The organism is Candidatus Schmidhempelia bombi str. Bimp (assembly GCF_000471645.3).
Lineage (GTDB): Bacteria > Pseudomonadota > Gammaproteobacteria > Enterobacterales > Orbaceae > Utexia > Utexia bombi.
In genome coordinates this window covers 1-57671 of sequence record NZ_AWGA01000055.1, presented here as the reverse complement: position 1 = coordinate 57671, position 57671 = coordinate 1, and the positions used below count along the sequence as shown (strand labels likewise).

Genomic DNA, 57671 nt, shown 5'->3' with positions numbered 1-57671 from the left:
CCTCTAGAATTTCGGCACGTTTATTACGTTCTGCTTTCATTTGTGCATTCATGGCATCCACTAATTCCGCAGGTGGTCTTACATCACGAATCTCAATACGGGTTATTTTTACCCCCCATGGACCGGTAGCCTCATCAACAATACCTAGTAATCGTGAATTAATTAAGTCACGCTGTGATAACATCTCATCTAACTCCATCGAACCTAATACCGTACGGAAGTTAGTCATGGTAAGATTAATTACTGAGCGTTCAAGATTATTCACTTGATAAGCCGCTTTAGCCGCATCTTGTACTTGTATAAAACAAATTGCATCTATCGCAACATTAGCATTATCTTTTGAAATTACTTCTTGTGATGGAATCTCAAGAACTTGTTCCATCATATTAATTTTATGGCCAATACTATCCATATATGGCACTAAAATATTTAACCCTGGACGTAATGTATTGGTGTATTTACCAAAACGTTCTACCGTATATTCATAGCCTTGAGGAACAATAACAATTGCTTTACATACTGTAATTAAAATTAATAATACGATAATACCAATACCAATCATTTCTTCTTTTCCCCCATTTATCTTGATTTTATTTATCGACTATATCACTCTTTTATGGCGATTTATCATTTTAGTATTCAATGATAAAAACGTTAAAAGGATCATAGTCATGCCTAAATTTGGTATTTTTATAAATTAGTAACTTATTGAATAAAAATATTTTTATTGCTAACTAACAGATTAATTACCCCAATGATTAATGGGGAAGTCGCTTAGTTATCTAATTAAATATGCTTATTACTTATTAATCCACCCTTGTTGGTGCAAGTAATCTAGCATAGTATCGCGTTTAACACTATTTAATATCTTTTCAATTGTATCACTCCAGCCAGAAACTTTCTGATTTGATGAACGTTGTTGATAATAATTAGCCATGGTCGTGTTATATTCATCTATTAAGGATTTTTGAATCGGTTGATAGTGATTTTCAAAAAACATCGCTGCTTTAGGTAAACGTGGTTTGATATCTGGATGTTGTGCGGGATGACCAATACAAACTCCAAATAAAGGTAATACATATTTAGGTAAATTTAATAATGTGGTGACTTGTTCAATTTGCCCACGAATTCCGCCAATATAAACACAACCAAGACCTAACGATTCCGCGGCAACCACGGCGTTTTGGGCCATGATGGCTGTATCAACACAACCAACAAGTAATTGTTCCGCTTTTCCTAGTTCCACTTGGGGAACCAGCTGTTTATGACGATTCAAATCCGCACAAAAGACCCAAAATTCAGGTGCTTGGGTCACATAAGGTTGATTGCCCGCTAATACCGCTAATTTACTACGTAATTCGGTATCAGTGACGCGAATAATCGACGTACATTGCAAAAAATTGGAGCTTGAGACGGCTTGTGCAGCAGTTAAAATCAGTTCTATCTGTTCATCTGAAACGGGTTCAGGGGTATAAGCACGAATTGAACGATGATGACATAATAATTCAATAGTTGGCGTGGACATACTTTTCCTTTATTTATTGCTGTTATTAATAGTTTAAAGGTAGATTAACGTGTATATGGAAAGATTCAAGAAATAAATTAAATTAATCATAAAAAAACAACATAAACCTTAATAATATTAAGGATTTATATTATTGTCATGACGCGCTTTAGATAGGCGTATAACATGATCTGATAATAAAAGTTAAGTGTAATCGTCACATTAATGATTTGAATAAACCGCCTTCAAGGCGGTCTATTGAGGTTTTAGCGATGTTTAGCTTATTCTTCATGTTCCATTAAAAAGGTTCGTAGTCGGGTAAAATCGGATGGCATCGTATGTGAGAGTAATGGTAAATCGATACGTTCAGCTAACGCTTGTGGTAACTCAATTTGTCGTTGTAGGATCGCTTCTACCACTTGTTTAAATTTCGCTGGATGGGCTGTACCTAAAAATAGTCCATACTCGCCAGTTTGTAACTGATCACGTAATACCCGATAGGCGACGGCGCCATGCGGCTCAGATAAGTAACCTTTTTTATCTAATTCACGTAGGGTCTGCTGCGTCACCTCATCATTTACTGCGCCATGTGATAACGATTGCAATGACCACTGTTGCCGTTTAAAAATTTCTTCAATACGTGGCCAATTATTAGGACGACTGACATCCATTGCATTAGATAACGTAGCAACAGTAGCATGTGGCAACCATTTTCCCGTATCAAGATAGCGTGGTACTGTATCATTTAAATTCGTGGCTGCTATAAAACGTTTAATTGGTAACCCTATGCTTTTAGCGAATAACCCCGCCGTTAGGTTACCAAAGTTACCACTAGGAACCGAGATCACTAAATTATGCCGTTGAGTAGGGGTGAGTTGAGCATAGGCTTCAAAATAGTAACAGATTTGAGCAAGTAAGCGACTAATGTTGATTGAATTGGCTGAATTAAGTCCGATAGTCTGTTTTAGCTCGGCATCATCAAATGCTTGTTTAACTAACGATTGGCAAGCATCAAAATCACCATCAACCGCGATGGTTTGAATATTATCACCTAAGGTACAAAACAATTTTTCCTGTAATGGGCTAATTTTACCATTTGGATATAGGATAACTACCCGAACATTTGGTAAATGATGAAAAGCATGGGCAACCGCCGCCCCTGTGTCACCAGACGTGGCAGTTAACACGGTTATTTTATTCTGTGCAGCGACTTGTACTAATATTTGTGCCATAAAACGTGCACCAAAGTCTTTAAACGCTAATGTTGGCCCATGAAATAACTCTAATGTGCCAATATCCTGTTCAACCGCTTTAACTGGCGCGGGGAATTGAAACGCATTATTAACACAGCGCTGTATATCGGTGTAAGCGATTTCTTTGCCAATCAAAGCCGATAATATTTTGGCGCTCCGCTGAGTAAAATTCATCGTAAGTAATTGCTCAATATCTACAGGGCTAAACAGGGGTAATTGCTGAGGGAAAAATAGCCCTTGGTTACGCCCTAAGCCCTGTTTTGTCGCCTGTGAAAAACTAACTATGTCAGTATGATCTTTTAAATTATACAATTTCATCATCTTTTCCCTTTTGTTGGTTACTTAGGTTCAATGCGTCTTGCACCTTGAATATCTATTTTTGCTATGTGGACAAAACCAGCGTTATTTTGTATATAATGCGTTGCTAACCAACTGGCGCATTGCTTAGCTAGGGTTACATCTTCAGCAATTGCGAACAGTGTCGGTCCTGAACCCGATATTCCACAAGCTAACGCGCCAAGCTTGAGTAATGTCTGTTTTGCTGACGTAAAACCAGGCAAAAGTTGTTGCCTGTAAGGTTCAGCTATCAAGTCTTGCATAAATGCGGCGGCTAATTGAGGTTGCTGGCGATAGCAAGCATGAATAAATCCGCCAACATGACGACTATGATCAACACAGACCTGTTTTTGATAGTGGGCTGGCAAAATGGCTCTTGCTTCCGCCGTTGAGACGTTAATACCAGGATAAGCCAGTACCCAATACCAGTTGGCAAAGTGGGGAATGGTTTGGCTGATTATATCCATTTCGTTCAAAATTAATTGCATACCCCCTAAATAACAGGGGGCAACGTTATCATAATGAACACTACCTGAGATACGACCTTCTAATTCCCCCATCATCCGTAATAGTTGTGTTGAATCAAATGGGTTAGCGAAGAATTCATTGAGTGCCATTAAGGTGCCCACGACGGAACAGGCACTTGATCCAAGCCCCGAACCAATGGGCATATTTTTTTCTAATGTAATTGCCACAGGTAGCGATTGACCAAGAGTCTGACAAAAATATTCCCAGCATTGATAAACAATATTTAATTTGGGGTCCTTCGGTAATTTTGTGGCAAAAAGCCCTTTATTGGTTAAGTTAAACTGTTTTGCGGAGGCGACAGTAATATAGTCGCCAAGTAATTGCCCATCGATGGGGCTAATCGCGGCACCTAAAATATCGAAACCAACACAGATATTCGCCATAGAGGCGGGCGCATAAATTGTTATTTGTTCTTTTGTCATTAGATACTCACTTTTGCTGATGCTGTACGTAAAATATCGGCAAACACGCCTGCTGCAGTAACATCATTTCCTGCGCCATAACCGCGTAATACCAGTGGAATCGGTTGATAATAGCGTGTGTAAAAAGCCAACGCATTTTCACCATTCTTGACTTTATATAGTGGGTCTTCACTATCAATAGCCTTGATGCTCACCATACAACGGCCATTTTCAATGGTAGCGACATAACGCAGAACTTTATTTTGTTGTTTCGCCTGAGAAATACGTTGGCAAAAATGTTGATCTAATTCAGGTAAACGCTGCATAAATTGTGCGACATCCCCTTCACCATAGGAGGCAGGCAGTATTGATTCGACATCAATTTGATCCAATTCTAATTCATACCCTGCTTCACGTGCTAAAATCAGTAATTTGCGCGCCACATCCATACCGGACAAATCGTCACGTGGATCGGGTTCGGTAAACCCATTTTCTTTAGCCAATTTGGTTGCTGCAGACAAGGTCATTCCTTCATCAAGCAGACCAAAAATAAATGATAGCGATCCAGATAAAATGCCATTAAAGCGGATTAATTCATCGCCAGCATTAAATAAGTTTTGTAAGTTTTCAATGACAGGTAGACCTGCCCCTACGTTAGTATCATAGTGAAATTTACGTTGACTGTTCGCCGCTGCTTGTCGTAGTTGGCGATAATACGCCATCGAGCCTGTATTGGCTTTTTTATTTGGAGTAATAACATGGAATCCATTTGATAAAAAGTTAGCATATTGATTAGCGACATTTTCACTTGAGGTACAATCGACAAAAATGGGATTGAGTAACCGATCGGTTTTTGCATGCTCAATTAACTTTTCTAATACAAAAGGGCTGGAGGAGTGCTTTAATTTAAACCGCCAATCCGTTAGATTAATACCATTAACATTAAATAACATATGCCTTGAATTAGCCACCCCACATACGCGCAAATCAATCTGTTTATTTTTAAGCCACGGTTGCTGACGTTGAATTTGATCCATCAATGCGCCACCAACGCCACCAACACCGACAATAAACACATCTAAACGTTGATCAGTACCAAATAGCATTTGATGTGCGACACGTACCCCCATGACAGCAACCTCATTGTCAACCACTACCGAAATCGAACGCTCTGAGGATCCTTGTGCAATCGCAATGATATTAATATTAGCCTGTGCTAATGCTGTAAATAAACGGGCGGCTAACCCTTTATAAGTTCGCATACCATCGCCAACCACCGAAATGATAGCTAAATGTTTCATCATATCAATCGGTTCAAGTAATCCCTCTTTTAGTTCTAAATAAAATGTTTCTTCAAGTGCTTGTTTAGCCTGTTTAAGTTCCGCTTGTGGGACACAAAAACTAATACTATATTCTGATGATGATTGAGTAATGAGTACCACCGATATGCCAGCATAACTCATCGCAGAGAAGATCCGAGCAGACATACCAACCATCCCTTTAAGTCCTGGTCCTGATACATTAATCATGGCCATATGATTTAAATTGGTGATCCCCTTAACGGGATAGTGCTTATCTAACTTATCGCAACCAATTAAGGTGCCCGCTGCTTGTGGATTATGCGTATTTTTAATTAAGCAAGGGATCTGAAATTGGGCAATAGGCATAATGGTTCGCGGATGCAAGACTTTGGCGCCAAAATAAGATAACTCCATGGCTTCTTGATAAGATAAGGCGCTTAGTCGTTTCGCATCAGGGACAATACGTGGATCACAGGTATAAATCCCATCAACATCGGTCCATATTTCGCAGCTATCCGCCGATAGGCACACGGCTAATACGGCTGCCGAATAATCTGAACCATTACGTCCTAATACAACTAATTGCCCTTGTTCATTACCCGCAGTGAACCCCGCCATTAATATAAGATGATCGGTGGCGATATGCATTTGTTGGATCCGATTACGCGATTCAGTAATATTAACGGTTGCTTCAAGATAATTACTATCATTCGCTAGTAATTTTTCAACAGGATTAATCACTGTGACTTGATACCCTTTTGCAAGCAATATCGCTTGCATTATGGCAATAGAAAGTTTTTCGCCACGACTAATGATTAATGCATAGATACTGTCAGGGCACTGACCTAATAGGCGAATGCCATGCAGTAATTCCATTAAATGATTGAGTTGAGTTTGTACTACATCCTGGGTCTGCTTATAATCAAAATGAGGTTGAATTTGCGAAAGTTGTTGTAATAAATCGCTAAAAATATTTTGTACTTGATGAAACTGGTGTTGTACTTCTTGTTTTGCTACCGTTTTCTCAACTAACGATACTAAAAGATTTGTCACGTTAGCCGGTGCAGAAAGCACCGTTGCGGTTTGCGCTTGTTTTGCATTGTCTTCAATAATCGCCGCGACGCGTAAAAAGCCCTCGGCATTAGCAACAGATGTTCCTCCAAACTTTAGTACTTTCATATGACACCTTTCCATTGTTATTAATTTAAATAGCTCTATGACCAAAAATATAACCCAAAAAAAAACCCGCTATGGTTAGCGGGTTTTTTCAATTTTTTTAGAGTGTATTAACCCGCCCTACACCTAAATATGGTAGAGATAGTAATAATCATCGTCGTATTAATCTGTAAATTTAATCGCATTATTGGACCATTTTCTCTAGTGATAAAATTCAAATAATCAGTTGTCATTACAATATAATTTTTTAATCTAAAATATCATGACGCCATTTTCTTGATTTAAAAACAATTCAGCCCAACACAAGGGTTGGGCTGAATTGTTTAAAATGTTTTATTGCTATTTTCGTATTGGTTAACCACCAAATTCAATGCATTATAGACATAAGCTTTATCATTTTGTTTTAACGCGTCATCAAGAATAGCTAAGTAAGCTAACATCACTTTCTGATTTTCCTCAGCAAAAGTAGGTGAGACTTCTTGATCTTCATATAACATGACGTATGTGCGTGCAAAACCAAAAATTAAAAAATAAACCGCGGCATTTTCAGTATCGTTTTTAATTAATTGGCACATTGCCTGACGGAGTTCAACGTAAGCATCGGTACCAGGCAAACGCGTTGCAAATATGGCAGCAGCATCCGAAAATGTCATAAGCTTAAAACCTCTATCATCAAAGTAGGTTAAAAGAATAGCAATGCCTAATGAGAAGTGCAAGCGTAATTTAAGTTAAAAATAGAAAAGCTTAAAAGTAAAAATTAGATTAATGAATTAAATTATCTATTTAACTGAAAATAACGCCTTTCTAATTTTAACTTTTTGGCTATTTTTATTCTATTAGTTTGGTGACATGTAATCCGGCTGGCGTTTGAGAAACAGGCATAATCTCTAAACAATTTACATTAACATGGTTTGGCAAACTTAGCAGCCAACTAATACTGTTTGCGATATCATCCGCCGTAAGATAGTCAATCCCATCATACACACTTGCTGCTTTCACCTTATCGCCATGAAAACGGACGGTTGAAAATTCTGTTCCGCCACATAGCCCCGGCTCAATATTGGTGACCCGAATTCGTTTCCCCGCTAAATCAGTTCGTAAATTCAAACTAAATTGTTTAACAAATGCTTTAGACGCGCCGTAAACATTCCCGCCTTTATAGGCATAACTACCCGCTATTGAACCAATATTAATAATATATCCTTGATTACGCGCTACCATCGTTGGCAATATAAGGCGGGTTAAATGAACTAAGCCTAATATATTGGTATCCACCATCGTTTGCCAATCATTAAAATCAGCTTGATAAGCTGGATCAAGACCAAGCGCCAAACCGGCATTATTAATTAATATATCAATGGGTTGAAATTTGGCAGGAATAAGATCCAATACCTTTGAGACTTGCTGTTGTTGCGTGATATCTAAGGGTAAAGGTAAAAAGTTTTGGCCTAACTGTTGTTGTAACCGAGATAATTTTTCAACGCGTCTTGCACAGCCAATAACGTGATATCCCTCAGCAATCAATCGACGGCAAATTGCCTCACCAAATCCTGATGACGCACCAGTAACTAATGCAATATTCATATTGTCTCCTTCATTATGTAAAATAAGCGATCCCACCTAGGGAATAAGATGGGTTATAACTTCCACTGAATAGCTAATTGATTAAATTGGCCTAGTGAAAACCATTTTATTTCCCTTGATTCTCCTTAATCCAAACGATTATGGTTGTTTACTAGGTTACCGTTACTCTATAAGTGTTTGCCATGCGTTAACCGATATCAATCTGGCGAAACCAATACTAAATGATTTATGCTATGACCTCTTTATTAACAACGCCATTACTTTTTATTCTATAATTCAAAATAACATTCGTATTGAAGCAATTTTAAATACGGCGCTATGTATTGAACAATATATCATCATTTTTGGAGAACATTAATGGCAACTGTTTATTTGGCATTGGGCAGCAATCTAAAATCCCCATTAGACCAAGCAAAAGCAGCTATCGACGCGTTAACGCAACTATCCGCAACAACCGTGATGGCCATATCCCCTTTTTATCGAAGCACACCATTAGGACCGGCCGATCAACCCGATTATCTTAATGCGGTAATTAAACTTGATACTCAGTTAACCGCCGAACAATTATTAGATGAGACCCAGCGTATTGAACTTGAACAAGGGCGGGAGCGTAAAACGCATCGTTGGGGACCACGCACCTTAGATCTTGATATTTTACTTTATGATCAACAAAGTATTGATACGGATCGCTTAATCATACCTCATTATGATATGAAAAATAGGGAGTTTATGCTTTATCCGCTTTATGACTTAGCACCTGATCTCGTCTTTCCTGATGGTGAAAAATTAGCAACACGATTACAGCAAGTACCGTTAAATGGTCTGGTTCGTTGGGAATAATCGCCCCATTTGAACGACTATTTTCCCTCACTTAGCTGCAAAATATAATGATGACCGTTAGTGAATTTAGTTAGGCATAATAATCATTATGCCTAAAATTGCATTAATTCATCAAAAATAGGCATCATTAATGATCTTAACAAAATATAAGCATAATCCTAATAGGATTGAATAATTTTTAGCTGATTATTCTCCAATGACCTATGCTATTTTTATTTATAACTTATTGTTTATTTGTATAAAAAATTATCTTATTACGAGCAGAATGGCAGCTTAATTCACTTTAATAAATTAAGAATGAAAAATAATAGGAAAAAAAACTTGAGAACTCCAAAATAGTTGTTATAGTTTAGCGCTTTCAGATTTGCACATAATAATTGTTATTAAAGGAGATAGCTGTGAAAAAGGAACAAAAAGCGTCCTCTTCCCTAAGTATTCTTGCCATGGCAGGTCTTAAACCCTATCAAGAGCAAAAAGGCGAAGAGTACATGAATCCTGCACAACTTAACCATTTTAAGTTGATTCTACAAGCATGGTTGGAACAGTTGCGTGATGAAATGAATAAAACAGTTTCTCATATGCAAGATGAAGCAGCGAATTTCCCAGATCCAGCTGATAGAGCAACACAAGAAGAAGAATTTAGTCTAGAACTTAGAACCCGTGATAGAGAACGTAAGCTAATCAAAAAAATTGAAAAGACCTTAAAGAAAATCGAAGAAGACGATTTTGGTTTTTGTGAATCCTGTGGAATTGAAATTGGTATTCGTCGTTTAGAAGCTCGCCCAACGGCAGATCTTTGTATTGATTGTAAAACGGTAGCTGAATTACGCGAAAAACAGATGGGCTTTTAATCATCGGTTATCATTGACTTCTTTGGTGAGTAGTAATCATGATTATTACTCACTTTTTATTAGCTTTTTTAGATTATTTTTCTATATCGACTATCTTTGGCTTTTACCTAATTCTGGTTATAATACTGCTTATTTTGTTAATCACAGTAAATAGGCATGTCTTATATTGGCCGTTTTGCCCCTTCTCCTACAGGGGATCTCCATTTTGGCTCATTAGTCACGGCTGTTGCTAGCTACTTACAAGCAAAAGCACAAAATGGCGATTGGTTAGTTCGTATAGAAGATATTGATCGGCGACGTGAAGTGAATGGTGCGGCAACGCGAATTTTAGCGACGCTCGAACGCTTTGGCTTGCAATGGGATAATCAAGTACTTTATCAATCTCAATGCATAGCGCGTTATCAATCAATATTAACGCAGTTAATTGCGAATGGTCAGGCTTATTACTGTGACTGTCGCCGTCAACGTATCCAACAACAAAACGGTATTTACGATAATCTTTGCCGTCATCGCCAACTAACCCCACAAACCAGTGGCTATCCATTAGCTATCCGTTTACGCCAATCCTATCCAATTTATCGTTTCTTTGATCAACTGCTTGGTTGGCAGCAAGTAGATCAAGCGCTGGCAAAGGAAGATTTTACCCTATTTCGACGTGACGGATGTTATGCCTACCATTTAGTTGTGGTACTTGATGATCATTTTCAGGGAATAACCGAAGTTGTGCGTGGTGCCGATTTACTGATTCCCACCAGCCGCCAGCTCTCACTATACCAACAACTTAATTGGACCGCCCCCAATTATCTCCATCTGCCATTAGCACTGAATAACGATGGGAGGAAATTATCCAAACAAAATCGTGCGCAATCTATCGCTCATGCCCCCGTTGTTAACACTTTGGCGACCGTTTTACAGTTTTTGAATCAACCCCTACCATCCGATTGGCAAGATTATAATAAAGAACAATTACTGAGCTGGGGGCAAGCTCATTGGCAAACTACAGCTATACCCAGACAAAGTAAAGTCTATTCATCCATTTAGTTAACCACCAAGATAAGATAAGGTATTAGCTAATCCTGTTTGATGTTGCTGTAATAAATGATGTTCTGGCTTAGTCGTTAATCCAGATAAAATACGCGATTTTAAGGCATCTCGCTGTGTTGGCGATTGTAACAGATCACGTAAATCAATCCCATTTTCGCCAAATAGACAGAAATGAATTTTACCAGTTGCTGAAATACGTAATCGATTGCACGTTTGGCAAAAATCTTTACTATACGGCATGATTAACCCAATTTTCCCTTGATAATCACTATGTGCATAAACGCTCGCTGCGCCAGCGACCTCATCTTTGGCTTGTCGCTGCCAGCCCTCTGCCAGCAATTGCTGCTCTAAGCATTGTCCTGATATATGTAAACGATTAAATAAATCGCCCGTCATGCCTGTTTCCATTAATTCAATAAATCTTAACTCAATGGGGCGATATTTAATCCATTGTAAATAATCGGTTAAGTGATTATTTACCCCTTTTAATAGCACCGTATTGACTTTAACCGTTTGTAAGCCTGCGGTTAACGCTTTATCGATACCCGCTAATATTTCACGCAAACGATCTTGCCCAGTAATTAATTTAAACGTATCAGAGGATAAACTATCCACACTAATATTAATGGCGGTTAAGCCAGCGCGTTGCCAATCAGCAACATGATTCAATAAGCGAAAACCATTCGTGGTCAGCGCCCTTACCTTAATTCGTGAATCAGCATAAATTAATGACAGGATATCAAGAAAATCTCGCCTCAATGTTGGTTCACCACCGGTAAGACGAATCTTGGTGATGCCAAGATCGGCAAAACAAGCAATAATTTGTTCAATTTCATTTAAGGTTAAAAAATGTCTTTGAGCACCATCTTTCGGGATAGCATAACCATTTGGCAGACAATATTGACACTGAAAATTACACACTTCAGTAATAGAAAGACGAAGGTATTTAAACCTACGCTGATAATTATCAATCAGTTGCATATAATAAAAACACTTTTCCAATCAGGAGGTATAAACATTTCTGTTTTATACCCGGTGATGTGTTAACAGTAACCATCACGGCTTATACTTCATATGATTTTATCACCACTAAGATAATATAAGCTTCAGAGTTTTTTTAATCAGTTTTTTTAGTTTATCACAACCGATGACATTACGTTAAAAAAATTTAAAATAGCTCGGTTATTACTTGCTATAAATTAATGAAAAGGGAATAATACACGATGTATCATTTTACATAAAATGTGACGATGATTACTTTTATATTTTTGTATAGAAAAATTAATACATTATTGATGTTTATATCTCTTAATGCAGCAATGGCATAAGACATTACTATATAAACTGTTTAAAACATCATTAAGTAATATAACGGATTAGAAATTACTTATTTTAGTTTGGTATAAAATGCACTTATTTTATTCTTTATACTCAATATTTTAGAAATAAAATGTCGAATAAATTGGTCTTAGTTCAGATCAGACCAATTTATAAATGTAGGTTAAGTTCACATAACATAATAATAAGATAGAAACATAAATAAAATAATGAACTAGACAAGTAGCACCAACTTAAAGCAGCAAGTTACTATATATTTAGCTGTAGCACTTTAAATATTGACTAAAATGAAGATAAAAAATCCGTTGATTTTACTTAAATTTCAAATAGAAAAAATGAGTGATAATCAATGAAAAGAATGTTAATTAATGCCACTCAACAAGAAGAGTTACGCGTTGCACTTGTTGAGGGTCAATACCTGTATGATCTGGATATAGAAAGTCCAGGCCATGAACAAAAAAAAGCCAACATTTATAAAGGAACTATTGTTAAAATCAATCCTAGTCTTGAAGCCGCTTTTGTTTCTTATGGCGGAGAAAGAGATGGGTTCCTTTCACTAAAAGAAATTGCCGATAACTATTTCCCCGCTAATCTCTCTGGTCGAAAAAGCATTAAACACCTGAAAGAAGGTCAAGAAGTGTTAGTGCAAATTGAAAAAGAGATACGCGGTAAGAAAGGCGCAGCCTTAACAACCTACATTAGTTTAGCAGGAAGTTATTTAGTCTTAATGCCAAATGATCCTAAAGCTGGTGGGGTGTCACGCCGTATAGAAGGCGAAGATCGCGCGGATTTAAAACGGATTATTGATGCACTTGATAAGCCAAAGGGTATGGGTGTTATTGCACGTACCGCAGGTGTTGGTAAATCTCAAGAAGAATTACAACAAGATTTAGATGCATTACTGACTTATTGGAATGCGATTCAAACTGAAGCCAAAAATCACCCAGCGCCGATCCTTATTCATAAAGAAAGCGATATCATTACACGAGCGTTTAGAGATTATCTGCGTGATGATGTCGGTGAAATTATTATCGATAACAAACAAATTTTAGAGATTGCGAAAAAACGTTTAGTTGGATTAGGCCGAACAGAGTACTTAAATCGTTTAAAATTATATTCAGGTGATGTACCATTATTCAGTCGTTTACAAATTGAAACCCAAATCGAATCGGCTTTCCAACGTGAAGTACGTTTACCATCGGGTGGCTCAATTGTTATTGATACTACCGAAGCATTAACAGCGATAGATATCAACTCAGCAAAATCAATTCGTGGTAGTGATATCGAAGAAACTGCATTTAACACTAATCTTGAAGCCGCAGAAGAAATTGCCCGTCAATTGCGTTTACGTGATTTAGGTGGATTAATTGTTATCGATTTTATTGATATGACACCAATTCGTAACCAACGCGAAGTCGAAAATCGTCTAAAAGAAGCGATGAAAAACGATCGTGCACGTATTCAAACCACTCGAATTTCACGTTTTGGTTTATTAGAGATGTCTCGCCAGCGTCTAAGTCCTTCACTCAAAGAAGCGACGCATCATATTTGCCCACGCTGTAGTGGTACTGGCACCGTGCGTGATAACAACTCCTTATCCTTATCAATATTAAGGATTATTAATGAGGAGGCGCTAAAAGAGAATACAGGACAAATTGATGTTATTGTTCCTATTCCAATTGCTAGCTATCTATTGAATGAAAAACGCCGTGCCATTGCTAAAATTGAGAAAGAAAATCCTGGACTAAAAATTGTGATTGCGGCGGATAAAGAGATGGAAACGCCTCAATATAAGGTGATTCGTAAACGTCAAGGTGAAGAAATTGATGTTTTAAGTTATAACTTACCAAAACTCATCCGTGAATTGGAAGAAGAAGATGAAGAAGTACAACCAGAATTAGTGATTGAAAAGGCGATTCTATCAGGTGTGACCATTGATCCGAAACAGACATCAACCAAAGCACCAAAAGAAAAACCTAAAACCAAAGAAACGGCGCCTAAAAAAGGGTTATTTGCCTCATTGCTTACTGGCTTAAGTCGTCTATTTAGCGCCTCTAAGACACCGGTGGAAAGTAACAAAAAAACAGCACAATCCAACCAAAAATCGACACGTCAGACGGATAAACGACGCAATAACCGCCGTAATCGTAATAGCAGTACGGAAACGGTGAGAGAAAATAAAGCGAGCCGCCGATCCCAAACTAATTCGGATAAAGCCAATAGCAATGCTGCAAAAGTTAAAACCGTAGAGGTGATTGACAAAAACAAAACCCCCGAAAAGGCTATTGTTACAGAAAAACGAGATCCTAAACCACGACGAGCGCAACGTACGTTAACCAAATCGGTTCGTGTTAATCAGCATAATCAAGTTGAATCTCATCACGACAATAAGGTATCTGATATCGTTGATACTGCTACGCAGACAGCATTACTGCCATTGGCTATGCCAGAAACCCAATCAGAAACCAATACGCAAGAACCAATGGCGCCTAGCTCAGCGTTTAGTGTAGAGACTATGCCATCTTATGATGTTAAAGAAGATAAGAGCAATACGATCAGCATGGCAAAAGAATCAGTCACAGAAAATACAACGACTGACAATAATAGCGATATGCGTCGTTCTCGTCGTACGCCACGACACCTACGTATGAATGGTCAACGCAGAAAACGCTTAAAAGAGGCAAGTTTAGCTGAATCGCCTATGCCGCTAGCGATGGCGGTCGCATCCCCGGAGTTAGCTTTAGGTAAAGTATGTATTGATTACTCTTTAATTCATCATCATCAGAACTCAGAATCAATTGTATTGGAACAACCACCAGTTAATGCCAATAAAATGGTTAGTGAGCAAGATGAAAATAGCTTAATCAATCAAAACGACTCAATGTCTTTAGTAACAGAAGTAGCGACAGAAACGTCGATTGAAACATCTGTAACAACTACCACGAGTTTAAGCCCAGTAACCGAAGTAACAACTATGGTTACCCCAGTCGAAATCGTTGTAGACACCATTGAGCATGATGTTACTAATAATGAAGCGGTAACAACCATCGAAAATCCGTTAAATCAGGTCGAGGTTAATTTAGGCAATCAATCTAACGTGATGATGGCACAATCTTCTGAGCAATGGGCACAGGGTACTAATTATTCTAAGCAAGATGAAAGCCCATCTCCAGCATTAACGAATATCGAGCCCTCTTTATCTGTTGAGCCTATAATTGAATCCGTACCGTCTATGCAGGAGATATTGCCACTTAACCAAGATACGGTGGTGGAGATAGTGGAGCAGCCACTAATTCATTGTAGGCAAACGCATGCTTATGCTGGCATGACAAAGGCACCCGCAACTAATACCCCTATCAATAGTGTCGAAGATGTCGTGTTAGTGACGCATTTACCTGATTCAAATTATCAATTTACTGGAAAAGGGTATGCGGGGGGGCATAGTGCGGATAGTCATGCATATGCGGCAATGAGTAAACCTCAAACGTCAGAGCAAAACCAACACTAAAAATCTGAATGATCACCATATGAATAATCTATAGCAGTGTATTATGCGCTGCTATAGATTGTTATCAGTAATTAATCGATGGTATTTCAAACATTAATCGGGTTATTCTTAATTAAAGAGAATATAAATGATCATTTATATTTTAAAGAAAATATTTACTTATCTATTTATCTTATTGCTATTATCTCAGTTAAGTTTTGCTGTGGCCTATTTGGCATCTGGCACAATTTATAATCAATACGCTTTTTTTTATGCTTATCTCGGCTATTTTGGTGATTTACTATCTGGTCGATTGCTTATTTCCAATTATGACACGCTATCATTAGGCACCATAATAAAACAGGTATTACCGCCAACGATTGAATTATGCCTATTTGCCGTATTGCTATCTTCCATTACAGGCAGCCTATTAGGCATTATTGCGGGTCTCAAACCCGATCATTGGTCCAACAAATTGATTCAAGCTGGAAGCCTTATTATTAGTGCTTGCCCGATAGTATGGCTAGCAGTATTAATGATGTCCCTTTTTGCTAGCAATCATTATTTGTTTCCTGATTCTGGTTCACTAATAGAACAAATCAATCCCAAAACAGGGTTTCCTATCATCGATGTTTTCCTAACCCCTGACTTAAATCGCTCTCAAGAACTTATTAAAGAGTTACAATATTTAGCGTTACCGGGGATTATTCTTTCTATTCATCCCTGTATTATTACTATTCAATTGATCAGTCAGCAAGTCGTGAAGGTCGCCAAACAGAAGTATATACAAGCAATTTCTATCCGTGAGCAATCGCAATTAAAGATTTTATTACGCCATATGCTGCCCAATGTTTTCCCATCCATTATCCCACGTTTAACTTATAATCTAACTATTATCTTATATTCAGCTATTATTATTGAGATTATCTTTAAACGACCAGGTTTAGGCACATGGGTTATGCAAGGATTTGTCGATAAAAACGGTTTAGTGATTGCTATCGCGATTATGATATGTGGTGTGTTACTCTGTTCATTAAATCTATTTATCATGTTGATTACGATAATGATTCAGCCATTGCGCCATCAGGAGTTATATGATGAATAATTTAGCCATCTATCGTACTAAATTACGTTATACTTATACTGCCTTTGTGCGCACTATGCACCATAATCTTTTCCTTATTATTGGTTTTTATGGACTGTTGTTAACGTTAATTGCTTGTATATTAACCCCTTGGTTAGCATCGAATATTGATCAACTTTATCCACTAAAACGTTTTTTAATGCCTGCTTGGTTTGAACAAGGCGATATTAATCATATTTTAGGGATTGATAACACGGGAAAAGATATTTTTAAACGCTTATTATGGGCATTACAAACCTCGCTAGCGATTACACTACTCATTACCCTGTATGTTATCTTAATTGGAACGGTAATGAGTTTATGGACGGTCTTTTGTAGACCTGCGGCGCACATAGTGTTACTATCGATACAAACGATTACCGCCATTCCACCACTATTAATGATGATGATTTTATCGTTGTTTAGTGGTAATACTCTCAATAATTTAATGATGGTCGTTGGTGTCAGTTTACTCCCACGATTCATCCACAATTTGTATAACATGGTCAATAATGAGCTGAAAAAAACGTATATTATTGCCTTAAGGTTAGATGGATTATCGATAATGAATATTATGCGTTATTCAGTATTCCCTAATATTTTAGCCAATTTCGTTTCTGAGTGCATTGCTATTTTTACCACTTGTCTACTTGCTCTAACAACGTTAACATTTTTAAACTTTGGGATTGAATCTGATTACAATGAATTAGGCGTAATGATGCGCGAAATGATCGCTATTATGCCAATCAATCAATGGGCATTTATCGCACCTGGTTTAGCTATTTTGTGCGTAATTTTACTGTTAAACTTTTTTGATTATGGGCTACAACAAGCGAGGTCATACCGAGACTAACCATGGCATTATTAGATATTCGCAATCTTACAATCGAATTGTCATCCCCATCAGGTCAATTACGAGCCGTTGATCGTGTTAATATCAAATTAACCGAAGGTGAAATTTGTGGCTTAGTTGGTGAATCGGGTTCTGGTAAAACGTTAATCGCTAAGGCCATCTTGGGCATTACTAATCCAAACTGGCAAATTAGAGCCGATCGGTTTATTTTTGATGATGTGGATTTACTAAAACTTACCCCCAAAAAGCGTCGCAAAATTATCAGTCAACATGTCTCTATGATATTTCAAGAACCACAGTCGTGTCTCGATCCATCCATGACCATTGGTAATTTGTTGATTAAAGCCATTCCTAAACGAACCTTTAAGGGACGTTGGTGGCAACGCTTTTTCTGGCGTAAAAATCGCGCTATTGAATTACTACATCGTGTTGGCATTAAAGAGCATAAAGATATTATGGATAGCTATCCTTATGAGCTAACAGAAGGCGAGTGCCAAAAAGTCATGATCGCTATCGCCTTGGCCAATCAACCTAAGCTATTAATTGCGGATGAACCCACCAATGCCATGGAAGCGACCACTGAGGCGCAAATTTTTCGCCTTTTAGCCAGTATGAATCAAAATATGGGAACAACAATTCTACTAATTAGTCACGATTTACAGATGGTGACACGCTGGAGTGATCGGATTAATGTCCTTTATTGTGGGCAAATGGTAGAGAGAGGAATGAGTGAAACGTTAGCCCATGAACCTTATCACCCTTATACCCAAGCCTTAATAAATGCCATCCCTGATTTTGGGCAGGCTCTTGCTCATAAAAGTCCATTAAATACCTTACAAGGGGTGATCCCTTCGTTAGCACATTTACCTATTGGCTGCCGACTTGGACCGCGCTGTCCTTATGCGCAAAAAAAATGCATTGTTACGCCACAACTTATTGATATCCGTGATCATGCGGTTGCTTGTCACTTTCCACTGAATGTAGAGAATTAATCATGAATTCAGTATTAAAAGTTTGTCATTTATCTAAAACATTTCATATTAAAAAAAGATTGTTTGGGCATGAGACTATCGAAGCTGTCAAATCCGCCTCCTTTACCCTTGATGCAGGTAAAACATTAGCTATAATCGGTGAAAATGGTTCGGGTAAATCAACGTTAGCGAAAATGTTAGTCGGTATGATAGCCCCCACATCGGGAGAAATATGGGTTGAAGATCGTAAATTAGAATATGGTGATTACCGTTATCGTAGCCAATTAATTCGGATGATATTTCAAAATCCAGACAGCTCATTTGATCCACATTTACGCATTGGTCAACTATTGGAGCTCCCTTTAAAACAGAATACCGATCTTGATGCGTTCCAACGTGAAAAACTTATTTATGAAGTGTTAAAACAGGTAGGTTTATTGCCGGATCATGCCGCTTATTACCCTTCCACCATGGCAGCAGGACAGAAACAGCGTGTCGCACTAGCAAGAGCATTAATCTTAAAACCTAAAGTCATTATTGCCGATGAAGCCTTAGCGGCGCTGGATATTTCGATGCGTTCACAAATTATCAATTTGATGTTATCGCTACAACAAAAACAAAATATTTCTTATGTTTATGTCACTCAAGATATTGGCATGATGAAACATATTAGCGATCAAATTATGGTAATGCAAAATGGCGAAATCGTCGAATACGGACAAACAGGGGAAGTCCTTACTGCACCGATCAGTGACGTCACACAGAAATTAGTACAGAGTTATTTTGGTGAAGCATTAACCGCGGATAACTGGCGTAAGGATACGCGTGCTTTATAGTTTTATCTAGTTATAACTTTCCACATAATTTTGATAACCATTTATATGCAAAAATGGCGTATAATTGCCATAAAACACATACCCGAAATCACAATATACATTAGGTTCTTTGTTAAAAATGCAACAAGAGCTGTTGGAATAGTTGCCAAAACATAAGTCATATTTAATTCAGGAAATTTGCCCTCTTTCACAATCAACAAATTACTTACAAATAATGCGGTTAAAATACAAATAGGTACATAACATAAAAAACGCAGAATAATATCTGGCAATTGTATTTTTTTAACTAATATAAAAGGAATCACTCTCGGTAGCCAAGTAACCAATCCACAACCTAAAATAATTAATAAACTATACGTTGTCATTTTTACCTTCCACTAAAATTCCCAGACAACACCCTATAAATGTACTGATCAAAATAGCCAGTTCAACCGAAATAAACCGTAATAATAAAACTAACATGATAGAGACAGTCAACATGGCTGTGATTTTATTTTTAATCTTTTTTGTTTTATCACTAATCAACTGTAAATAAAGCAATCCAATAAACATTGCCACTAACGCATAATCCAAGCCAAATAGAGCCGGATCGGGTAACCATTGTCCAATTAATGCGCCCATCAAACACGATAAAACCCAAGTGAGATAAGCAGTCAAATTCAATCCATGCATCCAAGGTGGATTAATTGGCACTTTATTGGAAATAGCCGTCATAGCAACAGCAAAACTTTCATCGGTTAACAAACTCCCTATCCCAATATTATTCAGTAATGAATATTGACGAAAAATAGGAGCCGTTGCCATACTCATTAAGAAATGACGCGAATTAACGAGAAAAACAGTAAAAATAACTGCTGAAACGGGGGTTGCCACCATCATTAATCCAGCAATAATAAATTGTGCAGCGCCCGCATAAACAATCATGGCTAGCAAAGTGACTTCTAATATCGATAAATTAGCCGATTTATCAATAACACCAGCAGCGATACCAATACCGATGTAACCTAATAAAGTTGGGATACAGGCATGAACTCCATCTTTAAATGCTAATGTCATTTTTTACCCTCAAAAATATAAAAAATAGTAATACTCTAACAGTATAAGATCAAAAATGTTGTAAAGTAATTTGAAATTAAGACTCTTATTTAAGATATTTCTATTCTTAATGATTATTAAAATAACTAGATTACATTATCATTAGAAATATTTTATCTGAAGAATATCATGGCAACTGCTTAAACAAAATAATGCCAAACTCATCTTTAAAAAATCAAGCATAATAAACAAACGCTTTATACGGAAACATGATTGATTATTTTGTACCATATAGTACTGGCAAATCATATTTAATTCGAATTTATTTAGGGCAACCAATATCCAATAAAATATCTATTTCTCACACAACTTAGAATGACACAAAATCAGAAAATATATTATTTTTGTCGATTATAAAACTTTTAAAATGGTTAAGTGATGACAATATCTTTTATTGAATATACCTGACTATTTGTTCCTTATATTTATAAAATAAATCTTCTTATATGTTGTATTAGAATTAAATTTTCTATAATAGAATTATCAAATTAGCTATACAGTATTAATTATTTTATTATAAAAATCTTAGAAGCAATGAATGATATATTGCAACTAATGGCAATCATTGCCAACGAGACTTTAACGCTTTAGACCTATTTACTCGTCTATTTGTAAATATCTTTTATTACAATTTAATTAATCAAATACAATCAGCGCGTTATTTTTAGAGTAAATGCATTTTTTTATTGATTCTTATATTGATTATGTACAAAATTACGTTTGCAGCATGTGCTGTTTAACTTAAAGGTAACCACCTGACTTATGGAATGGATCACAGATCCAACAATTTGGGCCGGTTTAGCAACATTAGTTGTGCTTGAAATTGTGCTCGGTATCGATAATCTTGTTTTTATTGCCATTCTTGCAGAAAAGCTTCCTCGTCACTTAAGTGATAAAGCGCGCCTCGTCGGACTGAGCTTTGCGCTGGTTATGCGTATTTGTTTGTTAGTTTTGACTGGTTGGCTTGTCACACTAAAAACGCCACTGTTCACTCTATTTGAGATAAGTTTTAATGGTCGGCAATTAATTATGTTGGTAGGCGGCATATTTTTACTATTTAAAGCCACTATGGAGTTAAATGACCGGCTAGAAGGGAATGCACAGGAGGGCAGTAAACAGAGAAAAACCTCACATTTTTGGACCGTTGTAGCGCAAATCGTTATCCTTGATGCGGTTTTCTCACTTGATGCAGTGATTACGGCGGTTGGTATGGTTGAACATATACCGGTTATGATAGCGGCGGTATGTATTGCGATGAGCCTGATGATGTTAGCCAGCAAACCGTTGACGATATTTGTTAATGCCCATCCAACTATTGTGATTCTCTGCTTAAGTTTTCTATTAATGATAGGCTTCAGCTTAGTCGCAGAGGGATTTGATTTTATTATTCCAAAAGGCTATTTATATGCCGCCATCGGCTTCTCTATCATTATCGAAATTTTTAATCAGATCGGGAGCTATAATCGCCGTCGTTTCCTCACTCGCGATAAAACGCTACGTCAACGTACCGCTGAAGCAGTTTTACATATTTTGCGCGGGGATGTTGAGGATGAGGAACTCGATAGCCATAGTGCAGATTTAATCGCAGATGCTGGAAAACAGGAATCAGTATTTAACCAACAAGAACTAAGTATGATTGAACGGGTATTAGGTCTGGCTCAGCGCTCAGTCAGCAGTATTATGACCTCTCGCTTAGATATTGATCAGATCAATTTGGATAGTGATCGCCAAGACCTGATTAATGCCATTGAAGAAAATCAACATACACGTTTAATTGTAACGGATAACGATGCTAACAATGAACCGATAGGGATCATTTATGTAAATGACTTACTTAAGCAGGTCTTTAATAATGAGATTTCTACAATTAAATCGTTAATTAAACAGCCGCTGATTTTTCCTGAAACCGTTTCGTTACTCGTCGCACTTGAACAGTTCAAAGCAGCAAAAACGCATTTTGCATTCGTCGTGGATGAATTTGGTTCAACACAAGGCGTCGTTTCCGTTACCGATATTATGGAAACTATTGCGGGTGAATTACCCACCGAGGAAGAGGATGTCGATTCACGACACGATATACAGTGTTTAGACGACGGCAGTTATTTAGCTAATGGCTACATACCGCTTGAGGAACTTGTTCGCTATATTGATATTCCTTTAGATGATAAACGTGATTATCATACGTTAGCGGGTTTATTAATGGAAAAAACACAACATATTCCAACGGTGGGCGAAAAAATTGTTATTTCACCTTATCTTTTTGATGTAATTGACGTTGAAAGTCATCGTATTGTAAAGGTGCAGATTTATCATCAACCACTGGCTCATCACAATGGCAATCCATAGTACAGATAATAGAGGTGTGATTATTGTTATTGATATCACACGCTATTGATTGACTAAAAACACCAATTATAAAAATAGTTATTACCAAATACGCTAAATTTTAGACAAATTTAGCGTATTTTTATAATTTATTGTTGATACTATTTATTTTAATTTTATTGCTAATCCAATTATTCACTTATAAAAAATTGCTATATTATTAAAGAGTTATCGATTTAACTTGCCTTATTTAATGATTAGCTGGATCTTTTTTACGCCTTTTTCTTCTTTTCTTTAAATCAATAAAATACAAATCACTTAATCATAAAACATTATTCGCCAAATAAATCCCTAAAGCAGAGAAAGTAAAAATACGGTAATATAGCCACCTATTTCAAAATTAAAATAATAAGGAGAAATTATGCATTCAACAGGACCTTTAATCGCGGCCATTATCGGTGGTATTGTATTAGCTGCTATTTTAGGATTGCTAGCAAATAAGTTGAAGATTTCTCCTTTGGTTGGTTACCTTATTGCAGGTATTCTCTTTGGTCCCGCCACTCCGGGTTATGTGGCAGATACCACTATCGTGGGACAATTAGCCGAAATTGGGGTTATTCTGCTGATGTTCGCCGTCGGATTACACTTTTCCCTAAAAGATCTGCTCTCAGTAAAAGCTATCGCGATTCCAGGTGCCATTGTGCAAATTGCGGTAGCCACTTTATTAGGTATGGGACTTGCTGTATGTATCGGCTGGTCACTATTAACGGGCTTAGTGTTTGGACTATGTTTATCAACCGCAAGTACCGTAGTCTTACTGCGAGCGTTAGAGGAACGTCATCTTATTGAAAGTAGCCGTGGACGTATTGCTATTGGGTGGTTGATTGTCGAAGATCTGGCCATGGTACTGACCTTAGTCTTATTACCCGCTATCATCAAAACGTCAAGTGATACTAATATTCAATTGGTCGATATTGCGTTTGAAATTGCCAAAACTATTGGGTTAGTCATTGTTTTTATTAGTTTTATGATTATCTTCGGGCGTCGCTTTGTGCCTTGGTTACTTGCTAAAAGTGCGGCTACAGGTTCTGATGAGCTATTTACTTTAACCGTACTTGGCATTGCTTTAGGTATTGCCTTAGCTGCTGTTCAGCTTTTTGGCGCGTCTTTTGCACTAGGAGCTTTCTTTGCTGGTATGGCACTAACCGAATCAGAATTAAGCCATCGTGCGGCAACGAATGTTTTACCATTAAAAGATGCCTTTGCCGTCTTATTTTTTGTTTCAGTTGGTATGTTATTTGATCCAACTATCATTATTACTCACCCTTTTGCAACCTTAGCAACAATTATGATCATTATCTTTGGTAAGTCGATTGCGGCCTATACCATTGTTAGGCTATTTGGTCATAGTAAACGTACGGCGCTCACCATATCTGCTAGCTTAGCGCAAATCGGTGAATTTAGTTTTATTTTGGCCGCACTGGGTATTACGTTAGGCGTCTTCCCTCCTGAAGCACATAGCTTAATTCTAGCTGGGGCCATTATTTCGATTGTTATCAATCCATTTATTTTTAATTTTGTTGAAGCTTATTTGGCTAAAACCGAAACGATTGTCGATAAAATGATTGATCCGGTAGCAACGATTACCCAACCGGTACCCGATAATATGGCCGATCATGCCATCCTTATTGGTCATGGTCGTTTAGGTAGTATTATTGCTGGACAATTACATGAACGAAACATTCCCTTTATTGTCATTGACTCTTCGTTATCTTTAGTCGAAAAACTACGCAACGAGGGTATTATCGCGATATTTGGTAATGCATCGAATGAAGACATCCTCCAACTGGCTCATGTTAATACGGCTAAATGGCTGATTGTCTCTATGCCGAATGGCTATGAAGCGGGTCAAATCTCCTCAAAAGTTCGTGAACTGCGACCAGATATTGATATTTATGTCAGTACTTTCTACGACGATGAGGCGGAATATATCGCTGAACATGGCGCGACTGAAGTTATCACAGGTAGAAATGAGATCGCTGCCCATATTTTAGCGTTGTTGCATCAGCAACCAACGACTATTTCTCCAACAGAAATAGATAAAGAAAGCGAATTAATTGAAATCGCCGAAGCATCGAATTTACCGCAGGACAAGGTAGTCTGATTTAATTCATATTAAAAGTGATTTAAGTAAGATAAAACGTTATTTTTAATTTGACTGGTTTCATGATTTAGTTAAATAGTTTAACAACTAAATCATGGAACATGATGAATCAACATCACATCCAGTTGGGTCTTAATTTGCCACGTAAATATAGCGTCAATCTTGTTGGTCACTTTTTTCTTAGCCACTGTTATAAGCTATATTTATCACTTTTTGTAATATAATCATAAACCTCACTAGTCTTAATCAAATATATTATTCCTTATCATAAAAATAAATGGGTGATGATAATAACTCGCAGCAAAATATAAACTTATTTCGATTCAGTTAATCAATTAGTTGCTATGTTACTATTTTGGATGATTAATTAAAGAGTAATCATAATCTATATTGAAAAAATTTAATTTTATCTTTTCAATTTGCATAAACTCGGTATATCATAACTTAGCTTTTTTTATTATTAAGCTAACTTATATTAGGTTTTTTTATGAATCCATCATCCACAACTCAAAACACGTCTTTGTTAAATAACTTCTTCAAAATAAAAGAAAAAGGCTCAACCGTTAAAACTGAAATTATCGCTGGTTGTACTACTTTTCTTACTATGGTTTATATTATTTTTGTTAATCCAAATATTCTATCCGTCACGGGTATGGATCCCCAAGCCGTATTTGTATTGACCTGCTTAGTGTCGGCTTTTGCTAGTATTCTGATGGGATTATTTGCTAACCTACCCATTGCTTTAGCTCCCGCGATGGGGCTTAACGCCTTCTTTGCCTATGGTGTCGTTAAATCAATGGGCTATTCGTGGCAAGTTGGTATGGGTGCCATCTTCTGGGGTTCTTTTGCGTTCTTTTTACTTGCTTTATTTAGAATAAGACATTGGCTGATCGCCCATATTCCACAATGTTTACGAGTAGGAATTAGTAGCGGTGTGGGATTATTTATTGCTTTTATGGGCTTCCAAAATATGGGGCTCGTTGTCAGCTCCCCTGCCACCTTACTCACTACTGGTCACCTATTATCTACTCATGTCTTATTAGGTGCACTTGGCTTCTTTATTATTGTTATTTTAGCCGCACGTCACTTTCATGCGGCGATTTTAGTTGCCATCTTAGCGGTCACCTTATTAGCATTAATTTTTGATCCTAATGTGGTATTTACAGGTTTTGTCGCCATGCCCCCTGCAATTAATAGTGTAGTCGGTCACGTTGATATCAAAGGCTCATTCAATTTAGCATTAGCTGGGGTGATTTTCTCATTTATGATCGTTAACTTGTTTGACTCATCAGGTACGATTTTAGCGGTCACCGATAAAGCGCAATTAACCGATAAGCAAGGTTCTTTCCCTAAAATGCGCCGAACGCTATTGATTGATAGCTTTAGTTCAATGTTGGGCGGTTTGTTTGGTACCTCATCGGTACTCGCTTATATTGAAAGTTCAGCGGGCGTCTCTGTTGGTGGACGAACTGGTTTAACTGCCGTGGTAGTAGGGCTATTATTTTTACTGGTTATCTTTTTCTCACCTTTAGCCAGTGTTGTTCCTAGCTACGCTACAGCTGGTGCATTAATTTATGTTGGTATTTTAATGACGTCCAGTTTAACCAAAGTTAAATGGGATGATTTAACCGAAGCAACACCAGCATTTATTACTACCGTCATGATGCCTTTCGGCTTTGCAATTACCGAAGGCGTAGCACTTGGTTTTATTACCTACGTAGTTCTAAAAATCTTTACTGGTCGTTTTCGAGATCTTAACCTTTGTGTGATTTTAGTTGCTATCTTATTTTTACTTAAGATTATTTTTGTTGATTAATCCTACTCAGATAATGAAGTTTAGCGCCTAAGTGCTAAACTTCTTATTCGCTGATTCATTATTTCAGTTTTATTCTTACCCTATCCAAAGTGGACCTTATATAAATCTTAATTCTATTGTGTCACTATATAAATACCCACTCTCTTCCGAATAATTAACTTCAACGGATAATCCAAAGGATAGGGGCGATTACATAATAAATCCTTAATCTATGGCACATAATAAAGTGATTAATTTATTCTTAAAAATTATTGGTCATCTAAGACATAAAAAGTGACGCCAGAGTTATCCATAATCGCAGCTAAAAACTTGACAATAATGCCTATCGGTACTAGAATCTTGCGACCCCCAAACTATATTCGCATAGCTTGGGGTAATTTATTACGTATCTAAAAAGCATTTTAATTTATATAAAGATTGAAATAATTCAGGAGCTTATTAATGGCAACAATTAATCAGCTGGTACGCAAACCAAGAGCAATGAAACCTGCAAAAAGCAATGTTCCTGCGCTTGAAGCTTGCCCGCAAAAACGTGGTGTATGTACTCGTGTATATACAACTACACCTAAAAAACCTAACTCAGCATTACGTAAAGTATGCCGTGTTCGTTTAACTAATGGTTACGAAGTGACTTCTTATATCGGTGGTGAAGGCCATAACTTACAAGAGCACTCCGTTATTTTAATTCGTGGTGGTCGTGTTAAAGACTTACCAGGTGTTCGTTATCACACCGTGCGTGGCGCATTAGACTGTGCTGGTGTTAAAGACCGTAAACAAAGTCGTTCTAAATACGGCGTAAAAAGACCTAAATCTTAATGGTTCTCCGTTAAGTAAGGCCAAACATTTAACATTCCAAATAACTCATTGAGTTTTGGGTAACCTGAAATTATAGATAAAAACGGAGTATATCATGGCTCGTCGTCATGCTGCCGGTCAACGTAAAATTCTTCCGGATCCTAAATTCGGATCAGAGTTGCTGGCTAAATTTATTAATATTTTAATGGTAGATGGTAAAAAATCTGTTGCAGAATCGATCGTCTACTCAGCGCTTGATACGCTAGCTGAGCGTTCAGGTAAAAGTCATTTAGAAGCTTTTGAACTTGCTTTAGATAACGTAAGACCTACCGTAGAAGTTAAATCACGCCGTGTGGGTGGTTCAACTTACCAAGTACCAGTTGAAGTTCGTCCAGTACGTCGTAACGCATTAGGTATGCGTTGGATTGTTGAAGCTGCACGTAAACGTGGTGATAAATCAATGGCTTTACGCCTTGCTAATGAACTCTCTGATGCTGCTGAAAATAAAGGTTCTGCAGTGAAAAAACGTGAAGATGTTCATCGTATGGCCGAAGCTAATAGAGCGTTCGCACATTACCGTTGGTAATGACTTGATTTTATCCGGTTATGCGAATGCCAATTGCACCGCATAGCTGGCATCTATCACACTCAGTGACAATTAAATCAAAGAACGACTAATTAGAGGATTAAAATGGCTCGTACAACTCCTATCGCACGTTATCGTAATATCGGTATCAGTGCACACATCGACGCCGGTAAAACTACAACTACCGAGCGTATTTTGTTCTATACAGGTATCAACCATAAAATTGGTGAAGTGCATGATGGTGCTGCTACCATGGACTGGATGGAACAAGAACAAGAACGTGGTATCACAATTACCTCTGCTGCAACGACCGCTTTCTGGTCTGGTATGGCAAAACAATTTGAACCACACCGTATTAATATCATCGATACTCCAGGACACGTTGACTTCACTATCGAAGTAGAACGTTCTATGCGTGTATTAGATGGTGCCGTAATGGTTTACTGTGCAGTAGGTGGTGTTCAACCACAATCAGAAACCGTTTGGCGTCAAGCTAACAAATATTCAGTACCACGTATTGCATTTGTTAACAAAATGGACCGTATGGGTGCTAACTTCTTACGTGTTGTTGATCAAATCAAAACACGTTTAGCTGCTGTGCCAGTGCCATTAGTATTACCAATCGGTGCGGAAGAATCCTTCACTGGTGTTATCGATCTACTAAAACGTAAAGCGATTAACTGGAATGATGCTGATCAAGGTACTACTTTTGTTTATGAAGATGTACCAGCAGATATGGTTGATCAGGTTGAAGAATATCGTGCTAACCTAATCGAAGCTGCCGCTGAAGCTAACGAAGAGTTAATGGAAAAATACCTTGGTGGTGAAGAGTTAACTGAAGAAGAAGTTAAAGCAGCTTTACGTCAACGCGTACTTGCTAATGAGATCATTCTTGTTACCTGTGGTAGTGCCTTTAAAAATAAAGGCGTTCAGTTCATGCTTGATGCAGTAATTGAATATTTACCAGCACCAACTGACGTACCTGCAATTAAAGGTGAACTTCAAAATGGTGAAGCTGCAGAACGTCACTCTAGCGATGATGAACCATTCTCTGCTTTAGCATTTAAAATTGCAACAGACCCATTTGTGGGTAACTTAACATTCTTCCGCGTCTATTCTGGTGTAGTTAATTCAGGTGATACTGTTCTTAACTCAGTAAAAGACAGAAAAGAACGTTTTGGTCGTATCGTTCAGATGCATGCTAATAAACGTGAAGAGATTAAAGAAGTTCGCGCTGGTGATATCGCAGCCGCTATCGGTCTAAAAGATGTCACTACAGGTGATACATTATGTGCAGATAGCGCGCCAATCATTCTAGAAAGAATGGAATTCCCAGAACCGGTTATTTCTGTTGCTGTTGAGCCAAAAACTAAAGCTGACCAAGAAAAAATGGGTCTAGCACTTGGCCGTTTAGCACAAGAAGATCCGTCATTCCGTGTTCATACTGACGAAGAATCTGGTCAAACCATTATTTCTGGTATGGGTGAATTACACCTTGAAATCATCGTTGACCGTATGAAACGTGAATTCAAAGTAGAAGCTAACGTTGGTAAACCACAAGTTGCTTACCGCGAAACTATTCGTAACTCAGTTGAACAAGAAGGTAAATTCGTTCGTCAGTCTGGTGGTCGCGGTCAGTTCGGTCACGTATGGTTACGTATTGAGCCATTAGAAGCTGGTGGTCCTGGTTATGAATTCCATAACGAAATCGTTGGTGGTGTCGTACCAAAAGAATATATTCCAGCTGTTGATAAGGGTGTTCAGGAACAAATGAAAAACGGTGTTCTTGCTGGCTACCCTGTTGTTGATATCAAAGTAACCATCTATGACGGTTCTTACCATGATGTCGACTCATCAGAAATGGCATTTAAAATCGCTGGTTCAATGGCATTTAAAGATGGCTTCATGAAAGCGAAACCAGTATTACTTGAACCAATTATGAAAGTTGAAGTAGAAACACCTGAAGATTATATGGGTGACGTTATCGGTGACCTTAACCGTCGTCGTGGTATGATCGAAGGGATGGACGATACCTCTACGGGTAAAACTGTTCGAGCTCAAGTACCACTTTCAGAAATGTTTGGTTATGCAACAGACCTGCGTTCACAAACTCAGGGTCGTGCCTCATACTCTATGGAGTTCTTGAAGTACAACGAAGCACCAACTAACATTGCAACTGCGATTATTGAAGCGCGTAAAGCGAAATAATTTATTTAATTGTTAACCAATTTCACTCTTCCCTGTATCAGGGAAGAGAGTTAATTAAGGAACATAGAACATGTCTAAAGAAAAATTTGAACGTACAAAACCCCACGTTAACGTCGGTACAATCGGCCACGTTGACCATGGTAAAACAACTTTAACTGCTGCGATCACCAGCGTACTTGCTAAAAAATTCGGTGGTCAAGCACGAGCATTCGATCAAATCGATAATGCACCAGAAGAAAAAGCACGTGGTATCACCATCAATACATCACACGTTGAGTACGATACGCCAACTCGTCACTACGCACACGTAGACTGCCCGGGCCATGCTGACTATGTTAAAAACATGATCACAGGTGCGGCACAAATGGACGGAGCTATCTTAGTAGTAGCAGCAACAGATGGTCCTATGCCACAAACACGTGAGCACATCCTTTTAGGTCGTCAAGTAGGTGTTCCTTACATCATCGTATTCTTAAACAAATGTGATATGGTTGATGACGAAGAGTTATTAGAATTAGTTGAAATGGAAGTACGTGAACTTCTATCTCAATATGATTTCCCAGGTGATGATACACCAGTGATTCGTGGTTCAGCATTACAAGCGTTAAACGGTGTTGCTGAGTGGGAAGACAAAATTGTTGAATTAGCGGAAGCGTTAGACACTTATATCCCAGAGCCAGAGCGTGACATTGATAAACCATTCTTATTACCAATCGAAGATGTATTCTCAATCTCAGGACGTGGTACAGTAGTAACAGGTCGTGTAGAGCGTGGTATCATCAAAGTTGGTGATGAAGTTGAAATCGTAGGTATCAAAGATACAGCGAAAACAACTTGTACTGGTGTTGAGATGTTCCGTAAACTGTTAGACGAAGGTCGTGCAGGTGAGAACGTAGGTGTGTTATTACGTGGTACTAAACGTGAAGAAATCGAACGTGGTCAAGTATTAGCGAAACCAGGTTCAATTAAACCACATACTGATTTCGAATCAGAAGTGTATATCTTAAGCAAAGATGAAGGTGGTCGTCATACTCCATTCTTCAAAGGTTACCGTCCACAGTTCTACTTCCGTACAACTGACGTAACAGGAACTATCGAGTTACCAGAAGGCGTAGAGATGGTAATGCCAGGTGATAACATTAAGATGACAGTATCATTAATTCACCCAATCGCGATGGATGAAGGTTTACGTTTCGCTATCCGTGAAGGTGGTCGTACTGTTGGTGCTGGTGTTGTTGCTAAAATTATTAAATAATTTCTGTTTACAATACTGTAACCAAGAAAAGGTCGCTAATTTAGCGGCCTTTTTCATAGAAAGCTTATCTATGTATATTTTAGTTATTATCCTGTTATATCAATTATTATTTATCCTCAAATATCAAATATCAAATATCATAAATATCTTTTTCCAATCTTAATTTGATTAGAAAATTAATTTGTTAACCCAAAATTAGATTAATCTTTCATCATCTTAGTTACTACAGGCTAAAACATCAAAACGACTTACATCATCACAACATAACTTTAACTCGAATATGGCATAAATATAACTATTTTTAATATATTTATCATCGACTTATAAATAAGTGCTTGCTACATTTTTAGATCAATTGCAATCATAAATGATCACACACATGGAGGTAAAAAAATGACGAGCATAGTAAATCAGCAGAGTAAATTTAGTACTAAAGAACAACTTCGGCTAAATGCACGTAAACATGTTGAGTCAGGGGCGGTTACCCAAACCTATACCTTAGATAGACACAAGGTAATCGAACTACTCAATGCTGCCCTTGCTTCAGAATGGGTATGTGTTCTACGTTATTTACGTCACTATTATATGGCGGCAGGTCTGATGATGGATCCCATTAAAGGCGAATTCCTCGAACATGCAAAACAGGAACAACAACATGCTGATATGCTGGCTGAACGTATAACCCAGTTAGGCGGAGCCCCTGATCTCAATCCAGCAGTGTTTACCGAGCGTTCACCAACTGAGTACCATGAAGGCACGGATCTTCAAGAGATGATTAAAGAAAATCTTATTTCAGAACGAATTGTTATCGATTATTATCGAGAAGTAATTCTGTATGTTGGTGATCAAGATACCACGACTAAACGAATTATTGAGCATATTCTTGCTGAAGAAGAAGATCATGCTGATGAATTAGCCAATATGTTACAAGGCTGGACAGGTAAATAACAACGCAATACATCATTAATTAATCGATAAACCAGTGAAATAGTGTTCTATTTCACTGGTTTTTATTCTACGCAGTAATGACTAATCTTCAATTTCTAATGCAATTTCAGATAGTACAATACCGGTATTATCCGCATACACAAAATCACCAGAAAAGAAGGTTACGCCACCAAAATTAACTCTAATATCATTTTCACCAATGCCTTGGTCATCAGCACCCACTGGAATCGCCGCGATAGCTTGTATACCAATTTGAGCATCAGCTAAATAATCAACTTGACGAACGGCACCATAGACAATCAATCCTTCCCAATGATTCTGCACAGCAATATCAATGAGTTCTGCATCAATAAGCGCACGTCTTACCGAACCACCACCATCAATCACTAATACTTTGCCGGTACCTTCTTCTTGCAGAATTTCGTAGAGAAGACCATTATCCTCAAAACATTTTACGGTCACTACTTGTCCGGAGAAAGAAGTAATACCACCGAAGTTAGTAAATAATGGTTCAACCACATTTATATCTTCAGGATAATAATCACAAAGAATAGAGGTATCACATTCCATTTAATGCTCCTTAAAAAAAGATTTTATTCAGTATAGCGCGAGTTAAGATTTATGGCAAAATTAACCCAAGATCAAATGTAAATAGTTGATTGGCTGTCCACCTGCCTATTCATTGATCATCATGAAGAATAAATTGCTCTTAATATCTTAGTTTATTTGTAAAGTTTTGTTTAATGAGATCGTTTAACTACCGGCCATCGCCGAATCTCTCCACTTTTTAATCTAGCGATAAATAATCCTAATCCAATATATATACATCCTAAAACCAATAGCATAACGATATCAACGCTAACATCCATTGTACTTGATCCCATTTGATTGACACCGACAATCATTTTTACTGCCCAAGTTGAAGGCAATAAATGAGAAAAAAATTGTACCCATAAAGGCATGGAGTCTAGTGGCCAAATGATTCCAGATAAATAAAAGATAGGTGTAGTTAAGAAAGACAGTGTCAAATATACCATTTCTACACGACCAATACATTCTGTTAGTAATTTACTTAATCCCATAATCGCAAATAAAAAGGGAAACATTAAAAATAGAATGATAGGAATAGGGGCTAATTGTCGATACCCCAAAATCCAAGGCCATAATACAAAAAGGACTATCGATAGAAATAACCATATTGGTAATAATGCTGATAAACTTCCTAAAAATACTGCTTTTGGTGGCTTACCTTGTGGTAAAGTATTTAGTGTTATGTTGATACGCGTTGAGACGAGTATTAATGAATGCTGGAATAACATAATTAATAGTCCAGGAAAGGTCATCGCAGCAAATGTCATACCAGCATTAAATAACGGCACGGTTTGTCCGTGGATCGGATTTAATACCATATCAATTTGCTGATGAGTAAATCCATTACGATACATAATATTATATTGATAATCTGCTAATATAGATTGATATGCAGCTAAAATATCACGTTGAATTAGACTATTAGCTAACCGATTTGAGGCATCACCATAAGCCAATATGGTAATCTGTTGGTTATGTAATAAACGCTTTTCAAAATCTAATGGGATAATCATCGCAGCAAAAATGTTACGTTTATCAATATCATGTAAAGCATCAAGTATATTATCGTATACAACCACGTTAATTTTTGAACTAGCATTAAGTTCTCGAATTAAATGTCGGCTGGCAATACTATGATCCTGATCGATCACTGCAATCGGCAAATTCCGGACGGTTTGATTAATATAAACAAGACTCATAAGACATAAAGAGAGCAATAACATTAACCAAAGCGGTCTATTTAATAGTGAGAGCAAGACTTTTCTAAATGACTGCCAGTAAAGTACCATTAATTGAATACCTCTTGCTGTTCTAACCGCTTTGTAAAGCGTTTTCGAGCTAGGATCATAGTGATAAAGGGATAAATAATTAAAATCAGGCAAGTTTTAACTACAGAAGAAAATGTAATATGACGTAAAAAAATATCAAATAACGTGTTGAGCGCATAGGTTAACGGCTCTATCTGCGCAATCAATTGCGCAACCAATGGCATAGAAATTTCGGGAACAGTTATGCCTGAATAAGTTAAGGCCAATCCAACCAAAATGCCAATTAGACTATAGGCATTAATCACAGTACGAGTGAAAGTAAATAATAAAACTCCAATACTTTGAGCCGCCATGACATAAAAAAAGATGACTATTGGCATAAAAATGGGCTGGCTATTAACTTTTGCACTTGACACAAGCACTAACACAGCAATTTCCAATAATAATAAACTGGTATACCATAAAGTATAAGGGAATAATTTACCCAATATAATGGCATAATTTACTTGAAATGTTTTAGGTAATTGCCCTAACAAATGCACCGTACAGGCAACAACGAATAATTGTAAAATATGTACAATCGCTGAAAATAATTGAAAATAACGAGAATTACCCGTCGCATTAAATAATCCATCATACACAAAATTGACCTCAGCCAAAGTAGGGATAGGTAACCCAATTTTGGTTGCCATAATACCGCGATAGTGCTCATTTAATGAATTTATCAACCCTGAATAATCCATAATCGAATATAGACCCGCACTATAATAGAGAGAATTATAGTAAAGTATCGGTGTTGGTTGTTGCCCTGCCAACACGTCTGCTTCAAAATTAGGTGGAATATAAAGCAATGCGTATATATTGATTCTTTTTAATTGTTCAATCGCTTCTGGTAACGACATATCATCATTAATTAGTTTAGCATGACTACCAGCATCTAATTCCCGAATAAGCTGACGAGAAAGTGAACTATGATCGTGATCCACAACGCCAATGGGCAAATCAAGCATAACACCTTGTGTAAAAATACTACTGATTAATGTAAAAATGAGAAAAGGAAAAATCCATAATAACCAATGACGTGTAAAACCACTAAATAGCTGTTGTAGCTCAGAATAAAAAGCATTCTTAAAACAGATGAAAAATAATCTTATTTGTGCCACTGCCATAATGTACTCATTCCAGGGCGAAGTCCTTCCACAGGCTGCAATGGATATAAACGAACTTCAAAAGTTTTTAAATCAAAGTCACCCGTTGCTCTTGTTGCGCGTTTAGTCGCAAAATCACCCATCGCAGCGATGTAGCGGATTTCAGCCTCAATAACTTTTTGGCCTAAAGCTGGCACCGTAAGCTTAACATGTTGTCCTTTATGAATATTAGCCATAATATCTTCACGAAGGTTAAATATAAAATAAGCCTCAGGTAATCGAATAATCGTCATTAATGGGCTGGATATATTAAATAACTCCCCTACTTCAGCAGGGATAGCGCCAATTTCACCATCTACTGGCGCTTTTACCTGTAAATCGTCATATTGAATCAGTAACGCATTTAATTCTTGTTCGGTTTGTTCTAGCTGTGCAGCATAAATTTCTTTCTGCTCAAGCCTATCACCATGCAAGGCTTGATCTAAATTAGCTTGTGCTGATAACATTTTCTGGTAATTTTCATTTTTAGATTTATTCGCACTATCTAACATGGATTGAGAGATAAAATCTTTATTTGCTATTGCTAAATAACGGTCATATTCTTTTCTCGCATTGTCATAAGCCGCTTTCGCTTCGGCAAGTAGTGCTTGATAATAACGTACGCTTTCTTCACGCGTTCCTTTTTCAGATAAGGTAAATTGCAGTTTTGCTTGATCGCGTTTTGCCTCTGCCGCTTTAACTTGCGCCAATAATTCTGGACTATCAAGCGTTATTAATTTATCACCCGCTTTAACATCATCGCCTCGATTAACAGCAATATTGACCACACGACCTTTGGCTTTTGACGAGATATTGACTTGTGGTGCATCGACTTCACCTTGTAACAAAATATCTTGATGATGAGAACGAATTAAGATAGTGATACTAATTGTTACCAAAATTAGTAAGATAACAAAAAAAATAGTCTTATTCATATAAAGTAATAACAAACATTAGAAGTTAAGATAAATAGAGCAACGCCAATAAAAAACGTTGAAGATAGATGATTCTAAGCATTTCAAACATTATACACAAAATACCTATTAACAATAAGTAAATGTATCTATTTAATATAAAAAATAAGAAAAAGAGAAAAAAATCACTTCATTCATACAAGTAAAAATAAACGATTAATGACCTATTCTAGAATGATTTATCTTTAATAGATTCTGTTTATTCATTAAATCTATTAAATAAATTAGTGATAAACAAACTAATTTAGTATGATACCAATCTATTATAAAAATAAGGTAGGGAAAAATATGAAAAATATCATTATTGTAGGTGGTGGTGCTGGAGGACTGGAACTAGCAACCGAACTTGGTAATAAACTGGGTAAAAGCAAAAAAGCAAACATAATACTTGTTGATAAAAACCCAAGCCATCTTTGGAAACCTTTATTGCATGAAATTGCAACGGGTGCACTTGATGATAATATAGATGACGTCAATTATATTGCACAAGGTAAACGTAATCATTTCACTTTTCGTCAAGGTGCATTAACGAATATTCATCGCGAAGCAAAATCAATTGTCATTTCTGAGGTCAAAGATAGCGAAGGTAAAGTTATTTTTCCTGAACGCCAACTTTCCTATGATATTTTAGTTATGGCTATTGGTAGTCAATGTAATGATTTTGGCACGCCTGGCGTTAAAGATAATTGTATTTTCCTTGATGATCATATACAAGCGAAACATTTTAGGCAAAATATCCTTAATCGTTTATGGCGCTTTTCATCAGGTATCGAGATGCCGAATGCTGGAACCATTGATATCGCTATCGTTGGTGCTGGCGCAACGGGTGTTGAATTAGCCTCTGAATTATTTGGTATGACAGAAAAACTATCTGACTATGGTTTTGATAAAATCTCGCCAAAAATGCTTAATGTAACATTAATTGAAGCTGCTGATCGTATATTACCAGCACTCCCAGAAACGTTATCAGCGAGTATTCATAAAAAATTAGAAAGCTATGGTGTGAAAGTGTTAACCAAAACAATGATTACTAAAGCAGATACTGATGGGTTTTATCCAAAAGAGAGCGATCCGATCAAAGCGGATATTATGGTTTGGTCCGCAGGCGTTAAAGCACCTGATTTCTTGAAAGATATTGCTGGATTAGAAAATAGCCGATCAAATCAACTCGTTGTGAAATCCTCGCTACAAACTACTCGCGATGAAAGCATCTTTGCAATTGGTGATTGTGCATCAAGTCCTAAACCTGAAGGCGGTTTTACACCACCAACAGCGCAAGCTGCGCATCAAATGGCTAAAATTTGTGCTCATAATATTATGGCCTATCTCACTCAATCATCAATGAAAGAGTTTATATACAAAGATAAAGGAACCATTATCTCACTTGCTCATACTGCCCAAGGCGTGGTGACCACTACAGGTAAATCAACGATGATTTTAAAAGGCGCTCCAGCTTATATGGTATATCGCATGTTATATCGTATGCATCAAGCTGCGTTGTATGGCATCTGTAAAACTGGTTGCTTAATTATGGCTAACCGAATTATGCGATGGGTTCGTCCTAAATTAAAAATGGATTAATAATTAACGGCAGGTGGTATAATTATCTATAACCTGTCGTTAAGCTAATCATATAAAAATAAACGCCTAATTTTAGGCAATAAAAAAACCGGAGCTAATTGATCCGGTTTTTTTATTATCTTAGATAAAAGAATGCTTTTTAATTTTTCTCTACTTGGCTAAAGTCGAGTTCAACTGGCGTTGAACGACCAAAAATAGAGACAGATACTTTTAAACGACTCTTTTCATAATCGACTTCTTCTACAACACCATTGAAGTCGGCAAATGGACCTTCATTGACACGTACCATTTCACCTGGTTCAAATAAGGTTTTCGGACGAGGTTTATCACCAACTTGTTGTAAACGATTCATAATTGCATCGACTTCACGTTGAGAAATTGGTGCAGGGCGATCAGAAGTACCACCGATAAAGCCTAGCGTTCTTGGTACGCTTTTCACTAAATGCCAAGTAGCATCATTCATTTCCATTTCAACTAAGACATAACCCGGAAAGAATTTACGTTCACTTTTACGGCGTTGGCCACCCTTCATTTCGACAACTTCTTCAGTCGGAACAAGAATCTGCCCGAAAGAATCTTCCATATTATGAAGTTTGATATATTCTTGTAGCGATTGTGCTACACGCCCCTCATAACCTGAGTAAGCTTGAATAACATACCAACGTTTTTTTTGTGTATTACTCATATCCGAACCTTAGTAGCTTAATAAAGTGTAAGAAAGGAAATTATACGAATTGTAATGTTATCTAATCCCCATAAAAATAATGACGAAACGAGCGTAACCATCGCAATAAGCAATGTGGTTTGAATCGTTTCACGGCGTGTTGGCCATACCACTTTGCGCAACTCTTGGCGAGATTCTTGTGCGAAAACTAGAATTTGCTTACCTTTACTCGTCGTTGCAGCCAAAATAAGTGCAAGGACAGCTAAAATCCCAACGACTACTACTCTTACAATTGTATTTGCTTGATAAATTGCATTGGGTTCAGCAAAATAAAAGTTTCCCCAAACAACAATAATAAATAGCGCTAAAACAACTAACCATTTTAGTTTATCTAAACCTGTCTCTTTTTCTTGATGTTCTATATTCGCACGCATAAAAAACCCATTTAATATTAATTAGTTATATTAAAACTTATTCCATACAAGTATTTTACACCACTGAGTAAAATACATTATGAGATAAATTCTAACATAAAAAATAGTATTTTAAGAGAAGAAAGGGCATCCTATGATACCCTTTCTTACATAATTAGGTAAGTGATGTTAATTATTATTTAATAATTTTAGCAACAACACCAGCACCAACAGTACGACCACCTTCACGGATAGCGAAACGTAAACCTTCATCCATCGCGATTGGGTGAATTAATGATACTGTCATCTTAATGTTATCACCTGGCATTACCATCTCTACGCCTTCTGGTAACTCGATAGTTCCTGTTACGTCAGTTGTACGGAAGTAGAACTGTGGACGGTAACCTTTGAAGAATGGAGTATGACGACCACCTTCATCTTTGCTTAAGATATACACTTCTGATTCGAAATCAGTATGTGGTTTAATTGAACCTGGTTTCGCTAATACTTGACCACGTTCGATTTCTTCACGTTTAGTACCACGTAATAACACACCTACGTTCTCACCTGCACGACCTTCGTCTAACAGTTTACGGAACATCTCAACACCAGTACAAGTTGTTTTCGCTGTATCTTTGATACCTACGATTTCAACTTCATCACCAACTTTGATGATACCACGCTCTACACGACCTGTTACTACTGTACCACGTCCTGAGATTGAGAATACATCTTCGATTGGTAATAAGAATGGTTTATCAATGTCACGCTCTGGCTCTGGGATATAAGTGTCTAACGCTTCCGCTAATTCAACAATTTTGTCTTCCCACTCAGCAACACCGTTTAACGCTTGTAATGCTGAACCACGAATCACTGGTGTATCATCACCTGGGAAATCATATTGAGATAGAAGTTCACGTACTTCCATTTCAACTAATTCTAATAACTCTTCGTCATCAACCATATCACATTTGTTTAAGAATACGATGATGTAAGGAACACCTACTTGACGACCTAAAAGGATGTGCTCACGTGTTTGTGGCATAGGACCATCTGTTGCTGCTACTACTAAGATAGCTCCGTCCATTTGTGCCGCACCTGTGATCATGTTTTTAACATAGTCAGCATGGCCCGGGCAGTCTACGTGTGCGTAGTGACGAGTTGGCGTATCGTACTCAACGTGTGATGTATTGATGGTGATACCACGTGCTTTTTCTTCTGGTGCATTATCGATTTGATCGAATGCTCGTGCTTGACCACCGAATTTTTTAGCAAGTACGCTGGTGATCGCAGCAGTTAAAGTTGTTTTACCATGGTCAACGTGGCCGATTGTACCGACGTTAACGTGGGGTTTTGTACGTTCAAATTTTTCTTTAGACATCGATAGTCCCTCTTAGTAATACAAATCGGTGATAAATCACCACGTCAACCCAGCATTATACATCAAAATAATCATAAGGAAAATTTAAAGTGTATAAGCGAATAATCAAATAGGTCTGAATAATATCAGAATACATTATGATGTGACAAGCATTAAGATTGAAAAGCTAAGGAGTGAAGTAGTGGTGCTGATAGGCAGATTTGAACTGCCGACCTCACCCTTACCAAGGGTGCGCTCTACCGACTGAGCTATATCAGCATTGGAGCGGGCAGCGGGAATCGAACCCGCATCATCAGCTTGGAAGGCTGAGGTAATAGCCATTATACGATGCCCGCATGTTCAAACTCGGCTACCAAAAATGCTTCTATAGATTAGATAGAATATCAACGTCATATTTATCGCTGATTGATAATAAGGGATACTAAAAGATTTATCTAGATTTTCCCCAGCTATCTAAAATACATCATAAATTTAAATCTCAAATGGTGGTGGGGGAAGGATTCGAACCTTCGAAGTGTGACACGGCAGATTTACAGTCTGCTCCCTTTGGCCGCTCGGGAACCCCACCCGATAATTTAAATTTTAGTACTTAGGAAAATGGTGCCGGCTACCGGAATCGAACTGGTGACCTACTGATTACAAGTCAGTTGCTCTACCTACTGAGCTAAGCCGGCCTAAGTGCTGCGCATTGTAGGATATATCTCACCTTGTTGCAACAAAAAAAATGAATTTTTTATTCTTTTGGTTAAAAAAGATACATAACCAACATTTTCACTTAATTTTCAAACAAAATAAGTATAAAACAACAACATTTCATTAGCGCAAACCGTAACGATTTTACGAGAAATAATCATAACGGATTGCTTGAAATGAGTTTTAAAATGCGTAAATCTCATTTTTGGTGGTCAAATAATTTCATTTAAGGCGATTAATTGAATAGAAATTCAACAATAATTTGTCTGTAATCATCAGCAATCCTAAATAATGACACTCATTTTTATTTTATTAAGGTTAAAAAGCAATCATTATTTGACTGACTGCTTTAAATGCCAGATAGATTCAACACAAAATTATTGCTCTTTCTAACTAGCGATTATTTTATTTTACAAACAAAAACCCCAATATAGTGGCTATATTGGGGTTTTAATTATTATAAAAATAATCAGATTATTTCTTCTTCTTTATTTTAGTTGCCATAGTCTCATTTTGGATAGCACCATCTTGATAAGGGCGACCATAATAAGTATCCAAATAAATTTGTTTTAACTCAGCAATTAATGGATATCGCGGATTAGCACCAGTACACTGATCATCGAATGCATCGAGAGCAAGTTGATCAACTTGTGCTAAGAAAAGCTTTTCATCTATGCCATAATCTTTAATCGAAAAAGGAATTTCAAGATCTTTTCTTAGTTGATCTAACCAACCAATCAATTTCTCAACTTTTTGTTGCTCTTTATCCCCCGTTGAGGTTAAATTCAAATAATCCGCAATGTCTGCATAACGCTGAATAGCATTTGGATAACCATATTGGCTAAAAGCACTTTGCTTAGTCGGGTTATTGGTTGCATTAAAACGCACAACGTTAGATAGTAACATCGCATTGGCGATACCATGTGGTATATGAAAGGCAGCACCCAGCTTATGTGCTAGAGAATGGCAGATACCTAAAAATGCTTGTGCAAACGAAATTCCGGCTAATGTTGCGGCATTATGAACTTTTTCACGTGCAGTTGGATTATTGGCGCCTTCACGATAACTAATTGGTAAATAGGTTTTAAGCATCTTTAATGCTTGTAATGCTTGACCATCCGAATATTCAGTTGCCATAACAGAAGCGTAGGCTTCTAAAGCATGCGCAACTGCATCATACCCCCCTGCTGCACATAATGATTTTGGCATATTCATTACCAAATTAGCATCGACGATAGCCATATGTGGAATAATTGAATAATCAGCCAACGGGTATTTTTGTCCTGTTGTATCATCAGTCACGACAGCAAATGGGGTCACTTCAGATCCGGTACCTGAGGTGGTTGTTACACAAATTAATTTTGCTTTTTCACCCATTTTTGGGAATGCACATATACGTTTTCCAATATCAAGGAAACGCTGAGCAAGTTCGCTAAATTGTGTTTCTGGGTGCTCATATAAAACCCACATAATTTTCGCCGCGTCCATTGGGGATCCACCACCCAATGCAATAATGGTATCAGGCTTAAATTGATTAATCATATCCGCGCCTTTGCGGACAATACTTAGCGTTGGGTCAGCTTCTACTTCGAAGAAGGTTTCACAAATAACGCCTTTTGCTTCTAGCTGATCAGTGATCTGTTTAGCATAACCATTATTAAATAAGAAGTTATCCGTTACGATAAAAACACGTTTTGCTCCCTGCTCAATAATCTGATTGAGCGCAATAGGTAAGGATCCCCGTTTAAAATAAATGGTATTCGGTAATTTATGGCACAACATATTTTCGGCTCGCTTAGCAACAGTTTTTCTATTAATTAAGTGTTTTGGTCCCACATTCTCAGAAATAGAATTATTACCCCATGAACCACAACCTAACGTTAATGATGGGTTAACATTGAAATTATATAAATCACCAATACCACCATGTGCCGCTGGTTGATTGATTAAAATACGACATGTTTTCATTTCACCACTGAACTCAGCAATGCGCTGTTTCTGGCTATCTTGATTCGTATAAAGTACTGAAGTATGCCCCATTCCTCCAATTGCGACTAATTTAGCGGCTTGCGCTACGGCATCACTAAAATCTTTAGCACGGAACATACCTAAAATCGGAGATAGCTTTTCATGAGCAAAAGGCTCAGAGATATCCACCTTAACCGTTTCACCGACTAAAGCCTTGGTCGATGGAGGTACATTTAAGCCAGCTAATTGTGCAATCTTAGCCGCAGATTGACCTACAATATTAGGGTTAATCGTCCCTTGCTCAGTCAAAATAATCGCAGCCACAGCTTTAGATTCTTTTGCATTTAATACGTAGGCACCATATTCTATTAATAGATCGCGTACTTTGTTGTAAACACTATCAACCACAACGATAGCCTGTTCTGAGGCGCAAATAACACCATTATCAAATGTTTTTGACATTAACACTGACGATACTGCGCGGCGCAAATCAGCGGTTTCATCAATAACGACAGGGGTATTCCCTGCCCCAACACCAATGGCAGGTTTGCCTGAACTATAAGCTGCTTTTACCATACCCGGTCCACCCGTAGCTAATATGGCATTGATATCAGGATGGTGCATTAATTCATTGGATAGCTCAATAGAAGGTTCATCGATCCAACCAATGATATCTTTTGGTGCGCCAGCAGCAACAGCCGCCTCCAAGACTAATTTAGCCGCGGCATTAGTACAGTTTTTAGCGCGAGGATGAGGAGAAAAGATAATTGCGTTACGTGTTTTAAGACTAATTAATGATTTGAAAATGGCGGTAGAGGTTGGATTTGTTGTCGGAATGATACCACAAATAATCCCTAACGGCTCGCCAATAACCATGGTGCCATATTGCTCATTCTCTTCCAATATACCACACGTTTTCTCATCCTTATATTTAGCATAAATATTTTCTGAGGCAAAAAGATTTTTAATCACTTTATCTTCGACAATCCCCATCCCCGTTTCCAAAACGGCCTGCTGAGCAAGTGGAATTCGCGAATTGGCAGCAGCGGCGGCGGCTGCTTTAAAAATTTTATCAACTTGTTCTTGTGTATAAGTCGAATAAATCTCTTGTGCCTGTTTAACGCGAGCGATAAGTTGATTTAATTCACTAACATTGGTTACTGCCATAATATAACTTCCCCTAAATTTTAATTTAAACTTAAAACTGGATCGCTACAGACAATTAATTATAGATATTACATTTTTTTATTGTATTTTTAGGAATAACTAAAGCGAATGACAAATATCGTAAAGCAGTTTTAAAAACTATTCAATCATTTTACACAGCTTAACAAAAAAAAACGTTAATGATTATTTATTTGATATATGAATTTTTACATTAATTATCACTAAATAGAGCATAAACGCGTCCAGTACTAGCGAATAACGTTTTTGTATTATATGGAAGAGCGGATTATTATTGCCTCGGCATATTCTTTCGCAATACCCTATATTCTCTTGTTACCACCAATCAAAATACCTAAAAAATTTCAAAAACAAACTGAGATAGTCAAAGATAGATGAATTGCTGTGATAAACTAGCCATAAATCTATCATTTAATACTTCTATTAGTGGGGTTTATGGAATGAAAGACAATATCGATGCTCACACGCTATTAATTGGCTTATTGGCTTATCCTATTCGCCATAGCTTAGCACCAACCATACAAAACCGCCTATATGCTAAATTAAATATACCTTATGTTTATTTAGCCTTTGAGGTCAAGGCGGATGCATTACCAGCGGCAATACAAGGAATACGCGCTTTAGGTATGCGAGGAGCCGCAGTATCTATGCCAAATAAACAACTTGTCTGTCAATATTTAGATGTACTTACGCCTGCGGTTGAATTAAGTGGTGCCTGTAATACCATTGCTAACGATGGAGGAATTTTAACAGGTTATAATACTGATGGTAGTGGTTATATGCAGTCATTAAAAGCGGCAGGAATTGATGTTATTGGTAAAAAAATGACACTTATTGGTGCTGGGGGTGCCGCTTCAGCCATTGCGGCTCAAGCAGCATTAGATGGAGTCAAAGAAATTGCCTTATTTAACCCCAACGATGATTTTTATCCTAAAGCAGAATCACTCGCTAAACGTATTAACCAAAATACAAATTGCAACATCAATGTTTTTGATTTAGCGGATAATAAAGCATTACGTGCGCACATAGCCGATAGCTATTTATTAGCACATGCAACAGGGATCGGTATGAAACCCGATGAAAAGCAAAGTGTTATTACAGATGCTTCACTATTTCATCCTGATTTGATAGTCACTGATTGTATTTATGTACCAAATAAAACCACTTTGTTAGCCCTTGCTGAAAGTCAAGGTTGCTATATTATAAATGGTATCAGTATGATGTTATGGCAAGGTGCGCAGCAAATTAAAATATGGACGGGTCAAGATATACCTATAACCTATCTTCAACAAGACTTAAACTCTGATCATTAGTCAGCTTATTTAGGTTTTACTTAACAGCCGTCACTATTTACCCAAATAAAAAAGTATCACCAATGTGTTAAGGATAATCGATGAATACAGTGATCATAAAAGATGTAGAAATTGGCCAAGGATTACCTAAAATAGTGGTCCCCGTTGTAGGTCAAACAGAATCACAACTACTTGATGAAATAGCGATATTAAAAAATATCGATTTTGATGTTTTAGAATGGCGTGCGGATCATTTTCATGCGATTGATCATATTGATAAAGTTATTAATATCGCCCAAAAAATGACTCAGACATTCCCTAAAATTCCCATTCTTTTTACGTTTCGTTCAGCGACTGAAGGCGGTGTAAAAGCCATCACAAAAGAGGCGTACATTAGGTTAAATAAAGCGTTAATAGCGAGTAGAAGTATTGATTTAATCGATGTGGAATTGTTTACTGGCGATACGTTAGTACAAGATATTATTGACACTGCTCATGCTCACCAAGTTGCTGTCATTGTCTCAAACCATGATTTTGAGAAAACACCACCGAAAGAGATTATCATTAATCGATTGTGCAAAATGCAGCAGCTTGGCGCTGATATTGCCAAAATAGCGGTAATGCCACAATCTACGACGGATGTATTAACCTTATTAGCCGCTACGGCAGACATGACCAATAACTATGCCCATTTGCCAATAGTGACCATGTCGATGTCAGCATTAGGCACAATAAGTCGTATTGCGGGTTCGACCTTTGGCTCGGCGATGACGTTTGGATCAGTACAACATGCCTCAGCCCCTGGCCAATTACCCGTTACGGTTTTACGACAAATTTTACAAAGTTTATACCAACAAGAAAATGGGTATAAATGAGAAATAATCCTTTACTCTCATTTAATAAATTATTTTTCCGCTAGTTGACTTAGGATCTTCGATACAGCAACAAAGCCAAATGTTGCTGTTACGTTAGTTATCGCACCAAAACCGGAACTACAATCCATTTTTTTAGTGCTATCTGCATTTTTCTTACTCAAACAGATGCCGCCCCCTTGTTGCGGATAAATCAATTGCTCGGTTGAAAAGACACAATTGATACCAAATTTACCTTTACTATCTTTATTAACACCAAGCTGTTTTAATCGTTCCCGTACTTTTGCAGCAAGTGGATCTTGAATGGTTTTTGCTAAATCAGCAATCTTAATTTGAGTTGGATCTTTTTGGCCACCTGCGCCACCAATCGTAATCAATTTTATTTTACGACGTTTACAATAAGCAATAATCGCCGCTTTATCTTTGACACTATCGATGGCATCAAGGACATAATCATATGGCTGCGATGGTTGATGACTCAAATATGCCGTCATATTTTCGGCGTTAATAAAATCATCAATTACCTGAACTTGGCATTCTGGATTGATCTGTTTAATCCGTTCGGCCATAGTTTCAGTCTTTAATTGACCTATATTTTCCTGTAAAGCATGAATTTGTCGATTGGTATTGGTTATACAAATATCATCCATATCAATGAGGGTTATATGACCAATTCCGCTACGAGCTAACGATTCAGCAGCCCAACTCCCTACACCACCGATACCAATAACACAGACATGTGCATTCATAAAATTAGTTAACGCTTGCTCGCCATATAAACGAGCAATGCCACTAAACCGCCGATAATAGGCCTCTGAAAAATGTTGCATAAGACTTGATCACCTCTAATGACTATATTTATGATTTGACATGACTATTATGTGCAGGGGCAATGAGCCATACTCGTCCATAATGGTTATAATATCCAGCTAATTGCCCTGCGGCTGAACCAATACCCTGATAGATATCTAAATGCTGACCCTTAATGGCGCCCCCCACATCAAGTACCACCATTAACCGTAATTCGCGCTGTCCAGTAAATTGCCCTTGCTGATTAAGTAGTGGCATTTCAACCAAAAGTACTGAACCTGGTGCAAGTAAACGTTTATCCGCCGCTACCGCTGATTTAGCCACTAATGGCACCCCCGATGAACCAACAACAGGAGCAGATAATTGGGGCGTGAAAAATACAAACGATTGGTTTTGCTGTAAAAACTGCATTAAATCGGCTTCCGTTTGTTTAGCTGCCCACGCTTTAATTGATTGCATTGACATCGATTGCTTATCAATTATCCCCTGTTCAACCATTAAGCGCCCGATACTTTTATACTTATGTTTATTTTTGCCCTTATAAGCAAAAAATACTAGTGGTGAGCCATCTTCAAAATCAATATAACCACTTCCTTGTACTTCCATAAGAAAGTTATCAACTAGCGAATCCGTGTAAGCCAATTCTAAATTAAGCTCATCTAACGCACCTCGATAAATTTCACCTCTGGTAGGCAATTTTCCTTTCCAATGAGTTGGCATAGCATATAAAGGATAGCGAAATTTTTCATCTGGTGTTCTGCGAGCTTTAAGCTCGGGGGTATAATAACTGGTAAAATGGGTATTACCCCAACTATCTATACCCGCTAATTGATAACTATTTAATCCTACATAATTGAGTCCACGCTTTGATATATTACTATTGATCCATTCATCAATAGCAGCATAAAGCTCGGCATTTTTTTTATAAAGTGATGGTGAAGTTAGCTTAATTAATGTGATTTGCTGACGATAATCATCAATATTTATTGGTTGTGTTGCATGTAACTGTACTAAATTTAAAGCTTGGGAAAATTTTCCACTTTCATACTGTTTAGTATCGGAAACAAGGCGATTTCTACAACTGGTGATAAAAAGAGCGATAATAATTAAGATACAACTAAATGCTTGCTTCATTTTCTTAACTCCAAGTTTTGTCAAATAACAAAACTTGATACTTTATTGGCTTTTAATTAGGTTTATAGCTATTATAACGGATAAGTTTATTAAATATAAATAAGCACCTTGGATCATATCGTTATTATTAATGTTATTTAATAAAAACATATAATAAAAATGGTGTTTCACAGACACTCTTTTATAATCTTACTTTCATTGTCTTAAAAGTTAATAAAAATATAAGTAAAAGGTATGCATAATTATGAATTTACCGGTCCAACCATCATCAGAAAATAAAGGGCTAAAACGCAATCTTTCTAATCGACACATTCAACTTATCGCTATTAGCGGTGCTATTGGTACTGGTTTATTTATGGGGTCGGGCCAAACGATTAGCCTTGCCGGTCCCTCAATTATTTTTGTTTATATGATCATTGGCTTTATGCTATTTTTTGTTATGCGCGCTATGGGGGAAATTTTACTCTCGAATCTAAATTACAAATCATTTAGTGATTTTGCCGCTGATCTATTAGGACCTTGGGCCGGATTCTTTACAGGTTGGACATATTGGTTTTGCTGGGTAGTAACGGGTATTGCTGATGTCGTGGCTATCGCAGGTTATACCGAATATTGGTTTCCCAGCATGACTGAACTTAATTTACAATGGCTGCCAATGTTAATCTGTATTGCACTATTATTAGCATTAAACTTATTAACGGTAAAAATGTTTGGTGAAGCAGAATTTTGGTTTTCCATGATTAAAATTGTTGCCATTATTAGTTTAATTATTACTGGCATTGTCATATTATTGATGAAATTCCAATCCCCCCTAACGGGAGCCGTGGCATCATTAAGTAACCTTTGGCAATATGGTGGATTATTTCCGACAGGGATCATGGGATTCTTTGCCGGTTTTCAAATTGCTATTTTTGCTTTTGTAGGGATTGAGTTAGTAGGCACGACCGCCGCTGAAACCCGTGATCCTGAACAAAATCTACCACGTGCGATTAACTCTATCCCTGTACGTATTATCTTTTTCTATGTATTGGCATTAATCACGATTATGAGTATTACGCCATGGCTATATATTGATCCGAAAAAAAGCCCGTTTGTTGAATTATTCACTTTAGTTGGTTTACCTGCTGCTGCAAGTATTATTAATTTTGTCGTATTAACTTCCGCTGCTTCTTCAGCAAATAGCGGCATTTACTCCACAAGCCGTATGCTATATGGTTTAGCTAGGGACCGTAATGCACCTAATGCATTTGGTAAATTATCCAAACGGGCAGTACCCGCAAATGGACTACTATTTTCATGTATTTGTTTACTCAGTGGCGTGGTATTACTCTATTTTGTGCCTGATATTATGGATGCCTTTAAGATCGTTACCACGATTTCAGCCATTCTATTTATGTTTATTTGGTCAATGATTCTAATTTCCTATCTTGCTTACCGTAAGAAGAAATCGCAATTACACCAAAACTCTATATTTAAAATGCCTGGCGGCGTCTTCATGTGTTGGGTATGCCTGTTCTTTTTTGCTGGGATCTTAATCCTACTTACCCTAGAGAAAACCACATGTTATGGACTGATGACTACACCAATTTGGTTTATAATTCTAACGATTAGTTATTATTTCCATCGCAGAAAATTGTTAGTTTAATAAGAATAAACCATAAAAAAAGCTGTTAAAGACACATTAACAGCTTTTTTATCTAGGATTGACAAGACAATTCCATTCTCACCAAGTATGATATATTCCATTATCAATTCGCTATTAACAGACAATAATTATGGCTTATACCTTATCTTATAATGACCTATCCGAAAATATTGAAGAATGGCAAGGTTTACCTTTATCGTTGAGTGGCTGTGAAGTAATGCCGTTAGATTATCATGCAGGGAAAACGGGATGGATTTTATATAGTAAGAAATTGAATAAAACTATTTTGTCTACTTTCCAAAACGAATTAGGTATGCCCATTGTCATTGTCTCTTTTTGGAAAATAAAAACGCTTATGGTGGTGCGTATTGCTGGCGCCATGCCTAAGAAAGCACGCCATATAGCAGAAAAATTAGAAATTGATATTGCCTCAATCGATAAACTGCCCTCATTACGCTCAGCGGGATTACTAGTTATGGACATGGATTCTACCGCCATAACGATTGAGTGTATTGATGAAATTGCCAAAGCTCACGGCGTTGGAGAAAAAGTAACAAAGATTACCGAACAAGCAATGCGTGGTGAAATGGATTTTACCACCAGTTTGCGTAAGCGTGTTGCCGCCCTTGCCGGTACGGATATGCAAATTTTAGATGAGATTAGAAATAATTTACCTTTAACCGCTGGTCTTACCTTTTTAGTTAAACAATTACAACAACATAACTGGCATATTGCTATTGTCTCTGGTGGCTTTACTTATTTTGCTGATCACCTAAAAAATACTTTATCACTAACCCAAGTCCACGCTAATCAATTAGGCGTCGTTAAAGGCAAACTATCAGGTAGATTAAAAGGACAAATTATTGACGCTAAATATAAAGCAAAGGCATTACAGACGATGGCTACAGAACTTAATATCCCAATAACGCAAACCGTTGCTATTGGTGATGGGGCCAATGATCTAAAAATGTTGAAAGTCGCTGAATTAGGCGTAGCATATCATGGAAAACCCAAAGTGATGGAAAAGGCAAAAACAGCGATTAAATTTGCTGATTTAACTGGTCTATATTGTATTCTTTCGGCTAGTTTAGATAGCGAAGGTTAATTTTTATTAGGAGTTATTGTGGTAAAAACCCCAAAACGTGCTTTTGTTTGTAATGAATGTGGTGCAGACTTTCCACGTTGGCAAGGTCAATGTAGTGAATGTCAAACCTGGAACACTATAACTGAAATTAGGCTTGCAGCGAGCAGTAATAAAAATGCGCGCTTTTCAGGTTATGCTGGTCAAACAACAGGACAAGCAAGAGTCCAAAAGCTATCTGAAGTAAGTTTAGACGCACTGCCTAGATTTTCTACGGGCTTTTCAGAGTTTGATCGTGTATTAGGCGATGGGATCGTACCCGGCAGTGCGATTCTTATTGGTGGCAATCCGGGCGCTGGAAAAAGTACTTTATTACTTCAGACATTAAGCAAAATTTCTAGCCAAATGAAAACACTTTACGTCACTGGTGAAGAATCATTACAACAAGTTGCGATGCGTGCAAATCGTTTACAGCTGCCAACAGATAATCTGAATATGCTTTCAGAAACCAGTATTGAACAAATTTGTCACATTGCTCATCAGGAATTACCTAAATTGATGGTAATTGATTCTATCCAAGTTATGCATATGGAAGATATTCAATCATCACCTGGGAGCGTGGCACAAGTTCGTGAAACCGCCGCTTATTTAACTCGATTTGCCAAGACGAATGGTATTGCTATTATTATGGTTGGCCATGTAACGAAAGATGGTTCACTTGCTGGACCAAAAGTTCTTGAACATTGCATTGATTGCTCAGTACTGTTAGATGGTGATGCCGATTCACGCTTCCGTACATTACGTAGCCATAAAAACCGTTTTGGTGCCGTTAATGAATTAGGGGTCTTTGCAATGACAGAACAAGGACTTCGAGAAGTAAATAATCCATCCGCTATTTTTCTTAGCCGCGGTGAAGAGATGACAGCGGGGAGTTCTGTAACAGTATTATGGGAAGGTACTAGGCCCCTATTAGTCGAAATTCAAGCGCTGGTTGATCATTCAATGTTAGGCAATCCACGCCGTGTTGCCGTCGGGCTAGAACAAAATCGATTAGCCCTATTACTGGCAGTATTACATCGTCATGGTGGTGTGCAGATGGCCGATCAAGATGTTTTTGTCAATGTTGTTGGAGGGGTAAAAGTCACCGAAACCAGTGTTGATTTATCCTTATTATTAGCATTAGTCTCCAGTTTTCGCAATCGTGCTATTCCACAAGACCTCGTCATTTTTGGTGAAATAGGATTAGGTGGCGAAATACGTCCAGTACCTAGCGGACAAGAACGAATTACTGAAGCGGCTAAACATGGTTTTAAGCGTGCTATTGTTCCCATTGCTAATTTACCTAAAAAAAACAATCCCTATATACAAGTATATGGGGTAAAAAAACTATCTGAAGCCTTGGATATTTTTAATGACATAGCCACTTAGATCAAAAATTATTTAGCGATATCACCAAATAAGTTATGATTGATCGATATAAAACTAATGTTTTATCGCCTTAGTAATAAAATTACGTATATACTGTTATTTAAATTAAGCTATTTTTCAGAGTGTTGAAATGACGACATCATCTATTTATACCCAACTTACTATTGAATTAAAATCACAAGAAATAGGATTAACTGCGGCTGAATTACATGGTTTTCTTTCTGGCATTTTAGCTGGTGGTAATCATGATGAGACTTGGCATATATTATTATCCGATATAATGAATAATGGTCAGCCTGTAACGGGTCAATTATCTACCTTAATCAATGCATTACATACTGAAATTAAGCACCAACTTAGTGAGTCTGATTTTGAATTTCAACTATTACTAAATGATCAAACACTTTATTCACAAATTGATGATTTAGTTGGCTGGGTTAATCATTTGCTATTAGGATTAGGTCTTGTCCAGCCTAAAATAGGAAAAATGAAAGGAGACATCGGCGAAGCTATTTATGATCTGCGACAAATCACCCAATTAGGTTATGATAAAAATGAAGATCCGGAACAATTAGCTTTCGCTTTTGAAGAAATATTGGAATATGTGCGAATGGCAACCATTTTATTTCATGATGAATTTTGTGCAAGGATAGAGCCCTCTAAAACCCTTCATTAATGTAATGACATAATTAAGGGTAATATCCTGTTAAGATAAATCATAACCCCGACCCTTGCTGACTTTAATCGATAAAGGCCATAAAATGAGAAAAGAAATACAATTACGTAGACAGTCATTTATCAAACAAATGTCCACCAATAGCGCAGCTATCTTCTTTGCTGCACCTGAAGCAGTACGTAGTAATGATACCCATTATCCTTATCGGCAAAATAGTGATTTTTGGTATCTAACCCATTTTAATGAGCCTGAGGCGGCATTGGTATTGATAAAAGAGCGACAAGAGCAAGTAACCACCATCCTATTTAATCGAAAAAAAGATACTCAAGCTGAAATTTGGACAGGTTATCGACTTGGTCAACAAGCAGCGTTAAATGAAATTCAAGTCGATGCAAGTTACGATTTTGCTGAAATAATGACAGTATTACCCACATTATTAAGTGGCAAATCTATATTATATCATGCGCCGGAACAATATACGTATGCAGACCAAATCATAGAAAAGGTTATCACCACCTTGTGTCAGAATAATGAGCAAACCTATGATCCACCAAAAACAATCATCGATTGGCAACCAATTCTGCATAAAATGCGTATGATAAAATCGGCAAAAGAAATTGCTATCATGCGTGAAGCGGGAAAAATTTCAGCAAGCGCACATAAAAGAGCAATGCAAGCTTGTCAACCTGGTTTATACGAATATCAGTTAGAAGCAGAAATATTACATGAGTTTGCTATACATGGTGCGCGATATCCATCCTATAATACCATTGTAGGTGGTGGAAATAATGCATGCATTCTCCATTATGATACCAATAGCGATCGCCTTAAAGAGGGCGATTTAGTTTTAATTGATGCAGGTTGCGAATACCGCTATTATGCTGGCGATATTACTCGTACATTTCCTATAAATGGTAAATTTACCCAAGCACAACGAGATATTTATAATATCGTGCTCGACGCCCAAAACTACGCAATAAAACACTTGGTCGTTGGCTCAACAATTAAAGCAGTAAATGAACACGTTATTCGTATTATGCTACAAGGTTTAAAAAAGTTAAATATTGTGCAAGGTGAGTTAGAACAACTAATACAAGATAAAGCCTATCTGCCATTCTATATGCATGGATTAGGCCATTGGTTAGGTATCGATGTACATGATGTCGGCAGCCGAGACACAGTACTTGAGGCTGGAATGGTATTAACCGTTGAACCAGGTCTTTATATAAATAAAGAGGCTAATGTTCCTAGTCAATATCAAGGAATTGGTATAAGAATAGAAGATAATATTCTTATCACTGAAAAAGGCAATGAACTATTAACCAGTGATGCCCCCAAAGATCCGGATGAAATTGAGCGTTTAATGTCAAAAAAATCGAATTAAGTCTATTAATGTTACCGTATAGTAAAGCGCTAATAATAAGACTTCCAATAAAATTGCTATGCGATTAGCCAACCATTCTAAAAATTACATATTAACCTAAATAAAATTCATATTTTATTTAGGTTTTACCAAAATGAACTGACTTATCACGATTAAATACAATGGTAATCTTTAAATCTTTAGCTGGTTTAGGCTCATATTTCCATAATCCCATTGCTCGTCGCACCGATTGATTAAATATATTACTAGGCTTTGCTTCTATAATACGGATATTAATAACGTTCCCGCGCTGATCAATATCATAAACAACCACAACTTTTCCTTCAATTTTCATATCTCGTGCGCGTCGAGGATAGTCTGGGTGACGGCGACTTATCGCCGATGGTGTACTGGAATAATGTGTCCCATCCGCAATCTTTGATGCCACTACCTGATCGGCCATCTTATCCGCTACAACATCTTGTCTAACTGCATGTCGGGCTGATTTTGCCGATTTACGCGATTTTTTATGTGGAAAGTCCTTTTTGGGTTTAAATTTAACGGCTTGATGTTTTGTTGTTTTTGGCGGCAAAGGAACTTGAGGGGTAGGTGTGATCGGTTGAGGTAACGTTTCAGACTCCATAACTAATTCGGATGATGTATCCTCATTTTTTAATGGCATTTCCGATGACGAATCGACATATTCACTCATTGATAATTTAGGTGCTGCAATTTGTGATAAATCGATCATTACTGCTTTAATCGCATCACTCCCTTGATTATTTAATAGTGTGTTGGTGTGAAAATTTCCATAAATAATTCCGCCAGCAATTAACAAGTGGCAAATAATAGAACTGGATATTCCTAACATTAAATTAGGATTATTTATTTTTTTCTTTACTATCATATCCATTCGTTAAAAACCGTTTAAAAATATTGTGTTTTATTTTAAATGAAAATAAATATCATTTAAAGAAAAAATAAATTGATATTTCAGAATTGAACTTGTTGATATTTGATGTTTATACGATAATAATACGACTGTATAAGCGTTATTCCTAACTATAATTAACGGAATTTAAATGAGTGAGTTATCAATTGATCAAATTATTGAGTTAGTTTCACCTGAAATGCTCAAAGTTAATGCCATTATTAATGAGCAATTAAGTTCTGATGTGGTTTTAATTAACCAGCTAGGAAATTATATCATAGGCAGTGGTGGTAAACGCTTACGTCCATTAATGGCCATTCTTGCTGCATTATCATTAAATTATCAAGGCGATAAACATCTCATGGCAGCCGCATTTATAGAGTTCATTCATACAGCAACATTACTACATGACGATGTTGTTGATGAATCGGCATTACGCCGCGGGAAATCAACTGCTAATGCATTATTTGGTAATGCAGCTAGTGTACTCGTTGGCGATTATATCTATACTCGCTCATTTCAAATGATGGCTAGTCTCGAATCTTTTAAAGTTTTACAGATTATGTCAAATGCGACGAATATCATTGCAGAAGGTGAAGTTCAGCAATTAATGAATTGTAATGATCCGAATATAAGTAATGAGCAATATTTAGAAGTCATTTATCGAAAAACAGCGCGCTTATTTGAGGCGGCCACCCATACTGCGGCAGTCATCGCACAAGCTAATGCTGAACAAGAGCTTGCTTTAAAACTTTATGGACGTTATATAGGCACCGCTTTCCAAATTATAGATGATTTATTAGATTATTCAGCCCAAGATGCCGATATATTAGGCAAAAATTTAGGTGATGATCTCAATGAAGGAAAACCTACTTTACCCTTATTACATGCAATGCAGCATGCTAATCCAAACGATACAATGGTTATCAGAACAGCAATAGAAGAGGGTAATGGAAGACATTTGTTGCATCGCGTACTGGAAATAATGAAAGAGAGTGGATCACTAGATTACACATATCAAATCGCATACCAAGAAGCAGAAAAAGCCTATAACGTTATTAACTGCTTACCTGAATCACGATACAAAACAGCGTTACAATCTTTAGCGCGTAATTCAGTTAAAAGGCAATATTAGACGTATTTTTTATTCTTTATCTACAAGATAAATATTCACTAAAGAAATATGACATTATTTATAAGCTGAGTATACGCCAGTGTTAACCAATTTTAACTTTATAACAGACTTATAATACGATATAGGCTAGTAATTTATAGGTACTATTGTCACGTTATAACCACTCAACCTATTTTCTTAGAAAAGTGATTGAATTACATTATTTATAAAATAAGTAAGCGTAAATAGCTTTACGTGATAGATTATAGAAAGCGTATGATTAATCACACCCATAGAAAGCACCCACTTATTGTACGGTAATAAATAATTTATTGATAACAACGAATGGTTATCAATACAAGCTGAAAAATATTTTTCTAATAAAAAAATAAAGCCCAGCAAATTTGCTGGGCTTTATTTCTATATTTAAAAATCTGGCGGTGTCCTACTCTCACATGGGGTGTCCCCACACTACCATCGGCGCTACGGCGTTTCACTTCTGAGTTCGGCATGGGATCAGGTGGGACCACCGCGCTAATGCCGCCAGATAAATTCTGCATAATCTTTTTAACAAAAAAGCGCTGTTAGCTATAGCCTATATAATATATCTAAAAATAGTTTTTTAATAATCTTAGTAATCTATTTTCCATAGACTATAACAACAAAGCCCAGCAGTGCTGGGCTTTATCTCTCTATCTAAAAGTCTGGCGGTGTCCTACTCTCACATGGGGTGTCCCCACACTACCATCGGCGCTACGGCGTTTCACTTCTGAGTTCGGCATGGGGTCAGGTGGGACCACCG

46 protein-coding genes, 4 tRNA genes, 2 rRNA genes and 1 riboswitch (1 of these 53 running past the window's edge) are annotated in these 57671 nt (G+C 37.2%); of the genes, 25 read left to right on the top strand and 27 right to left on the bottom strand.

What is annotated here, in order from left to right; genetic code table 11:
* The 7 genes from O970_RS05495 to O970_RS05465 form a co-directional block, all read right to left on the bottom strand.
* On the bottom strand, positions 1–562 hold the 5' portion of the coding sequence (locus O970_RS05495) for an SPFH domain-containing protein (protein ID WP_024496136.1). Its footprint begins 341 nt before the window's first position; only the first 562 of its 903 coding nucleotides appear in the window; the start codon lies at positions 560–562; the stop codon falls past the left edge of the window.
* 237 nt (positions 563–799) lie between these two features.
* Positions 800–1525, bottom strand: a complete 726-nt coding sequence (gene nfsA, locus O970_RS05490) for an oxygen-insensitive NADPH nitroreductase (RefSeq protein WP_024496135.1) — start codon at positions 1523–1525, stop codon at positions 800–802.
* Positions 1526–1785: 260 nt separating this feature from the next.
* Positions 1786–3075, bottom strand: a complete 1290-nt coding sequence (thrC, locus tag O970_RS05485) for a threonine synthase (RefSeq protein WP_024496134.1) — start codon at positions 3073–3075, stop codon at positions 1786–1788.
* Positions 3076–3095: 20 nt separating this feature from the next.
* Positions 3096–4043, bottom strand: a complete 948-nt coding sequence (gene thrB / locus O970_RS05480; protein ID WP_036562774.1) for a homoserine kinase — start codon at positions 4041–4043, stop codon at positions 3096–3098.
* Complete coding sequence (gene thrA / locus O970_RS05475; RefSeq protein ID WP_024496132.1) at positions 4043–6502, bottom strand: bifunctional aspartate kinase/homoserine dehydrogenase I; 2460 nt, start codon at positions 6500–6502, stop codon at positions 4043–4045. Before thrA ends, thrB begins: the two co-directional genes overlap by 1 nt.
* A gap of 320 nt (positions 6503–6822) precedes the next feature.
* Positions 6823–7152 (bottom strand): hypothetical protein, encoded by a 330-nt coding sequence (locus O970_RS05470; protein ID WP_024496131.1) that lies wholly within the window; start codon positions 7150–7152, stop codon positions 6823–6825.
* 175 nt (positions 7153–7327) lie between these two features.
* Complete coding sequence (locus tag O970_RS05465) at positions 7328–8083, bottom strand: SDR family oxidoreductase (protein ID WP_024496130.1); 756 nt, start codon at positions 8081–8083, stop codon at positions 7328–7330.
* Positions 8084–8440: 357 nt separating this feature from the next.
* Between O970_RS05465 and folK the strand changes: the two genes are divergently transcribed.
* The 3 genes from folK (at position 8441) to gluQRS (ending at position 10815) form a co-directional block, all read left to right on the top strand.
* On the top strand, positions 8441–8923 hold the full coding sequence (folK, locus tag O970_RS05460) for a 2-amino-4-hydroxy-6-hydroxymethyldihydropteridine diphosphokinase (protein ID WP_024496128.1): 483 nt from the start codon (positions 8441–8443) through the stop codon (positions 8921–8923).
* 443 nt (positions 8924–9366) lie between these two features.
* A complete protein-coding gene (gene dksA / locus O970_RS05455) occupies positions 9367–9774 on the top strand; it encodes an RNA polymerase-binding protein DksA (RefSeq protein ID WP_051318607.1) in 408 nt (135 codons plus the stop codon).
* Between the two features lie 156 nt (positions 9775–9930).
* Positions 9931–10815: a tRNA glutamyl-Q(34) synthetase GluQRS gene (gene gluQRS / locus O970_RS05450; protein ID WP_036562770.1), complete on the top strand. Its 885-nt coding sequence runs from the start codon at positions 9931–9933 to the stop codon at positions 10813–10815.
* On the opposite strand, the gene moaA is transcribed toward gluQRS, so the two are convergent.
* Complete coding sequence (moaA, locus tag O970_RS05445) at positions 10816–11799, bottom strand: GTP 3',8-cyclase MoaA (RefSeq protein ID WP_024496126.1); 984 nt, start codon at positions 11797–11799, stop codon at positions 10816–10818.
* Positions 11794–11942: riboswitch (molybdenum cofactor riboswitch) on the bottom strand. It overlaps the preceding gene by 6 nt.
* Positions 11943–12505: 563 nt before the next feature.
* Here moaA and rne point away from each other — a divergent pair.
* The 5 genes from rne (at position 12506) to O970_RS05420 (ending at position 19426) form a co-directional block, all read left to right on the top strand.
* Positions 12506–15664 (top strand): ribonuclease E, encoded by a 3159-nt coding sequence (gene rne / locus O970_RS05440; RefSeq protein WP_024496125.1) that lies wholly within the window; start codon positions 12506–12508, stop codon positions 15662–15664.
* 127 nt (positions 15665–15791) lie between these two features.
* Positions 15792–16748 carry an ABC transporter permease subunit gene (locus O970_RS05435; protein ID WP_024496124.1) on the top strand — a complete coding sequence of 319 codons (957 nt, stop codon included), beginning with the start codon at positions 15792–15794 and terminating at the stop codon, positions 16746–16748.
* A complete protein-coding gene (locus O970_RS05430; RefSeq protein ID WP_024496123.1) occupies positions 16741–17619 on the top strand; it encodes an ABC transporter permease subunit in 879 nt (292 codons plus the stop codon). Before O970_RS05435 ends, O970_RS05430 begins: the two co-directional genes overlap by 8 nt.
* 2 nt (positions 17620–17621) lie before the next feature.
* Entirely contained in the window at positions 17622–18611 is a 990-nt protein-coding gene (locus tag O970_RS05425; RefSeq protein WP_024496122.1) for a peptide ABC transporter ATP-binding protein, read from the top strand.
* Positions 18611–19426: a peptide ABC transporter ATP-binding protein gene (locus O970_RS05420; protein WP_024496121.1), complete on the top strand. Its 816-nt coding sequence runs from the start codon at positions 18611–18613 to the stop codon at positions 19424–19426. Before O970_RS05425 ends, O970_RS05420 begins: the two co-directional genes overlap by 1 nt.
* A 41-nt stretch (positions 19427–19467) precedes the next feature.
* Here O970_RS05420 and O970_RS05415 read toward each other — a convergent pair whose 3' ends face one another.
* Positions 19468–19791, bottom strand: coding sequence for an AzlD domain-containing protein (locus O970_RS05415; RefSeq protein WP_024496120.1), 324 nt, complete (start codon positions 19789–19791; stop codon positions 19468–19470).
* Positions 19778–20482, bottom strand: a complete 705-nt coding sequence (locus tag O970_RS05410; RefSeq protein ID WP_024496119.1) for an AzlC family ABC transporter permease — start codon at positions 20480–20482, stop codon at positions 19778–19780. Before O970_RS05410 ends, O970_RS05415 begins: the two co-directional genes overlap by 14 nt.
* An 801-nt stretch (positions 20483–21283) precedes the next feature.
* On the opposite strand from O970_RS05410, the gene O970_RS05405 reads away from it, so the two are divergent.
* The 8 genes from O970_RS05405 to O970_RS05370 all read left to right on the top strand — a co-directional run bounded on the left by O970_RS05405 (position 21284) and on the right by O970_RS05370 (position 32618).
* Complete coding sequence (locus tag O970_RS05405) at positions 21284–22867, top strand: TerC family protein (protein WP_024496118.1); 1584 nt, start codon at positions 21284–21286, stop codon at positions 22865–22867.
* Between the two features lie 400 nt (positions 22868–23267).
* Positions 23268–25010: a YbaL family putative K(+) efflux transporter gene (gene ybaL / locus O970_RS05400; RefSeq protein WP_024496117.1), complete on the top strand. Its 1743-nt coding sequence runs from the start codon at positions 23268–23270 to the stop codon at positions 25008–25010.
* A 487-nt stretch (positions 25011–25497) separates the two neighbouring features.
* Positions 25498–26826, top strand: coding sequence for an NCS2 family permease (locus O970_RS05395; RefSeq protein WP_024496116.1), 1329 nt, complete (start codon positions 25498–25500; stop codon positions 26824–26826).
* 441 nt (positions 26827–27267) lie between these two features.
* Complete coding sequence (rpsL, locus tag O970_RS05390) at positions 27268–27642, top strand: 30S ribosomal protein S12 (RefSeq protein WP_024496115.1); 375 nt, start codon at positions 27268–27270, stop codon at positions 27640–27642.
* 94 nt (positions 27643–27736) lie between these two features.
* The gene (rpsG, locus tag O970_RS05385) at positions 27737–28207 is read left to right on the top strand and encodes a 30S ribosomal protein S7 (protein ID WP_024496114.1); all 471 of its coding nucleotides are present in this window, start codon (positions 27737–27739) and stop codon (positions 28205–28207) included.
* 105 nt (positions 28208–28312) lie between these two features.
* Entirely contained in the window at positions 28313–30415 is a 2103-nt protein-coding gene (fusA, locus tag O970_RS05380) for an elongation factor G (protein ID WP_024496113.1), read from the top strand.
* 70 nt (positions 30416–30485) lie between these two features.
* Entirely contained in the window at positions 30486–31670 is a 1185-nt protein-coding gene (gene tuf / locus O970_RS05375; protein ID WP_024496104.1) for an elongation factor Tu, read from the top strand.
* A gap of 393 nt (positions 31671–32063) precedes the next feature.
* Positions 32064–32618 carry a ferritin-like domain-containing protein gene (locus tag O970_RS05370; protein ID WP_024496112.1) on the top strand — a complete coding sequence of 185 codons (555 nt, stop codon included), beginning with the start codon at positions 32064–32066 and terminating at the stop codon, positions 32616–32618.
* 81 nt (positions 32619–32699) lie between these two features.
* Here the strand turns inward: O970_RS05370 and rraA are convergent, their stop codons facing one another.
* The 4 genes from rraA to O970_RS05350 all read right to left on the bottom strand — a co-directional run bounded on the left by rraA (position 32700) and on the right by O970_RS05350 (position 36599).
* Positions 32700–33188, bottom strand: coding sequence for a ribonuclease E activity regulator RraA (gene rraA, locus O970_RS05365; protein WP_024496111.1), 489 nt, complete (start codon positions 33186–33188; stop codon positions 32700–32702).
* Positions 33189–33358: 170 nt separating this feature from the next.
* Positions 33359–34498, bottom strand: coding sequence for an ABC transporter permease (locus O970_RS05360; protein WP_024496110.1), 1140 nt, complete (start codon positions 34496–34498; stop codon positions 33359–33361).
* The gene (locus O970_RS05355) at positions 34498–35646 is read right to left on the bottom strand and encodes an ABC transporter permease (protein ID WP_024496109.1); all 1149 of its coding nucleotides are present in this window, start codon (positions 35644–35646) and stop codon (positions 34498–34500) included. The genes O970_RS05360 and O970_RS05355 overlap by 1 nt, the downstream gene beginning before the upstream one ends.
* Complete coding sequence (locus tag O970_RS05350; RefSeq protein WP_024496108.1) at positions 35628–36599, bottom strand: HlyD family secretion protein; 972 nt, start codon at positions 36597–36599, stop codon at positions 35628–35630. The genes O970_RS05355 and O970_RS05350 overlap by 19 nt, the downstream gene beginning before the upstream one ends.
* A gap of 327 nt (positions 36600–36926) precedes the next feature.
* Here O970_RS05350 and O970_RS05345 point away from each other — a divergent pair, with 327 nt between their 5' ends.
* Positions 36927–38219, top strand: coding sequence for an NAD(P)/FAD-dependent oxidoreductase (locus O970_RS05345; protein WP_024496107.1), 1293 nt, complete (start codon positions 36927–36929; stop codon positions 38217–38219).
* Positions 38220–38358: 139 nt separating this feature from the next.
* Here O970_RS05345 and nusG read toward each other — a convergent pair whose 3' ends face one another.
* The 8 genes from nusG to adhE all read right to left on the bottom strand — a co-directional run bounded on the left by nusG (position 38359) and on the right by adhE (position 44505).
* Positions 38359–38904, bottom strand: a complete 546-nt coding sequence (gene nusG, locus O970_RS05340) for a transcription termination/antitermination protein NusG (RefSeq protein WP_024496106.1) — start codon at positions 38902–38904, stop codon at positions 38359–38361.
* 17 nt (positions 38905–38921) lie between these two features.
* Positions 38922–39317, bottom strand: coding sequence for a preprotein translocase subunit SecE (gene secE, locus O970_RS05335; RefSeq protein WP_024496105.1), 396 nt, complete (start codon positions 39315–39317; stop codon positions 38922–38924).
* A 175-nt stretch (positions 39318–39492) separates the two neighbouring features.
* On the bottom strand, positions 39493–40677 hold the full coding sequence (tuf, locus tag O970_RS05330; RefSeq protein ID WP_024496104.1) for an elongation factor Tu: 1185 nt from the start codon (positions 40675–40677) through the stop codon (positions 39493–39495).
* 182 nt (positions 40678–40859) lie between these two features.
* Positions 40860–40935 (bottom strand) — tRNA-Thr (locus O970_RS05325).
* A 2-nt stretch (positions 40936–40937) separates the two neighbouring features.
* Positions 40938–41012, bottom strand: a tRNA-Gly gene (locus O970_RS05320).
* Between the two features lie 148 nt (positions 41013–41160).
* Positions 41161–41245, bottom strand: a tRNA-Tyr gene (locus tag O970_RS05315).
* A gap of 30 nt (positions 41246–41275) precedes the next feature.
* Positions 41276–41351 (bottom strand) — tRNA-Thr (locus O970_RS05310).
* Positions 41352–41844: 493 nt separating this feature from the next.
* Positions 41845–44505 (bottom strand): bifunctional acetaldehyde-CoA/alcohol dehydrogenase, encoded by a 2661-nt coding sequence (gene adhE / locus O970_RS05305; RefSeq protein ID WP_036562763.1) that lies wholly within the window; start codon positions 44503–44505, stop codon positions 41845–41847.
* Positions 44506–44963: 458 nt separating this feature from the next.
* Here adhE and ydiB point away from each other — a divergent pair, with 458 nt between their 5' ends.
* Together ydiB and aroD are read left to right on the top strand one after the other, a co-directional pair.
* Positions 44964–45836 carry a quinate/shikimate dehydrogenase gene (gene ydiB / locus O970_RS05300; protein WP_024496103.1) on the top strand — a complete coding sequence of 291 codons (873 nt, stop codon included), beginning with the start codon at positions 44964–44966 and terminating at the stop codon, positions 45834–45836.
* Positions 45837–45916: 80 nt separating this feature from the next.
* A complete protein-coding gene (aroD, locus tag O970_RS05295; protein WP_024496102.1) occupies positions 45917–46690 on the top strand; it encodes a type I 3-dehydroquinate dehydratase in 774 nt (257 codons plus the stop codon).
* 29 nt (positions 46691–46719) lie between these two features.
* Here the strand turns inward: aroD and tcdA are convergent, their stop codons facing one another.
* Together tcdA and mltA are read right to left on the bottom strand one after the other, a co-directional pair.
* Entirely contained in the window at positions 46720–47517 is a 798-nt protein-coding gene (gene tcdA / locus O970_RS05290) for a tRNA cyclic N6-threonylcarbamoyladenosine(37) synthase TcdA (RefSeq protein WP_024496101.1), read from the bottom strand.
* Between the two features lie 28 nt (positions 47518–47545).
* A complete protein-coding gene (mltA, locus tag O970_RS05285; RefSeq protein ID WP_105291842.1) occupies positions 47546–48631 on the bottom strand; it encodes a murein transglycosylase A in 1086 nt (361 codons plus the stop codon).
* Positions 48632–48875: 244 nt separating this feature from the next.
* Between mltA and cycA the strand changes: the two genes are divergently transcribed.
* The 5 genes from cycA (at position 48876) to pepP (ending at position 54845) form a co-directional block, all read left to right on the top strand.
* A complete protein-coding gene (gene cycA / locus O970_RS05280) occupies positions 48876–50276 on the top strand; it encodes a D-serine/D-alanine/glycine transporter (RefSeq protein ID WP_024496099.1) in 1401 nt (466 codons plus the stop codon).
* Between the two features lie 130 nt (positions 50277–50406).
* Positions 50407–51381 (top strand): phosphoserine phosphatase, encoded by a 975-nt coding sequence (gene serB, locus O970_RS05275; protein WP_024496098.1) that lies wholly within the window; start codon positions 50407–50409, stop codon positions 51379–51381.
* A gap of 18 nt (positions 51382–51399) precedes the next feature.
* The gene (radA, locus tag O970_RS05270) at positions 51400–52785 is read left to right on the top strand and encodes a DNA repair protein RadA (protein WP_024496097.1); all 1386 of its coding nucleotides are present in this window, start codon (positions 51400–51402) and stop codon (positions 52783–52785) included.
* 130 nt (positions 52786–52915) lie between these two features.
* Positions 52916–53461: a UPF0149 family protein gene (locus tag O970_RS05265; protein WP_024496096.1), complete on the top strand. Its 546-nt coding sequence runs from the start codon at positions 52916–52918 to the stop codon at positions 53459–53461.
* Between the two features lie 85 nt (positions 53462–53546).
* On the top strand, positions 53547–54845 hold the full coding sequence (gene pepP / locus O970_RS05260; RefSeq protein ID WP_036562761.1) for a Xaa-Pro aminopeptidase: 1299 nt from the start codon (positions 53547–53549) through the stop codon (positions 54843–54845).
* Positions 54846–54963: 118 nt separating this feature from the next.
* Here the strand turns inward: pepP and O970_RS05255 are convergent, their stop codons facing one another.
* Complete coding sequence (locus O970_RS05255; protein WP_024496094.1) at positions 54964–55737, bottom strand: TonB family protein; 774 nt, start codon at positions 55735–55737, stop codon at positions 54964–54966.
* A 169-nt stretch (positions 55738–55906) separates the two neighbouring features.
* On the opposite strand from O970_RS05255, the gene ispB reads away from it, so the two are divergent.
* Positions 55907–56890: an octaprenyl diphosphate synthase gene (gene ispB / locus O970_RS05250; RefSeq protein ID WP_024496093.1), complete on the top strand. Its 984-nt coding sequence runs from the start codon at positions 55907–55909 to the stop codon at positions 56888–56890.
* 411 nt (positions 56891–57301) lie between these two features.
* Here ispB and rrf (O970_RS05245) read toward each other — a convergent pair.
* Together rrf (O970_RS05245) and rrf (O970_RS05240) are read right to left on the bottom strand one after the other, a co-directional pair.
* Positions 57302–57417 (bottom strand): 5S ribosomal RNA (gene rrf, locus O970_RS05245).
* Between the two features lie 154 nt (positions 57418–57571).
* A 5S ribosomal RNA gene (gene rrf, locus O970_RS05240) occupies positions 57572–57671 on the bottom strand; the annotation flags it as partial.

Bases quoted from the DNA above. Each gene is read 5' to 3' on its own strand.
- nfsA (WP_024496135.1), bottom strand. From the start codon at position 1,525: ATGTCCACGCCAACTATTGAATTATTATGTCATCATCGTTCAATTCGT.
- thrC (WP_024496134.1), bottom strand. From the start codon at position 3,075: ATGAAATTGTATAATTTAAAAGATCATACTGACATAGTTAGTTTTTCA.
- thrB (WP_036562774.1), bottom strand. From the start codon at position 4,043: ATGACAAAAGAACAAATAACAATTTATGCGCCCGCCTCTATGGCGAAT.
- thrA (WP_024496132.1), bottom strand. From the start codon at position 6,502: ATGAAAGTACTAAAGTTTGGAGGAACATCTGTTGCTAATGCCGAGGGC.
- O970_RS05470 (WP_024496131.1), bottom strand. From the start codon at position 7,152: ATGACATTTTCGGATGCTGCTGCCATATTTGCAACGCGTTTGCCTGGT.
- O970_RS05465 (WP_024496130.1), bottom strand. From the start codon at position 8,083: ATGAATATTGCATTAGTTACTGGTGCGTCATCAGGATTTGGTGAGGCA.
- folK (WP_024496128.1), top strand. From the start codon at position 8,441: ATGGCAACTGTTTATTTGGCATTGGGCAGCAATCTAAAATCCCCATTA.
- dksA (WP_051318607.1), top strand. From the start codon at position 9,367: ATGGCAGGTCTTAAACCCTATCAAGAGCAAAAAGGCGAAGAGTACATG.
- gluQRS (WP_036562770.1), top strand. From the start codon at position 9,931: ATGTCTTATATTGGCCGTTTTGCCCCTTCTCCTACAGGGGATCTCCAT.
- moaA (WP_024496126.1), bottom strand. From the start codon at position 11,799: ATGCAACTGATTGATAATTATCAGCGTAGGTTTAAATACCTTCGTCTT.
- rne (WP_024496125.1), top strand. From the start codon at position 12,506: ATGAAAAGAATGTTAATTAATGCCACTCAACAAGAAGAGTTACGCGTT.
- O970_RS05435 (WP_024496124.1), top strand. From the start codon at position 15,792: ATGATCATTTATATTTTAAAGAAAATATTTACTTATCTATTTATCTTA.
- O970_RS05430 (WP_024496123.1), top strand. From the start codon at position 16,741: ATGAATAATTTAGCCATCTATCGTACTAAATTACGTTATACTTATACT.
- O970_RS05425 (WP_024496122.1), top strand. From the start codon at position 17,622: ATGGCATTATTAGATATTCGCAATCTTACAATCGAATTGTCATCCCCA.
- O970_RS05415 (WP_024496120.1), bottom strand. From the start codon at position 19,791: ATGACAACGTATAGTTTATTAATTATTTTAGGTTGTGGATTGGTTACT.
- O970_RS05410 (WP_024496119.1), bottom strand. From the start codon at position 20,482: ATGACATTAGCATTTAAAGATGGAGTTCATGCCTGTATCCCAACTTTA.
- O970_RS05405 (WP_024496118.1), top strand. From the start codon at position 21,284: ATGGAATGGATCACAGATCCAACAATTTGGGCCGGTTTAGCAACATTA.
- ybaL (WP_024496117.1), top strand. From the start codon at position 23,268: ATGCATTCAACAGGACCTTTAATCGCGGCCATTATCGGTGGTATTGTA.
- O970_RS05395 (WP_024496116.1), top strand. From the start codon at position 25,498: ATGAATCCATCATCCACAACTCAAAACACGTCTTTGTTAAATAACTTC.
- rpsL (WP_024496115.1), top strand. From the start codon at position 27,268: ATGGCAACAATTAATCAGCTGGTACGCAAACCAAGAGCAATGAAACCT.
- rpsG (WP_024496114.1), top strand. From the start codon at position 27,737: ATGGCTCGTCGTCATGCTGCCGGTCAACGTAAAATTCTTCCGGATCCT.
- fusA (WP_024496113.1), top strand. From the start codon at position 28,313: ATGGCTCGTACAACTCCTATCGCACGTTATCGTAATATCGGTATCAGT.
- tuf (WP_024496104.1), top strand. From the start codon at position 30,486: ATGTCTAAAGAAAAATTTGAACGTACAAAACCCCACGTTAACGTCGGT.
- O970_RS05370 (WP_024496112.1), top strand. From the start codon at position 32,064: ATGACGAGCATAGTAAATCAGCAGAGTAAATTTAGTACTAAAGAACAA.
- rraA (WP_024496111.1), bottom strand. From the start codon at position 33,188: ATGGAATGTGATACCTCTATTCTTTGTGATTATTATCCTGAAGATATA.
- O970_RS05360 (WP_024496110.1), bottom strand. From the start codon at position 34,498: ATGGTACTTTACTGGCAGTCATTTAGAAAAGTCTTGCTCTCACTATTA.
- O970_RS05355 (WP_024496109.1), bottom strand. From the start codon at position 35,646: ATGGCAGTGGCACAAATAAGATTATTTTTCATCTGTTTTAAGAATGCT.
- O970_RS05350 (WP_024496108.1), bottom strand. From the start codon at position 36,599: ATGAATAAGACTATTTTTTTTGTTATCTTACTAATTTTGGTAACAATT.
- O970_RS05345 (WP_024496107.1), top strand. From the start codon at position 36,927: ATGAAAAATATCATTATTGTAGGTGGTGGTGCTGGAGGACTGGAACTA.
- nusG (WP_024496106.1), bottom strand. From the start codon at position 38,904: ATGAGTAATACACAAAAAAAACGTTGGTATGTTATTCAAGCTTACTCA.
- secE (WP_024496105.1), bottom strand. From the start codon at position 39,317: ATGCGTGCGAATATAGAACATCAAGAAAAAGAGACAGGTTTAGATAAA.
- tuf (WP_024496104.1), bottom strand. From the start codon at position 40,677: ATGTCTAAAGAAAAATTTGAACGTACAAAACCCCACGTTAACGTCGGT.
- adhE (WP_036562763.1), bottom strand. From the start codon at position 44,505: ATGGCAGTAACCAATGTTAGTGAATTAAATCAACTTATCGCTCGCGTT.
- ydiB (WP_024496103.1), top strand. From the start codon at position 44,964: ATGAAAGACAATATCGATGCTCACACGCTATTAATTGGCTTATTGGCT.
- aroD (WP_024496102.1), top strand. From the start codon at position 45,917: ATGAATACAGTGATCATAAAAGATGTAGAAATTGGCCAAGGATTACCT.
- tcdA (WP_024496101.1), bottom strand. From the start codon at position 47,517: ATGCAACATTTTTCAGAGGCCTATTATCGGCGGTTTAGTGGCATTGCT.
- mltA (WP_105291842.1), bottom strand. From the start codon at position 48,631: ATGAAGCAAGCATTTAGTTGTATCTTAATTATTATCGCTCTTTTTATC.
- cycA (WP_024496099.1), top strand. From the start codon at position 48,876: ATGAATTTACCGGTCCAACCATCATCAGAAAATAAAGGGCTAAAACGC.
- serB (WP_024496098.1), top strand. From the start codon at position 50,407: ATGGCTTATACCTTATCTTATAATGACCTATCCGAAAATATTGAAGAA.
- O970_RS05265 (WP_024496096.1), top strand. From the start codon at position 52,916: ATGACGACATCATCTATTTATACCCAACTTACTATTGAATTAAAATCA.
- pepP (WP_036562761.1), top strand. From the start codon at position 53,547: ATGAGAAAAGAAATACAATTACGTAGACAGTCATTTATCAAACAAATG.
- O970_RS05255 (WP_024496094.1), bottom strand. From the start codon at position 55,737: ATGGATATGATAGTAAAGAAAAAAATAAATAATCCTAATTTAATGTTA.
- ispB (WP_024496093.1), top strand. From the start codon at position 55,907: ATGAGTGAGTTATCAATTGATCAAATTATTGAGTTAGTTTCACCTGAA.